This window comes from Humibacter ginsengiterrae (genome assembly GCF_054780115.1).
This window is the reverse complement of the sequence record NZ_BAAGWY010000013.1, coordinates 1-54950: the sequence shown is the minus strand read 5'-3', so window position 1 is coordinate 54950 and position 54950 is coordinate 1. Positions and strand designations below refer to the sequence as shown.

61 protein-coding genes and 1 pseudogene (1 of these 62 running past the window's edge) are annotated in these 54950 nt (G+C 65.1%); 38 read left to right on the top strand and 24 right to left on the bottom strand.

What is annotated here, in order from left to right; all coding sequences use genetic code 11:
- The 3 genes in view from ACYVII_RS14745 to ACYVII_RS14735 are tightly spaced (at most 1 nt apart) and all read left to right on the top strand, a layout consistent with a single transcriptional unit that may run on beyond the window.
- On the top strand, window positions 1-2301 hold the 3' portion of the coding sequence (locus tag ACYVII_RS14745) for a phosphatidylglycerol lysyltransferase domain-containing protein (protein WP_460536404.1). 225 nt of this gene lie to the left of the window's left edge; 2301 of the gene's 2526 nt are visible here — the last part of the coding sequence; its start codon lies beyond the left edge, outside the window; it ends in the stop codon at window positions 2299-2301.
- A gap of 1 nt (window position 2302) precedes the next feature.
- On the top strand, window positions 2303-3349 hold the full coding sequence (locus ACYVII_RS14740; RefSeq protein ID WP_460536402.1) for an acyltransferase family protein: 1047 nt from the start codon (window positions 2303-2305) through the stop codon (window positions 3347-3349).
- On the top strand, window positions 3346-4641 hold the full coding sequence (locus ACYVII_RS14735; RefSeq protein ID WP_460536400.1) for an alpha/beta hydrolase: 1296 nt from the start codon (window positions 3346-3348) through the stop codon (window positions 4639-4641). The genes ACYVII_RS14740 and ACYVII_RS14735 overlap by 4 nt, the downstream gene beginning before the upstream one ends.
- 27 nt (window positions 4642-4668) lie before the next feature.
- Here ACYVII_RS14735 and ACYVII_RS14730 read toward each other — a convergent pair whose 3' ends face one another.
- Together ACYVII_RS14730 and ACYVII_RS14725 are read right to left on the bottom strand one after the other, a co-directional pair.
- Window positions 4669-7017, bottom strand: coding sequence for a transglycosylase domain-containing protein (locus ACYVII_RS14730; RefSeq protein WP_460536397.1), 2349 nt, complete (start codon window positions 7015-7017; stop codon window positions 4669-4671).
- Window positions 7018-7128: 111 nt separating this feature from the next.
- Window positions 7129-7350 (bottom strand): hypothetical protein, encoded by a 222-nt coding sequence (locus tag ACYVII_RS14725; protein WP_460536510.1) that lies wholly within the window; start codon window positions 7348-7350, stop codon window positions 7129-7131.
- A 403-nt stretch (window positions 7351-7753) separates the two neighbouring features.
- On the opposite strand from ACYVII_RS14725, the gene ACYVII_RS14720 reads away from it, so the two are divergent.
- Together ACYVII_RS14720 and ACYVII_RS14715 are read left to right on the top strand one after the other, a co-directional pair.
- A complete protein-coding gene (locus tag ACYVII_RS14720; RefSeq protein ID WP_460536395.1) occupies window positions 7754-8431 on the top strand; it encodes a response regulator transcription factor in 678 nt (225 codons plus the stop codon).
- Complete coding sequence (locus tag ACYVII_RS14715; RefSeq protein ID WP_460536393.1) at window positions 8428-9633, top strand: sensor histidine kinase; 1206 nt, start codon at window positions 8428-8430, stop codon at window positions 9631-9633. The genes ACYVII_RS14720 and ACYVII_RS14715 overlap by 4 nt, the downstream gene beginning before the upstream one ends.
- A 176-nt stretch (window positions 9634-9809) precedes the next feature.
- Here ACYVII_RS14715 and ACYVII_RS14710 read toward each other — a convergent pair whose 3' ends face one another.
- Window positions 9810-10214 carry a hypothetical protein gene (locus ACYVII_RS14710; protein ID WP_460536392.1) on the bottom strand — a complete coding sequence of 135 codons (405 nt, stop codon included), beginning with the start codon at window positions 10212-10214 and terminating at the stop codon, window positions 9810-9812.
- A 103-nt stretch (window positions 10215-10317) separates the two neighbouring features.
- Complete coding sequence (locus ACYVII_RS14705; RefSeq protein WP_460536390.1) at window positions 10318-11010, bottom strand: DUF998 domain-containing protein; 693 nt, start codon at window positions 11008-11010, stop codon at window positions 10318-10320.
- Window positions 11011-11095: 85 nt separating this feature from the next.
- On the opposite strand from ACYVII_RS14705, the gene ACYVII_RS14700 reads away from it, so the two are divergent.
- The 6 genes from ACYVII_RS14700 (at window position 11096) to ACYVII_RS14675 (ending at window position 16902) form a co-directional block, all read left to right on the top strand.
- On the top strand, window positions 11096-11773 hold the full coding sequence (locus ACYVII_RS14700) for a TetR/AcrR family transcriptional regulator (protein WP_460536388.1): 678 nt from the start codon (window positions 11096-11098) through the stop codon (window positions 11771-11773).
- A gap of 607 nt (window positions 11774-12380) precedes the next feature.
- On the top strand, window positions 12381-13337 hold the full coding sequence (locus tag ACYVII_RS14695; RefSeq protein WP_460536386.1) for an FAD:protein FMN transferase: 957 nt from the start codon (window positions 12381-12383) through the stop codon (window positions 13335-13337).
- Entirely contained in the window at window positions 13327-13890 is a 564-nt protein-coding gene (locus ACYVII_RS14690; RefSeq protein ID WP_460536384.1) for a ferric reductase-like transmembrane domain-containing protein, read from the top strand. The genes ACYVII_RS14695 and ACYVII_RS14690 overlap by 11 nt, the downstream gene beginning before the upstream one ends.
- On the top strand, window positions 13887-15101 hold the full coding sequence (locus ACYVII_RS14685; protein WP_460536382.1) for an NADH-ubiquinone oxidoreductase-F iron-sulfur binding region domain-containing protein: 1215 nt from the start codon (window positions 13887-13889) through the stop codon (window positions 15099-15101). Before ACYVII_RS14690 ends, ACYVII_RS14685 begins: the two co-directional genes overlap by 4 nt.
- 8 nt (window positions 15102-15109) lie before the next feature.
- Entirely contained in the window at window positions 15110-15343 is a 234-nt protein-coding gene (locus ACYVII_RS14680) for a ferredoxin (RefSeq protein WP_460536380.1), read from the top strand.
- A 143-nt stretch (window positions 15344-15486) separates the two neighbouring features.
- Window positions 15487-16902: an MFS transporter gene (locus ACYVII_RS14675; protein ID WP_460536378.1), complete on the top strand. Its 1416-nt coding sequence runs from the start codon at window positions 15487-15489 to the stop codon at window positions 16900-16902.
- A gap of 95 nt (window positions 16903-16997) precedes the next feature.
- On the opposite strand, the gene ACYVII_RS14670 is transcribed toward ACYVII_RS14675, so the two are convergent.
- Together ACYVII_RS14670 and ACYVII_RS14665 are read right to left on the bottom strand one after the other, a co-directional pair.
- On the bottom strand, window positions 16998-18182 hold the full coding sequence (locus ACYVII_RS14670) for an MFS transporter (protein WP_460536376.1): 1185 nt from the start codon (window positions 18180-18182) through the stop codon (window positions 16998-17000).
- Window positions 18183-18217: 35 nt separating this feature from the next.
- On the bottom strand, window positions 18218-18727 hold the full coding sequence (locus ACYVII_RS14665) for a DUF2127 domain-containing protein (protein WP_460536374.1): 510 nt from the start codon (window positions 18725-18727) through the stop codon (window positions 18218-18220).
- An 18-nt stretch (window positions 18728-18745) separates the two neighbouring features.
- On the opposite strand from ACYVII_RS14665, the gene ACYVII_RS14660 reads away from it, so the two are divergent.
- The 3 genes from ACYVII_RS14660 to ACYVII_RS14650 all read left to right on the top strand — a co-directional run bounded on the left by ACYVII_RS14660 (window position 18746) and on the right by ACYVII_RS14650 (window position 21388).
- Entirely contained in the window at window positions 18746-19336 is a 591-nt protein-coding gene (locus ACYVII_RS14660) for a Chromate resistance protein ChrB (RefSeq protein WP_460536372.1), read from the top strand.
- A gap of 71 nt (window positions 19337-19407) precedes the next feature.
- A complete protein-coding gene (locus tag ACYVII_RS14655) occupies window positions 19408-20118 on the top strand; it encodes a phosphatase PAP2 family protein (protein WP_460536370.1) in 711 nt (236 codons plus the stop codon).
- Between the two features lie 16 nt (window positions 20119-20134).
- Window positions 20135-21388 (top strand): chloride channel protein, encoded by a 1254-nt coding sequence (locus ACYVII_RS14650; RefSeq protein WP_460536368.1) that lies wholly within the window; start codon window positions 20135-20137, stop codon window positions 21386-21388.
- A gap of 13 nt (window positions 21389-21401) precedes the next feature.
- On the opposite strand, the gene ACYVII_RS14645 is transcribed toward ACYVII_RS14650, so the two are convergent.
- The 5 genes from ACYVII_RS14645 to ACYVII_RS14625 all read right to left on the bottom strand — a co-directional run bounded on the left by ACYVII_RS14645 (window position 21402) and on the right by ACYVII_RS14625 (window position 25622).
- Window positions 21402-21773, bottom strand: coding sequence for a hypothetical protein (locus ACYVII_RS14645; RefSeq protein ID WP_460536366.1), 372 nt, complete (start codon window positions 21771-21773; stop codon window positions 21402-21404).
- 39 nt (window positions 21774-21812) lie between these two features.
- On the bottom strand, window positions 21813-22514 hold the full coding sequence (locus ACYVII_RS14640) for a DedA family protein (protein WP_460536364.1): 702 nt from the start codon (window positions 22512-22514) through the stop codon (window positions 21813-21815).
- Window positions 22514-23422: a prolipoprotein diacylglyceryl transferase gene (gene lgt / locus ACYVII_RS14635; RefSeq protein WP_460536362.1), complete on the bottom strand. Its 909-nt coding sequence runs from the start codon at window positions 23420-23422 to the stop codon at window positions 22514-22516. The genes ACYVII_RS14640 and lgt overlap by 1 nt, the downstream gene beginning before the upstream one ends.
- Before the next feature lie 156 nt (window positions 23423-23578).
- Entirely contained in the window at window positions 23579-24328 is a 750-nt protein-coding gene (locus tag ACYVII_RS14630) for a phosphatase PAP2 family protein (protein ID WP_460536360.1), read from the bottom strand.
- A gap of 70 nt (window positions 24329-24398) precedes the next feature.
- Entirely contained in the window at window positions 24399-25622 is a 1224-nt protein-coding gene (locus tag ACYVII_RS14625; protein ID WP_460536357.1) for a hypothetical protein, read from the bottom strand.
- A 258-nt stretch (window positions 25623-25880) separates the two neighbouring features.
- Between ACYVII_RS14625 and ACYVII_RS14620 the strand changes: the two genes are divergently transcribed.
- Window positions 25881-26078: a hypothetical protein gene (locus ACYVII_RS14620; RefSeq protein ID WP_460536354.1), complete on the top strand. Its 198-nt coding sequence runs from the start codon at window positions 25881-25883 to the stop codon at window positions 26076-26078.
- A 44-nt stretch (window positions 26079-26122) separates the two neighbouring features.
- Window positions 26123-27067 carry an alkaline phosphatase family protein gene (locus ACYVII_RS14615; protein WP_460536352.1) on the top strand — a complete coding sequence of 315 codons (945 nt, stop codon included), beginning with the start codon at window positions 26123-26125 and terminating at the stop codon, window positions 27065-27067.
- 76 nt (window positions 27068-27143) lie between these two features.
- Here the strand turns inward: ACYVII_RS14615 and ACYVII_RS14610 are convergent, their stop codons facing one another.
- Complete coding sequence (locus tag ACYVII_RS14610) at window positions 27144-27755, bottom strand: hypothetical protein (protein ID WP_460536350.1); 612 nt, start codon at window positions 27753-27755, stop codon at window positions 27144-27146.
- A 914-nt stretch (window positions 27756-28669) separates the two neighbouring features.
- Between ACYVII_RS14610 and ACYVII_RS14605 the strand changes: the two genes are divergently transcribed.
- The 5 genes from ACYVII_RS14605 (at window position 28670) to ACYVII_RS14585 (ending at window position 34441) form a co-directional block, all read left to right on the top strand.
- Window positions 28670-29167, top strand: coding sequence for a DUF305 domain-containing protein (locus ACYVII_RS14605; protein WP_460536348.1), 498 nt, complete (start codon window positions 28670-28672; stop codon window positions 29165-29167).
- A 190-nt stretch (window positions 29168-29357) separates the two neighbouring features.
- Complete coding sequence (locus ACYVII_RS14600; protein WP_460536346.1) at window positions 29358-29564, top strand: heavy-metal-associated domain-containing protein; 207 nt, start codon at window positions 29358-29360, stop codon at window positions 29562-29564.
- A 56-nt stretch (window positions 29565-29620) separates the two neighbouring features.
- Window positions 29621-31942 carry a heavy metal translocating P-type ATPase gene (locus ACYVII_RS14595; protein ID WP_460536345.1) on the top strand — a complete coding sequence of 774 codons (2322 nt, stop codon included), beginning with the start codon at window positions 29621-29623 and terminating at the stop codon, window positions 31940-31942.
- 67 nt (window positions 31943-32009) lie between these two features.
- Window positions 32010-34136 carry an HAD family hydrolase gene (locus ACYVII_RS14590; protein WP_460536343.1) on the top strand — a complete coding sequence of 709 codons (2127 nt, stop codon included), beginning with the start codon at window positions 32010-32012 and terminating at the stop codon, window positions 34134-34136.
- A complete protein-coding gene (locus tag ACYVII_RS14585; RefSeq protein ID WP_460536341.1) occupies window positions 34133-34441 on the top strand; it encodes a metal-sensitive transcriptional regulator in 309 nt (102 codons plus the stop codon). Before ACYVII_RS14590 ends, ACYVII_RS14585 begins: the two co-directional genes overlap by 4 nt.
- A gap of 21 nt (window positions 34442-34462) precedes the next feature.
- Here ACYVII_RS14585 and ACYVII_RS14580 read toward each other — a convergent pair whose 3' ends face one another.
- The gene (locus ACYVII_RS14580; protein ID WP_460536338.1) at window positions 34463-34708 is read right to left on the bottom strand and encodes an SHOCT domain-containing protein; all 246 of its coding nucleotides are present in this window, start codon (window positions 34706-34708) and stop codon (window positions 34463-34465) included.
- Between the two features lie 94 nt (window positions 34709-34802).
- Here ACYVII_RS14580 and pdxS point away from each other — a divergent pair, with 94 nt between their 5' ends.
- The 4 genes from pdxS to ACYVII_RS14560 all read left to right on the top strand — a co-directional run bounded on the left by pdxS (window position 34803) and on the right by ACYVII_RS14560 (window position 37222).
- A complete protein-coding gene (gene pdxS, locus ACYVII_RS14575) occupies window positions 34803-35705 on the top strand; it encodes a pyridoxal 5'-phosphate synthase subunit PdxS (protein WP_460536336.1) in 903 nt (300 codons plus the stop codon).
- Window positions 35702-36316, top strand: a complete 615-nt coding sequence (gene pdxT, locus ACYVII_RS14570) for a pyridoxal 5'-phosphate synthase glutaminase subunit PdxT (RefSeq protein ID WP_460536334.1) — start codon at window positions 35702-35704, stop codon at window positions 36314-36316. The genes pdxS and pdxT overlap by 4 nt, the downstream gene beginning before the upstream one ends.
- Window positions 36317-36382: 66 nt before the next feature.
- The gene (locus tag ACYVII_RS14565) at window positions 36383-36706 is read left to right on the top strand and encodes a cation diffusion facilitator family transporter (protein WP_460536332.1); all 324 of its coding nucleotides are present in this window, start codon (window positions 36383-36385) and stop codon (window positions 36704-36706) included.
- A 201-nt stretch (window positions 36707-36907) separates the two neighbouring features.
- On the top strand, window positions 36908-37222 hold the full coding sequence (locus ACYVII_RS14560) for a DF family (seleno)protein (protein WP_460536330.1): 315 nt from the start codon (window positions 36908-36910) through the stop codon (window positions 37220-37222).
- A gap of 38 nt (window positions 37223-37260) precedes the next feature.
- Here the strand turns inward: ACYVII_RS14560 and ACYVII_RS14555 are convergent, their stop codons facing one another.
- The 3 genes from ACYVII_RS14555 to arsB are packed head-to-tail and all read right to left on the bottom strand — an operon-like array spanning window position 37261 to window position 40164.
- Entirely contained in the window at window positions 37261-38601 is a 1341-nt protein-coding gene (locus ACYVII_RS14555) for an NAD(P)/FAD-dependent oxidoreductase (protein ID WP_460536328.1), read from the bottom strand.
- A 22-nt stretch (window positions 38602-38623) separates the two neighbouring features.
- A complete protein-coding gene (locus ACYVII_RS14550; protein WP_460536326.1) occupies window positions 38624-39040 on the bottom strand; it encodes an arsenate reductase ArsC in 417 nt (138 codons plus the stop codon).
- Window positions 39041-39051: 11 nt separating this feature from the next.
- Window positions 39052-40164, bottom strand: a complete 1113-nt coding sequence (gene arsB / locus ACYVII_RS14545) for an ACR3 family arsenite efflux transporter (protein ID WP_460536323.1) — start codon at window positions 40162-40164, stop codon at window positions 39052-39054.
- 59 nt (window positions 40165-40223) lie between these two features.
- On the opposite strand from arsB, the gene ACYVII_RS14540 reads away from it, so the two are divergent.
- The gene (locus ACYVII_RS14540; protein WP_460536320.1) at window positions 40224-40574 is read left to right on the top strand and encodes a metalloregulator ArsR/SmtB family transcription factor; all 351 of its coding nucleotides are present in this window, start codon (window positions 40224-40226) and stop codon (window positions 40572-40574) included.
- 530 nt (window positions 40575-41104) lie between these two features.
- Here ACYVII_RS14540 and ACYVII_RS14535 read toward each other — a convergent pair.
- From ACYVII_RS14535 to ACYVII_RS14525, 3 genes and pseudogenes are all read right to left on the bottom strand, one after another.
- Window positions 41105-41416 carry a transposase gene (locus tag ACYVII_RS14535; protein ID WP_460536319.1) on the bottom strand — a complete coding sequence of 104 codons (312 nt, stop codon included), beginning with the start codon at window positions 41414-41416 and terminating at the stop codon, window positions 41105-41107.
- Window positions 41417-41591: 175 nt separating this feature from the next.
- Window positions 41592-42245 (bottom strand): annotated as a pseudogene (locus ACYVII_RS14530) (IS3 family transposase); the annotation flags it as partial.
- A 26-nt stretch (window positions 42246-42271) separates the two neighbouring features.
- Entirely contained in the window at window positions 42272-42571 is a 300-nt protein-coding gene (locus ACYVII_RS14525) for a transposase (protein WP_460536316.1), read from the bottom strand.
- On the opposite strand from ACYVII_RS14525, the gene ACYVII_RS14520 reads away from it, so the two are divergent.
- Window positions 42465-42839, top strand: a complete 375-nt coding sequence (locus tag ACYVII_RS14520) for a TFIIB-type zinc ribbon-containing protein (RefSeq protein ID WP_460536314.1) — start codon at window positions 42465-42467, stop codon at window positions 42837-42839. The genes ACYVII_RS14525 and ACYVII_RS14520 overlap by 107 nt on opposite strands.
- A 3-nt stretch (window positions 42840-42842) precedes the next feature.
- Here ACYVII_RS14520 and ACYVII_RS14515 read toward each other — a convergent pair whose 3' ends face one another.
- On the bottom strand, window positions 42843-43154 hold the full coding sequence (locus ACYVII_RS14515) for an ArsR/SmtB family transcription factor (RefSeq protein WP_460536311.1): 312 nt from the start codon (window positions 43152-43154) through the stop codon (window positions 42843-42845).
- A 140-nt stretch (window positions 43155-43294) separates the two neighbouring features.
- Between ACYVII_RS14515 and ACYVII_RS14510 the strand changes: the two genes are divergently transcribed.
- From ACYVII_RS14510 to ACYVII_RS14500, 3 genes are all read left to right on the top strand, one after another.
- Window positions 43295-44230, top strand: coding sequence for a cation diffusion facilitator family transporter (locus tag ACYVII_RS14510; RefSeq protein ID WP_460536309.1), 936 nt, complete (start codon window positions 43295-43297; stop codon window positions 44228-44230).
- 27 nt (window positions 44231-44257) lie between these two features.
- Entirely contained in the window at window positions 44258-44902 is a 645-nt protein-coding gene (locus ACYVII_RS14505; RefSeq protein WP_460536307.1) for a cation diffusion facilitator family transporter, read from the top strand.
- Window positions 44903-45491: 589 nt separating this feature from the next.
- A complete protein-coding gene (locus ACYVII_RS14500; protein WP_440292557.1) occupies window positions 45492-45797 on the top strand; it encodes a hypothetical protein in 306 nt (101 codons plus the stop codon).
- 288 nt (window positions 45798-46085) lie between these two features.
- On the opposite strand, the gene ACYVII_RS14495 is transcribed toward ACYVII_RS14500, so the two are convergent.
- The gene (locus tag ACYVII_RS14495) at window positions 46086-47255 is read right to left on the bottom strand and encodes a tyrosine-type recombinase/integrase (RefSeq protein ID WP_460536305.1); all 1170 of its coding nucleotides are present in this window, start codon (window positions 47253-47255) and stop codon (window positions 46086-46088) included.
- Window positions 47256-47716: 461 nt separating this feature from the next.
- Between ACYVII_RS14495 and ACYVII_RS14490 the strand changes: the two genes are divergently transcribed.
- Entirely contained in the window at window positions 47717-49267 is a 1551-nt protein-coding gene (locus tag ACYVII_RS14490; protein WP_460536303.1) for a Rossmann-fold NAD(P)-binding domain-containing protein, read from the top strand.
- A 15-nt stretch (window positions 49268-49282) separates the two neighbouring features.
- A complete protein-coding gene (locus tag ACYVII_RS14485) occupies window positions 49283-49891 on the top strand; it encodes a PadR family transcriptional regulator (RefSeq protein ID WP_460536301.1) in 609 nt (202 codons plus the stop codon).
- Window positions 49892-49899: 8 nt separating this feature from the next.
- Here the strand turns inward: ACYVII_RS14485 and ACYVII_RS14480 are convergent, their stop codons facing one another.
- Complete coding sequence (locus ACYVII_RS14480; protein ID WP_460536299.1) at window positions 49900-50148, bottom strand: hypothetical protein; 249 nt, start codon at window positions 50146-50148, stop codon at window positions 49900-49902.
- A 56-nt stretch (window positions 50149-50204) separates the two neighbouring features.
- Here ACYVII_RS14480 and ACYVII_RS14475 point away from each other — a divergent pair, with 56 nt between their 5' ends.
- Window positions 50205-50624: an NUDIX hydrolase gene (locus tag ACYVII_RS14475; protein WP_460536297.1), complete on the top strand. Its 420-nt coding sequence runs from the start codon at window positions 50205-50207 to the stop codon at window positions 50622-50624.
- 7 nt (window positions 50625-50631) lie between these two features.
- On the opposite strand, the gene ACYVII_RS14470 is transcribed toward ACYVII_RS14475, so the two are convergent.
- Window positions 50632-51141, bottom strand: coding sequence for a DNA helicase (locus ACYVII_RS14470; RefSeq protein ID WP_460536294.1), 510 nt, complete (start codon window positions 51139-51141; stop codon window positions 50632-50634).
- A 118-nt stretch (window positions 51142-51259) separates the two neighbouring features.
- Between ACYVII_RS14470 and ACYVII_RS14465 the strand changes: the two genes are divergently transcribed.
- Both ACYVII_RS14465 and ACYVII_RS14460 read left to right on the top strand, forming a co-directional pair.
- The gene (locus ACYVII_RS14465; RefSeq protein WP_460536292.1) at window positions 51260-51799 is read left to right on the top strand and encodes a peptidylprolyl isomerase; all 540 of its coding nucleotides are present in this window, start codon (window positions 51260-51262) and stop codon (window positions 51797-51799) included.
- A gap of 197 nt (window positions 51800-51996) precedes the next feature.
- Window positions 51997-52740: a rhomboid family intramembrane serine protease gene (locus tag ACYVII_RS14460; RefSeq protein ID WP_460536289.1), complete on the top strand. Its 744-nt coding sequence runs from the start codon at window positions 51997-51999 to the stop codon at window positions 52738-52740.
- Between the two features lie 91 nt (window positions 52741-52831).
- Here the strand turns inward: ACYVII_RS14460 and ACYVII_RS14455 are convergent, their stop codons facing one another.
- Window positions 52832-53080 carry a cell division protein CrgA gene (locus tag ACYVII_RS14455; protein WP_440293848.1) on the bottom strand — a complete coding sequence of 83 codons (249 nt, stop codon included), beginning with the start codon at window positions 53078-53080 and terminating at the stop codon, window positions 52832-52834.
- A 106-nt stretch (window positions 53081-53186) separates the two neighbouring features.
- Between ACYVII_RS14455 and ACYVII_RS14450 the strand changes: the two genes are divergently transcribed.
- Genes ACYVII_RS14450 through ACYVII_RS14440 form a run of 3 tightly spaced genes read left to right on the top strand, consistent with a single transcriptional unit; the run spans window position 53187 to window position 54804 of the window.
- Window positions 53187-54008 carry a class E sortase gene (locus ACYVII_RS14450; protein WP_460536287.1) on the top strand — a complete coding sequence of 274 codons (822 nt, stop codon included), beginning with the start codon at window positions 53187-53189 and terminating at the stop codon, window positions 54006-54008.
- Complete coding sequence (locus ACYVII_RS14445) at window positions 54008-54169, top strand: hypothetical protein (RefSeq protein ID WP_460536285.1); 162 nt, start codon at window positions 54008-54010, stop codon at window positions 54167-54169. Before ACYVII_RS14450 ends, ACYVII_RS14445 begins: the two co-directional genes overlap by 1 nt.
- A complete protein-coding gene (locus ACYVII_RS14440) occupies window positions 54166-54804 on the top strand; it encodes an anthranilate synthase component II (RefSeq protein WP_460536283.1) in 639 nt (212 codons plus the stop codon). The genes ACYVII_RS14445 and ACYVII_RS14440 overlap by 4 nt, the downstream gene beginning before the upstream one ends.
- The last annotated feature ends 146 nt before the right edge of the window (window positions 54805-54950 follow it).

The window sequence follows — 54950 nt, the reverse complement described above, 5'->3', positions numbered from 1 at the left end:
GCATTCACCTGGATGTTTTTCACCACCGGGATCGCCGCGCTCCTCGTGGCCCTGGTTGCATCCGTAGTGCTACTAGGCATCGCGGAACGGGTGATGGGTGTCTGGCGCACCGTGATCGCGTTCTTCGGCACGGGAATCGTCGGCGTCCTGGCCGGGGTGGCGGTGCAGTTGGTCGGTTCCGGTACCGGCGAGTTCTGGTCCCGGAACACCCTCGAGTTAGTCACGTTGGACCCGCTGACACCCGTCGCGGGCGCGGTGATGACCGCGAGTGGGTTCATGAGTGTTTTGTGGCGGCGCCGGGTGCGGGTGCTCACGCTTCTTGTTCTGCTCGTGTTCCTGCTCTACTCAGGTCACCCAGGCGATCTCTACCGGCTCTTGGCCGCCCTGACGGGTCTGCTGCTCGGCCTGCTGCTGCGGCCGAACAAGCACGTCGCCAGGTGGGTGCGCGGGTCCGGGCACGAGATCCGAAACCTCCTCGCCGTGATCGTCGCGATCAGCGCGGTGGGACCGGTGATCGCGTTCGTCTCCGGGTCACGGTTCGGGCCCTTGGCACCGATCGTGGACCTGCTGCTGGAACAGTCCCCGAACGCGCAGGAGACCGTGCCGCAATGCCAGGCGTTCCATATCACCCGCGGATGCGTGCACCTGCTCACCCTGACCCGGATCAGTAACCCGGGTGCTGTTCTCGTCTCGATCGCACCGCTGATCTTGCTGCTCGCGTGCGCGTACGGGTTGCTGCGGGCACGGCGGTTCGCAGTCTGGGTCGCCGCGGCTGTGAACCTCATGCTCGGCTTGCTCAGCGCGTTCTACTTCGGAATCCTTCCGGTCATCGGCGTTCCTTACGCGCTTCACCGGCCGACTGGGACGAACTGGGAGATCCTGCTCGGGCTCCTGCTGTCCATTGCGCTACCGCTGGGCATCGCGGCTGCCCTGATCGTGTTCCAGAGCAACTTCCCTGTCGTGCCCTCCCGCAGGCGGGTACGCAACTACCTGCTTCTCGTGGCCGGTGCCGCAATCGGGTTGGGCATCCTCTATGTCGGTGGAGGTCTTCTGCTGAGGGACACTGCGTTCACCAGGGTGGTCGGGCTCGGCAACCTGCTGGGGGATGTGCTCGACCGGTTCGTTCCGGTGTCGTTCCTACGACGGGAGACGCTCGACTTCCTCCCCTCCACCTTCATGGGCGGGCTTCTCTACTACGGCGTCGGCCCCGTGTTCTGGGGCATCGTGATCATCGGCGCGTGGTGGCCGATGATCGACAGCCCCGCCCGTTCCCATACCGGGGAGATGTCGGCGGTGCGGGAACGGTTGATGGCCGGCGGGGGAGACGCCCTGTCGTTCATGGCCACCTGGCCGGGGAACTGGCACTGGTTCGACCCCTCGAGCCGGTTTGTCATCACCTACCGGGTATTCGGACGTGTCGCGCTCACGATTGGCGGACCATTCGGAGCCCGGGCCGGACACGAAGCAGCAATGGGCAGGTTCGCCAGGTTCTGTGACGACCACGGTTGGATACCGGTGTTCTACAGCGTCGACGCCGGGTACGAAGGGTACTTCCGGTCGGTGGGCTGGAACACCATGGTCGTCGCTGAGGAGACGATCATCCGACCGGAGAACTGGCAGACGACGGGGAAGAAGTGGCAGGACATCCGCACCTCCATCAACCGGGCGCAACGCGCGGGAATCCGCGCGGTCTGGACCCGTTACGCGGACTTGTCCATCGGTACCGCGAACCAGGTGGCCGAGATCTCAGAGCAATGGGTGTCCGACAAAGCGCTCCCCGAGATGGGATTCACTCTCGGCGGTCTGGACGAACTCCGTGATCCCGCGGTGCGTTTGATGCTCGCGATAGGTGGTGACGGGGTCGTGCATGCGGTGACCAGCTGGTTGCCCAGCTACCGGGACGAGAAGGTGATCGGCTGGACCCTGGACTTCATGCGCCGGCGCAGCGACAGCTCGAACGGCGTGATGGAGTTCGTCATCGCGGAGACGGCCGCGAAGATGCGGGACGAACGCAAAGAATTCCTCAGCCTCTCCGGCGCCCCGCTGGCCCACACCGCCAGCAACGACAACGCCGAAGGGATCGATCGTCTCCTGAACTATCTGAGCGAATCCCTGGAACCGGTCTACGGTTTCCGGTCGCTGCTGAAGTTCAAGAAGAAGTTCCAACCCGAGTTCCACCCCGCGCTGATGGCTTACCCCGACCCCACCGTGCTGCCCGCTATCGGGCTGGCGCTGACCCGCGCGTATCTGCCGCAATTATCGATGCGCAACGCCGGGTCATTGCTCCGGGCGGGCAGCTGAAGTGCGTGGTGGAGGCACCGAGACGCCGGCGCACGGCGGCAGCAGGCCGGCGTTTGCGGGCGGGTCACGGTCCGGCGCTGTAGACGCGGTCCGGGTGGTGGGCATTCTCGCCGTGGTCGCGGGCCACACCTTGTCGTTCCCGGTAGTGCGTCCGCTGCTGTACAGCTGGCATGTTCCGTTGTTCTTCTTCCTCTCCGGCTACTTCTTCGCCCGCAACCGGACCGTGACAGACGAACTGAAGCGCCGCTCCCGCACCCTTGGCCGTCCCTATCTCGCCTGGTTCGTACTGATCGGGATCGTGTTCGTCGCCCTCGACTCCACCCTCGAGAGCGCCACTTGCGTGCGCCTGTTCGGCCCGTTCGTCAACGGTCAGCACTCTGCCATGCCGTACACTACGTTCTGGTTCGTCGCCGTCCTGTTCTTCACGACCGTGCTCCTGCGCTGCCTGTGGCAGCTGCCACGTCCGGTCCTGTGGCTGATCGGGATCGGGGGAGCGGTCGCCGGGTACACCATCGGGGACACGCTCGCTCGAACACCGCTGTCGGTCGGCTCAGCGCTGCCTTGCCTGATCTTCCTCCTGCTAGGCGGCCTCGCCCACGACCTGCGGCCACGCATCGCAGCGCCGGGCTCGGTGGGTCTCGGCCTGCTGCTTCTCGCCGGGATCAGTATCGTCACCGGGTTCTCCGCGCCGGTGGATATCAAGCAGGGCGACTTCGGAACCCCGGTACTGAGCACCCTTGTCGCCGCCATGATCTCCTTCGGACTCATCCTCGTCGTCGAAACCGGATTCACGGTTCTCGGGGAACGCAGCGGGCGGATAGCGACACAGCTGTCCTACGCCGGGTTCATGGTGGTCCTCACCCACCCGCTCGTGCTCTGGCTGATCCTCACCTTTGGACCCTCCATCGGTCCGTGGCTGCTCTTCGCAACGTGCGCCATCATCCCGTGGGCTGCCGCCCTACTGGCGCTGCGAACACGTTTCGCAGCCTGGCTGACCGGGATCGCCCGCACGCCAGACGCCGCGATTCGGTCGGGGATTCACCCATGACGCACTGGCTGTTGACGCTCCGGATCGATAAGAGCAGCTTCCTGATGCCGTTGGATGTGCTTGTCGCGCTGCTCGGCCTCTACCTGCTGTTCAAGTCCGCGCGCCCCAGATGGCTGCTACGCACCATCGGGGCGGCGATCGTCGGCGCCGCGATCGGGTTCCTGATCACCTGGCTCGTCAGCGACGTCTGGGACGTGTTCGGGCTCCCGTTGACCACGATCACCAGGATGTGGGTCGCCATCGCGTTCGCTGGCGTGTTCCTCGCCGTAGCGAACCTCTGGGGGACCATGTGGTGGCGGAAAGTGATCGCCCTGCTCGCCATCCCTGCCGTGCTCCTGGCCGCCGGTGCAGGCATCAACGTCGACTACGGCGCGTACCGCGACCTGAACGACGCGCTCGGAATCGTCCCGTACCCGGTCATGCCTACCACCCACCTGACCGGGCACGTCGGAACGATGGACCCCAACCTCGGCAAGGACTGGCAGCCGCCGGCAAGGATGCCCACGCACGGTCTGGTGGGAACAGTGCGGATCCCAGCCACCGCCTCACACTTCGCCGCCCGGAAGACCATCCTGTACCTGCCACCAGCGGCGCTCGTCCCGAACCCGCCCGTGCTGCCCGTCGTGATGCTCTTCGCCGGCCAGCCAGGAGCACCCGCAGACGTGTTCACCTCCGGCCGTGTCGCCTCCACCTACGACGAATACGCGGCGGAACACCACGGGCTCGCGCCGATCGTGATCGCACCAGACCAACTCGGACACCCCGGACAGAACCCGATGTGCGTCGACTCACCACTCGGGAGCTCCGCCACCTACCTGACCGTGGACGTACCGAATTGGATCCGCATTCACCTGAACGTCAGCTCCAGCGGCCGGTACTGGGCTGTCGGCGGTTACTCCCAAGGCGGAACCTGCGCCATCCAGTTCGGTGCCGGTGACCCGCAACAATTCGGCTCCGTCATCGACATCCTCGGAGAACTCGCGCCCACAATCGGAGCGAACACCATCGCCAAAGCGTTCGGCGGCTCCGCCACCGCGTACAACGCCGCGAAACCGTTGACCCTGCTGGCCAAACACGCGCCCTACCAGGACAGCTACGCCATCTTCGGAACCGGGCAGAACGACGCGAAGTACACCCGGTACGCGAAGGTCATGGATGCTGCGGCTCGGAAAGCGGGAATGAGAACGGAACTGATCATCTCCGGCAACACCGGCCACGACTGGAACACGGTCCGCTACGTGTACGCCAGAGCCCTCCCGCGCGTCGCGGACCGGATGGGTCTCGCGGGCTGAATCAGGTGCACGCAGATCTGCACGCGCTCAACCGTGAGTCGGGCCCGGGGCGGGCAACCCTGTTGTCGGTGGATTCGAGCCGCCGCCGGAGCCCTTACCGCCTCCTCCGCCATGCCCAGACCCTTTACCGGTGCCACCGCCGCCTGGTGTCCCGTTGCTTCCGCCGCTCTGAGGCCCATTGCCGCCGGAGCCGTTGCCTGTGCTTGGTCCTGTCTTCCTTTGCGCACCGTAGATGAGCGTGCTGGGGGGCGATGCGAACGCTGCACCGCCGTATGCGGCGTCCAGCGCGGACAGGATCAGGCGGTCGGCGTAGAACTTCGAGTACGCCAGCTCGGTGCCGTTGTAGCTGTAGGCGCGGAGGTCGTGGGAGCCGGAGATCTGTCCGACCCAGATCGCGTTCGCCACCTTGGAGCTCGACGTCACCAGCCAGTTCTGACCGTAGTGATCGGTGGTGCCGGTCTTGGCGAGGATCGGCGTGCCGTCGTGCGGGTTCGCTGACGTCGCGGTTCCCGAGGTGATCACGTGTTCCAGGGTCCACGCGAGCGCGGCGGCCACCGTCGGCGGGATGGCCTGCGTGCAGGTCGATTTCGGAACCGCCAGGTTCGAGCCGTCGTTCGTCACGACCTTGTCGATCGCGATGTTACTGCAGAACCTGCCGTTGTTCGCGATACCGGCGTACGCGGTCGCCATGCTCAACGGCGCGATGTAGTTCGTGCCGATCACCATCGAGGGCACGATCTGGAACGGGTTCTGTGTGGGTGAAGCGGAGTGCACGCCCAAAGCTTTCGCCACGTCGGCGATGTTGCACAGGTCCAGTTGCGTCGCCATCTGCATGAACGCGGTGTTCACGGATGCCTCGGTCGCGGCCAGCACGCTCATGTTCCCGCCCTCGGAGGAGGAGTCGTTGCTGACCGGGTACGAACCGCCACTCAGCCGACCGCCCTGGCAGGAGGCGGTGAAGGAGCTGAAGGGGAACGGGTACCCGGAGTAGTGGGCATTGACGTTCTCGTATGCGGTGTGTCCAGCCTCGAACCAGGCGCCGAGGTCGAATGCCTTGAACGACGACCCGGTCTGGAACCCGTTCGATCCGCCGTAGGCGTTGTCGGTGTTGTAGTTGACTGCGGTCGTTCCCGCTGCCCCGCTCCCAGTGTCGTCGTATGCCTTGTTCTCGACCATCGTCACAATGCGGCCGGTGCCGACCTCGACCGAGACGTTCGTACCGCCGATGTCCACCACCGGATGCGTGGCTGGAACGTACTTGCTCAGTGCGCTCTGCGCCGTGTTCTGCAGGTCGAGGTTCAGCGTGGTGTACACCTTCATTCCGCCGCGCTGGAACCGGAGCTGCCGCTGGTCCGCGGTCTTTCCGAAGGTCGGGTCCTGCAGCATCACGTGCTCGACATAGTTGCAGAAGAAGCCGGCGTCGTACGCGGCAGCCGATTGACACCCGGATGATGTCGACGTGATCTTCGGTGTGATCGGAGTGGTGACAGCCTGCTTGTACTGCGCCTGGGTGATCGAGTGATGCACGAGCATCCGCTGCAGCACGTAGTTGCGGCGAGCGAGCGTCAGCTTGAACTTGTTCGTCGCGTTGTTCGCCGGGTTCGCGGATGCGTCCTGGTCGATCCGCAGGTTGGCCGGGTTGTTCAGCATGGCGACGAGGGTCGCGGACTGGGGGAGCGTGAGGTCTTTCGCGTCGACGCCGTAGTAGTACTGCGCGGCCGCCTGGATGCCGTACACCTGGCCGCCGAACCCGACGATGTTCAGGTAGGACTGCAGGATGTCCGACTTGCTGTACTTCTTCTCGAGGCCAACCGCGTACCGCATCTCCTGCAGCTTGCGCGCGATCGTGACACCCGCCGCGTCGTGGTAGCACTGCTCGAAGACCGTCTGCTGCTTCTTCTGCACCGCCGCCGATGCGTTCGGATCCACGACGTCCTGCTGGTCGCAACGCTGAATCAGCACGTTCTTCACGTACTGTTGCGTGATCGACGAACCGCCTTGCACCTGGTGACCGAGTGCTGTCGAGAGGGCACCGCGGATAGTGCCCAGCAAGTCGATGCCGCCCTCCGAGTAGAACCGTGGATCTTCGGTGTCGACCGCGGCATCCTTCGTCGATTGAGCGATGTCGTTCCACGACACGTCCTGCCGGTCCTGCGCGTAGAACGTGGCGAACGGCACCTCCTGGCCGCCCTTTGACGCATACAGAGTGGTCCGCTGATCCAGCGGCTGCAGAGCGAGGTAATCCGGTAGGCCGTCGAACGTGTTCGTCGCGTCACTCACCGCCAGCGACGTGACCGCCACCGCCGGTGTCACCCCTGCCGCCACCAGAATTCCAGCCACCGCGCTCATGGCGACGAAGCCGGCCAAAGCTGTCATGGCGCGAGTAGATCTGGATCCCATCCAATGCAAGCTACGAAAGAACACTGGCTGTCCCGTGCACGCCTTCTATATGTCGTTTCAGGCTCCAGCGGTCGACGACCGTGCCGGTCAGTCCTTGATCTGCACCCGGCCGGCCGCTACGGCACGGTGCAAGCGCGTCTTTGCCCGCTGAGGCGCGATGACGACCAACGCCGGATACGTGACGGCAGCGACGGTGACGTGCATCAGGGCGAGCACGAGAACGCCTTGCGGGACTTGCCCGAGGCGCCAGATCCACACATCGGGCTCAAACGAGACGACCGTGACGAGCACGGTGAACCACAAGAACAGCCGCGCCGCACGGAAACTGAGGAGAGTCGTGAGTGGTCATCCGACACACGCCACGATCACGCCCATTGCCGTAAGCCTGCTGTAGCCGCCGAAAGCGAAGTGCGCGTAGCCGGCAGTCGAGGGGAACAATGCCTCACCGGCGAGCACGGGAAGTGCGCAGGCCGCCACGGACCCCACGACGGCTACCGCAGTCGCGACGAGAAGCCGCCACCACGAAGGCTGTCTCGATCCGAAGGGAAGGCCGATGCCGAGCCGACGCGGGAGTGGCCGGGTGCGGCCGCCTCTCGTGTGACCTGCGACATGCGCTCTCCGTTTCCATGGCGATACTCGAACGAATTCGAGCCGACCGTATAAGCGGGAACTCAGCGCATTCTTGGAAGCCGTGCCTTCCTATACTGCGAGGATGATGCAGGGGGAACCAGTGCCGCGTGTGCTCGTCGTCGAGGACGACCGTCGACTTGCATCGATGCTGGCCGACCTCTTGGCCGCAGAAGGCTACGACGTGGTGCTCGCCCATGACGGACAGCGCGCCCTGCACGAGGGACTGACACGGGAATTCGATGTCATGGTTCTCGACCGGGGACTTCCGGTACTGGAGGGCCTGGACGTCCTTGGCCGCCTTCGCGCAAAGGGGATCGCGACGCCGACTCTGGTGCTGTCGGCACTCGGGAATCCGGCCGACCGGGTGGAGGGGCTGAACCGCGGCGCTGAGGACTATCTCACCAAGCCGTTCGACGTGGACGAACTGCTGGCCCGGCTACGGGTTCTCCGACGTCGGCTGGCATCGACGGCGCGAGTACTGCCGGTCCCCGGCGGCCGCTTCGACCAGGATCGCCGTGAGGTGACAACCGACGCGGGCGAGGTCGTCACGCTGTCGGAGCGTGAAGCCGACCTATTGGGCCTCCTCGCTCGTCGTCCGCAGCAGATCTTCACGCGGGACGATCTCCTCGCCACGGTATTCGCGGATGCCGACGACACCGGCGTCGTCGATACGTACGTGCACTACGTGCGCAAAAAGCTGGGCCGCGGATGCATCGTGACCGTGCGCGGCATCGGGTACGGGATCGGGCGAACCACATGAGCACCACCGAGGCGACGGAGTTGCGGCGAACGTCCCGCCGCCTGGCGCTCAGCTTCGCCGCGCTGATGGTGGCTCTCGTCGCGATCGTCGGTGGAGTCGTGTTCGCAGTCGTCGTCGCAGGCCAGAACGAGGCAATACGGCAGTCGCTCATCGACGCGGAGCACCTGGATTCGCCCCGTGATGCCGCACCCGGCATCTACATTGCGATCGTGGAAGGCGGAAGCACGACGGTCTCCCCTGACGCACCGGACGGATTCCCCGACCGTGCGGCACTGAACCGAGTAGGTCGCACCGGAACGCCCGTCGACACGACGGAGACGTTCGGCGGCCGCGACTTCGCGGTTCGCACCGATAGCGACAGCGGGCGCGTGGTCCAGGTAGCCGTCGACCGCCGCGAAAGCCGTGATGAGCTGCAACGCCTGGCCATCGCGTTCGGAGCGGCCGGGCTGATCGCGGTCGTCGCGGCAGCCTTCGCGGCAGCCTGGATGTCCCGCCGAGCTATGCGGCCGATGGCGCAGGCGCTAGCGCTGCAAAGACGGTTCGTGGCCGACGCTTCCCACGAACTCCGCACCCCCCTCACGTTGCTGAGCACTCGCATCCAGCTGCTGCGGCGTCGCCTGCCTGCCGGCGACAGCACGCTGGCTTCCGGAGTAGAAGAGGTGGTGCAGGATGCGAAGTCCCTCACGGAGATTCTCGAGGACCTTCTTATCGCGGCCGATCCGCGGGCATCGGCCGAAGCCACCGAAGTGGACCTGACCGCGATCGCCGAGAATGTCGTCGCTAGCGTAAGGGCGGACGCGTCCGGCCGCGGTCTTTCGGTTCTGCGCACGGGCGCCGACGGCCCGGTGATCGTCAGAGGTGCGAAGATTGCGCTCTCCCGACTCGTCGTCGCCCTCGTGGCCAACGCATTGGACCACGCCCGTTCTGCAGTAATCGTCCATGTGGCCTTGCACGGTGCGCACGCCGTGATCCGGGTAGGCGACGACGGCCCGGGCTTCCCGTCTGAGCTACACGACCGAGCGTTCGAGCGCTTCGCAGGCACGCGCAGCGGCGCGACGCAGGATGACATCGGAGGCTCCCGCCATTATGGGCTGGGACTCGCTCTGGTTGCCGAGGTGGCCGCCCGACACCGCGGCACCGTCTCCATCGATCGTTCCGCAGCGGGAGGGGCCGAAGTTGTGGTGCGACTGCCGCGGGCCTAGGACGGGGGTGAACCGAACTACACAAATCCGGCTGGCGTGATCTTGCCTCTTTCGGCAACGACCAGATTTCGCGGATCGGCCTGCTGGACGGGAACCATCCCGAGCGAGCAGCCGATGGCGCTGTGGACAACCGGGGCTTGTCAGTCCGGTTCGAGACGTCGCTCTGGGAAGCTCGCTCATGACTCAGATATTGGTCGTCTTCTGGGCCGCCAGAACGGTGGGCCTTGGATTCTTGCGGCGCCGATCAGGAAGAGAATTGCATAGGCGAGGTCGACTGGTATCAACCCGTACCGGGCTGTCGCGGCGGCGGTGATGGCGTCCAGGCATTGGATCAGCGCGGTGAGGGTCATCAACACCGCAAGGGCGTGCCACAGGCGCAGTGCCAGGGTTGCACCGAGCATCAGAGCGATCCCCGCGTTTCGGGTGACGAAGTACAGCGCATACTCTTGACCGACCGGCGATAGTTGATGAGCCGGTGTCACCAGCGCAATAGCGGCACCGGTGGCCGTGAGCGCCGCCCCCACGATCACCAACGCGATCAACCACCATGGCGCTGCCCGCCAGACGGTGGAACTTGCCAAGCGTGACCATCGTGTCGGACCCGCTTGTTCCGATGAGCTGTGCATGGAGGTGCTTCCTTCTTACTGCTTGCGTGCTTCTTATCTGATGGCCACGCACTGCGGTCTACCGGGATGCGTGTGGGATACGGCCGCCGTGAAGAAGGGTCCGCGCGGTCAGGGCGATGATGAACGTGGCGACAGCAATAGTGGCGAGCTTCTCAAAGATTCCGCCCCCTCCGGTGGGGGTCGTGAGTGCTCCGAAGGCCGCTAGAAGGCCCATCTCGACCAGCGCAGTAGCAACGGCAGCAGCAGGCCAGCCACGCCAGCCTGGCAGCCCCGGGAGCCGGGCAGCCAACGCGAACAGGCCGATGACAGTAGCGATCAGGCTCAGGTACGACACCACGTTGTGGACGGGCCCTTGATGCACGACCCCAGTGGCTACCAGTGCGAGCCCGCTGAGTATCCGCGTTGCCGGGTACAAAATTGCGGCCCGGCCGGGAGCCAAGGCAACGCGCCATCCCCATGCCGATACGACCATAACGACGCCGTACACGATGAAGTTGACAGCCTGTACCCACCCGCCGGACCCGATTGCCAGGGCGCTGATCGGGTCGACAAGGGTGCGGTAGCCAGGTCGTAGCAGTCCGTCCAGAAGGTACACGGTGGGAAACAGTGCCGCGCCGACCAATCCGGCGATCAGTGCGGCGCGGGCCGCTGGAGGCACCGGCACGCATGACGGGTAGCCGCCGCCGCTCGAGGCGTGCACGTCGTCGTCGGCCGCATGCGTGGGTGGGTTGGATGGATCAGACAGGTACATGATGACTCTCTTACCTAACGCGTGTAACCTTAGTTCTGAGCTAACGCCTGTTAGCCTTAGTTGTCAAGGGTTGAGGGAGAGTCAGATGGAAGTCGTCGAGACCGATCAGAACACGAAGGATTCACCAGGCACCGCTGCCGGAGCTGGGCCGCGGGCGCGTAACCCACGCGGTCAGGGACACCGTTTACGCGCCGATCTGGTGCAAGCGGCGAAGGAGTTGCTCTCCGACTCCGGCGACCCGCGCGAGCTTTCCTTGCGGGCGGTCGCCAAACGAGCCGGCGTCGCCGCCCCGTCCATCTACCGCCACTTTCCCAACGTTGACGGCATCAAAGTCGCGGTCGTGCAGGACTGCTTCGCCGACCTCGATCACGCTCGCGCTGCAGCCGCCGAGGGAATCGCCGACCCCGCGAAGGCGCTGCTAGCCCGAGCACACGCGTACTGCCACTTCGGGTTGGAGCATCCCGGGCACTACCGGCTCATGTTCGGCCCAGACGCCGACTTGCCGGCATCCCTCGTGTACGAGTCCGCCGACTCGCCAGGACGAGCCGCTTTTGAGTCTCTGGTCGCCGGCGTCCGGGCATGCCAGAGCGCCAACTTGGCGAATACCAGAACAGATCCCGTCGAGCTGGCAACGGCGACGTGGGCACTCGAACACGGCCTGGTCACGCTCCGGCTGAGCCGACCACACTTTCCCTGGCCACCGCTCGACAACATTCTCACCAGCAGCCTCACGCAAATGCTCGGGCTTCGTTCCGGACAATAGTGGATGTCGCCGCGCCTGAGCCCGGAAACACCGACGCCGTCCAGTACACACGACACACTGTGCCGGTCGCCGTCGCGTAGCAGAGACATAGCTGCTTCGCGGCTGGTGTCCAGCCCACCTAAGAAAGTTGGAAGATCCTCCGCCGAGAGTTGTATGCAGACGCCCCATCTCGGAAGGAGCCACGATGAACGCCAGAATCCGCGGAAAGCGCCTTGCCCGCACCGTGACCACACTGCTCGGTATCGGGAGCGCCGCGATCGCCGTGATCGCAGGTGCCGCTTTCTGGAACGGAACCGCACAAGCATCCACCGGCTCGTCGGCGGGATCGCACGCCTCGGGTGCCTCGTCGAATTCCACGTCGCGTTCTTCATCCACGCCTACCTCGACGCCGTCGACGTCGGTCGGAGGGCCCGCGAATACGTCGTCTGGCGCGAATACTCCTAGTACCAGCCCGTCGAGTTCTGCCCCGTCGAGTTCGTCCGGCGCGGCGAGTTCGTCCGGTACATCGCCTGTTACATCGGGACAATCCTCCGGTCCATCGCAGGCGACCTCATCGGGGTCTTGAGCGACAGCCGCTTCAGACCGAGCCCGGAGGGGGGGACACTCGATGACTCCGACACACGGCGTCGCAGAAGCTCTCGTTCGACGCGACTGGACGGTCTGGGGTCTTGCGGCTTCCGTCGTCGTAGATAATCCGACGATGCTCGACGCAGCGGAGCGGACGGTGCAAGACCTGCTCGAGGAGATAGATCACGCCTGCAGCAGATTCCGTGCCGACTCGGAACTCTCATTACTGCGTGGACGTCTTTCTCACGGCGCTGAAGTTTCGCCCATCCTCGCGAGCCTCGTGGCCAACGCACTGAACGCGGCCGAAGTCAGTGGGGGCGACGTGGATCCAACCCTAGGCAATGAATTGCACGCGCTCGGATACGACCGCGACTTCGCCGAGATCGCGGCCACAGGAGCCTCTGCCATCGCGGTGAGTATGCTGCGACGGCCAGAGCCAGGTTGGACCCGCGTCTCCCTCAGGCATCGGGTGCTCACGGTGCCCGACGACATCGCTCTCGATCTCGGCGCAAGCGCCAAAGCGGTCGCTGCCGACCTCGCTGCCCAGCGCATCGCGACTGGGCTTGGCACCGCAGCGCTCGTCAGCCTGGGTGGCGACATCGCCACTGCCGGTGAACCGCGACACGGGGGCTGGGAGGTGCTCGTCCAGGACACGCCTGAGGACCCTGCACAACGAGTGCGGCTCGAAGGCGGCTGGGCCATCGCAACCTCCAGCACGCAGAAGCGCCGATGGATGGTCGACGGGCGAAGCGTGCATCACATCCTCGATCCCCGATCCGGTCTTCCCGCTCCGGCCGTGTGGCGCACCACGACGGTGGTCGCGCGAACCTGTCTCGAGGCCAACGCGCTCAGCACCGCGGCGGTGGTGCGCGGCCGCAAGGCGATCGGATGGCTTGCTCGGCAAGGTGCGCCGGCGCGCCTTGTCGACGGCCACGGCCGCATCTACATCACCGACGGGTGGCCGCACGACGAGCGCGGAGATCGCCGTGTTCGATGACGCGATGTGGGCTTTCGGGAGGATCAGCGGCATTCTCGCGCTGGCGCTGTTCACGATCACGCTGGTCTTGGGCATCGTCACACGGTCCGGTCGGCCACTGATCGGGATGCCGCGGTTCTCGGTCACGCTCGTGCACCGCAATGTCGCCCTGCTGGCATCCGCGTTCCTGGTACTGCACGTGGGCACGCTCATGCTCGACAGTTACGCCCACCTCAACCCGGCCGACGTCGTAGTCCCCTTCCTCGGCTCGTTCAAACCGTTCTGGCAGGGGCTTGGGACGGTCGCGTTCGACCTGCTGATCGCGATCGTGATGACGGCGCTGCTGCGCCGCGCGGTAGGTGTGCGTGCTTTCCGGTTCGTGCATTGGTTCACCTACGCGATGTGGCCGATCGCTGTGGCACACGCCATCGGTAACGGCACAAACGGCACTGATGCCTGGTTCCTGCTCGGGAGTGTCCTCGCCTGCCTCATGGTGGTGGCCGCCGTGATCTGGCGGCTCACCGATCGCTTCACGGAAACCGCAAGAAACCGGCGGGAAAGCGGTGCGCTGTGAGCGCAACGTCAGCATCCCGCCTCTTCGCCGCAGGACCGCGCGCGAGCTATCGGGCGCATCTGGAGACCTACGGCCCGATCGACACGGGTGGGAGTCCGGCCGCACTCCTCGGGGAGATCGAACGCTCAGGTCTCACCGGACGCGGAGGCGCAGGGTTCGCCACCTGGCGGAAGATGCAGGCGACCGATGCCGCGCGCGCGAGCCGCATGATCCGGAACCGTCCCATCGTCATCGCCAACGGCGCCGAAGGCGAGCCGCTCAGCCTCAAGGACAAGACCCTCCTCGAGAATGCCCCGCACTTGGTGATCGACGGCCTCCTTGCATCGGCTGCAGCGCTGCACGCTTACCAGGCCTATATCTACGTGGCAGCCGGCATTCTGGAAAGGCTCGGAGGGGCGCTCAATGAGCGCCCCGACCACCGTCGCATCACCCTCGCCGAAGCGCCCGACACGTTCATCTCCGGCGAGGCCAGCGCGGTGGTCAACAGCATCGGAACCGGCAACGCGGTTCCGCAAGACCGCGTGAGGCGACTCAGCGAAGCAGGGCTGAAGGGTCGTCCCACTCTGGTGCACAACGTCGAGACGCTCGCGCACATCGCGCTCGTAGCTCGCTACGGTGGAGCGTGGTTCCGCAGCGTCGGTTCCCATCGCGACCCGGGCACCAGGCTCGTGACAATCACGGGGCGCGTGCCCACGGAGCGGGTCATGGAAGTGCCGGGGGATTCCGTGCTCTCCGGCATACTCCGAGCAGGAGGTGCCGATCTTATGGGGGTGCGGGCGGTGCTGGTCGGCGGATTCCACGGCACGTGGGTACCGCGCGACGCGCTGGATGCGCCGCTATCGATCGAAGGGCTTGCGCCTCTCGGGGCCTCTCCCGGCGCGGGGCTCCTCTCTGTCCTTGGCACGGGCGAATGCGGGCTCCGCACCACGGCGAGGATCGTCGACTATCTCGCCGAGCAATCCGCCCGCCAGTGCGGCCCATGCATGTTCGGACTCCCAGAACTGGCCAGAATGCTTGCCGAACTGGCCAACGGAACGCGAAGGCAGAAGCTTCCCGCCCGCCTGCGCGCCCTCGCGGGCGACATCACGGGACGTGGATCGTGCCATCACCCGGACGGAACGGCCCGCCTGGTCTCCAGTGCCCTCTCGGTCTTCCGCGACGATGTGCATGCCCACCTATCCGGCCGCTGTCTCAGTTCGAGGCGCCGTTAGGAGCCAGCGTGATCGATGCCGAGAATGACGCCCGACTGCACATCGACTGGACCCGCTGTGACGGTCGTGGGCTATGTGCGGAACTGCTTCCCGAGCTCCTCGACAGGGATGCCTGGGGATACCCGCTGCCGTTGCAATCCGGTGACCGTTCTGACGTGATTATTCCACCCGAGCTCATTTCGGCGGCGGAGAGCGCCGTGAGCGTATGTCCGCTGCTGGCGCTGACGCTGCGCGACCGCTGATAGTGGCCCCGCACGACGGATTCGCGCTCTCGGCCGGTAGCAGGTTGCCGGTGCCCGCAGTTGCTGGATCAGCGCTACATGCAAGCTGCAACGAAAACGTACGCTGAAGACGCGCTTCGCACGCGCGTCGGCGGGAGGTCGCAGTGTCCAAGAATATTGATGTAGGCAAAGCGTTGGACGAGGTACGAATCTCTCGGTTCCACGTCAGGGCGGTCTTTACCTCGGGTATGGGCTTCTTCACCGACTCGTACGACCTTTTCATCATCGGTACAGCCTCGGCGTTGATCCTGCCGGACTGGCATCTGACGCCGGTCGAGGTGGGGCTGATCAACTCGATGACCCTTCTGGGAGCGTTCTTCGGCGCCATCGTGTACGGCCGTTTGGCGGACTGGCTTGGCCGTAAGAAGATCTATGGTTTCGAGGCGGCGATAATGTTGGTCTTCGCCCTGGCTTCCGCTTTCTCGCCGAACATCGTGTGGTTGATCGTCTTCCGGTTCATCCTGGGACTCGGCATCGGCGGGGACTATCCCGTTTCTGCTGTGTTGATGAGCGAGTACTCCAATCGCAGGAACCGAGGACGCCTGGTCGGTTCAGTGTTTGCGCTACAGGCCCTCGGCACGATGGTCGGTTACGGTGTCGGTCTGGCGCTGCTGAGTACTGGAATGGACCACGACCTCGCGTGGCGACTCATGCTCGGTTTCGGTGCACTCCCCGCCGCGGCGGTGTTGTACGCCCGCAGGAAGATGCCCGAGTCGGCGCGGTTCCTGGCCAAGGTGAAAGGGCGAGAAGAGAAAGCTGCGAGGAAACAGAGGACGTATTCGCAGATCATGCCCCCGGAGCTCACCACGACGAAGGCAGCACGGATGTCGTTCCGGACGTTCATCACCCACCGCAGATACGTGCTCAGCCTATTGGGCACCGCAGGCACCTGGTTCGTTTTCGACTACGCGTACTATGGCAACGCCGTCTCCGCGCCTCTCATAGTGAAGGACGTTTTGGGTGCGGGCGCGACGATCGAGCAGTCTCTCGCGTTCAACCTGATCATGTTCACCGTCGCGGCGCTGCCCGGTTACATCCTCGCGGTAATCTTCATGGACCGAATCGGCCACCGCCGGTTGCAGCTCATCGGGTTTCCCCTGATGGGTCTGGCGTTCCTACTGATCGGGATCATTCCCGGCATCACGGATGCGATCATTCCATTCATCGTGCTCTTCGGAATCAGCTTCTTCTTCGCCGAATTCGGGCCGAATACGACAACGTTCGTATTGTCGGCGGAGGTCTTTCCGACCGCCGCCCGTACCACGGGGCACGGAATATCGGCCGGAGTCGCGAAACTCGGCGCGTTCATCGGCGTCTATCTGTTCCCGGTGATCTTCGCCGCGATCGGCATCTCCGGCGCCTTGCTCTTCTCCGCGGGAATGGCGCTGATCGGCACCCTGCTCACCCTGCTCATCCCTGAAACAGCGCAACGCAGTCTGGAGGAAATCTCCGACGAAGATCGAGTGGCAGCGGCGGCCGAAGATCGGTCGCCCAAGTTCGAGCCACCGAGCACCGGGTAGGCGCGGCCCACCAGTGGCGTCCGGGCGAACAGTTGCGCGGCATCGGTGGATTTCAGCAAGCGGTTGACCACCCGTCAGCCGAAGGGTGGACGACCTCACGCGACGTTGGGTTCCGCTGAGCCTGATCGTTTGAGCCCGAGAGCCGTGCTCGCGGCAGCTGCGGTGGCCACGAGTGCTAGAGCTGCCGCCCCACCGGTGACACCGGCCGAGGCTGCGATTGCGCCGACGAGGAGCGGGCCGCCCGCGTCGCCGAGTTCACGTCCGAGTTCGGCGCTGCCCATCGTTCGCCCGAGCCGGTTGCTCGGCGTGGTCGCCGCCAGGTGCGCGTAGGCGAGTGGCGTCGTGATGCCGACGCTCAGGCCGATGAGGACGGCGGATGCGTACAAGGCAGCCGGCGTCGTCCACATCATGAGCAGCATGCCGGTCGTTCCGATGACCAGCGCTGCTGTAATCCCGGCTCGTGCGCTGATCCCGGCGTTGTCGTGAATTCGCCCGACTAGCGGTTGGGCGGCAGCGGAGAGCACCGCGATCACTGCAAGAGGGGCTGCACTCGGCATCGGGTCGAGTCCTGCGCGGGTGAGCAGGAGGGGGAGGTAGCCGACCGCGGCGCCGAGGATCGCCGTCGTGGTCGCCAGGGCGAGTGCCGGAATGACGAAGCTGCGGTCGGCGGTCTGGCGGACGAGGTCCGCCAGCGTGTACTGAGTTCGCTGCATCGTGGGCAGTGGCGGAACACCCATCGCGACCCATCCGGCTGCGATCAGCGCCAGTACGACCAGGGTGGTGTAGACGGCACCGATACCCGCGAGTGTGAGGAGCAGCGCGCCAAGGACTGGTCCCGCGGCGTAGCCGATGCTTTTCCATGCCCCATAGCGGCCGAAGTAGCTTCCCAGACGGCCCTGCCCGGCCAGCCGCGCCAGAGCACTCGAGGAAGCGGGTGAGAACGCGGACGCGGCTGCACCTTGCCCGAGCCGCGCCAGCGCCATAGTGACCGTTGTCGGGCTGAGGCTCGGAAGAGCCGAGGCGAACGCGAAGGCGATCAGCCCTGCGATGATGACCGGCTTCACCCCGATCCTGTCGCTGAGCGCGCCGAAGACCGGTTTGAGCACGACTTCGGCCAGGTCGTAAAGAGCCAGCATCAATCCGAAGGTGAGCAGTGAATGGCCGAGCCTGCTTGCTTCGATTCCCAGAACTGCCGCCACACCGTGCGCTCCGAACGCAGTGGTGAATCCGGCGAGGTACAGCGGCGCTAGGGTTCCGCGTCGGGTTCGCGTCGATGCCATAGACGCATTGTAACGACCGTTACACATCCGCTGGTTCAGGGGTTCGTCTCTAGGTCAATTCGTTGTGTGCGCCGCCGCTTGTGGAGGCGGTATTCGCGTGCGGTGAGCATGACGATGAAGATGTCGAATGCGGTGAGCAGGAGGAGTCCCCAACTGAAGTGGAGGATGAGTTCGTAGCCCTGGTACCCGATGAAGAGCACTAGGAATCCGATCAGCCACGGGTATGCCCAGAGTCTGTCGCGAAGGACGGCGACGACGAGGAAGACCTTGACGATTCCGTGGAGCAGGAGGTAAATCGCGCCGAATAATGTCGCGGAGACATCAAGGGTATTGCTGTAGGTGATGAGCCAGTTCGCGATCAGGTCGTGCGGATCCTCGCTCAGCTCATGACGGGTAAGCGCCCGGACGGCCGCAGCGATCTGCGCTGGTGTGACGAGCAGAAGCGCGACGCCGCCGACAAGTTCGAGCACGCCGTCCAAGCCTTTCAGGATCAGACTGATGAAGAACGTCCGATCCAGCAGGGTGTGCTCACGGCCCGCCTTCATGTGACGAACGTTACGCTCATGGTCGTGACGGCAGATGTGAGTTGGGTTCTGGTCTTCGTGCAGTTGCCCTCGGAACCGTCCCGTCACCGGGTGGCGGTCTGGCGGGAGCTGCGCAAGGGCGGTGCTGTGCCCGTGTCTCAAGGAGCCTGGGCGATGCCGGCAGCGCCGGCCTTCACCAGTTCGCTCCAGCGGGCGGAAGAGCTCGCTCAGGCGGGCGGGGGAGTGTTCGCTGTGATCGATGCCAGTCCGCGCACGCAGGCCGGTGAGGCTCTGATCGCGGACGCGTTCAGGTCTGCTCGGCTGGACGAGTGGAACGAGTTCGAGGCCGACTGCGGCAAGTACGAGGAAGAGATCGCCCGCGAGATCGCCAAACAGAAGTTCACCTTCGGCGAGCTTGAAGAGGAAGAGCAAAGTCTCGATCGATTGCGGCGCTGGTACCGCGACCTGAAGAAGCGTGACATCCTTGCCCTGCCCGAAGCCGACGCGGCCGAGGAGCGGCTGCGGCATTGTGAAGACATCCTGGGGGAATACGCCGAGATGGTTTACGACGCGATGCGCGGTTCCGCCGCCGCCAACACTCTCCCCGCGGACCCGGAAGAGGCTCGATGAGCACGACCGTCCCGGGGAGAACCTCCGATCCGCGCATCCGGCTCGCACGACTCCCGCAACTGCGGCACTGGTTGCTGGCGAGCCTGGCCGGCACCCTCGTCCTCTTCCTGCTCGGCTTCGCCGCGAAGCTGATCCCCGGCGTCCTCCCCGCCGAACTCGCACTGGACGAGGAACTCACCGATCATCAGCAACCGATCCTGAACTGGGCGAGCATCGCACTGTCCACCGTGTTCTCACCGCCGGGCATCCTGGTGATTGTCGCGATCTCGTTCCTCTACCTGCTGCTCGTGCGCCGCTCGCCGGTCAACGCATTCGCCTTCACCGGCCTGGCAGCATTCGGATGGCTCTGCTCCGAGATCTTCAAAGTCGCCGTCGGGGAGCCCCGCCCGAATGCGTCACTGCTCGACCATCCCTTGCTGGCGGAAAGCGGGCATGACAGCTTCCCCAGCGGACACACCACCTTCATCGCCTGCTATGCGATCGCGTGCTTCCTCTTTGCCCGCCGCACGCGGTGGCAGTTTCCCGTCGCTGCCGTCGGCATCCTTGCCATCCTTGGCATGAGTGCCACCAGGCTCTACGTCAGTGCCCATTACCTGACCGACGTCATGGGCTCCGTCCTCCTTGCTCTCACCGCCGCCGTCTTCTTCACCGGCGTTTGGAACCGCATCGGAATGCGCACACTCGACAAGCTGCCACTCCTCAAACGCGTCGGACCGATCCCGCGCTATGACCAGCTACTCATCCCTCCGTCGCAAGAATCGCGTAAAAGGAGGCGCTATTGATCGATAGCATCGTCAGGTGAGGCGCTCATCGAATCCGGTAGCGCCTTCGTGGTTGCTTCGCCTGATTGTGGCGACTGTCCTGGTCGGTGTCGGATCGGGCCTGAGCGGTCTGGTTGTGGCAGCGGGACTTCATCTGATTCAACACTTCGCGTACGGCTACTCGGGCGGGACGTTCCTCGAAGGGTTGCTGAACGCGCCGCCGTGGACACGCGTAGTCGCCTTGACGTGCGCGGGCGTCATCGGGGGCTTCGGGTGGTGGGCGCTGAGACGCTGGGGCCGCGCGTTCGTCTCTGTCGAGGCGAGCGTCGCCGGGCGGCGGATGCCATCGATCGTGACGCTCGCCAACGCCGCGCTCCAAATCGTCATCGTCGGGCTCGGGGCATCGATCGGGCGTGAGGTTGCGCCGCGTGAGCTCGGCGCCTGGTTGGCCGGGTGGTTCAGCGAGCGTGTGGGCGTGAGTGCCCGGGAACGTCGCATTCTCGTTGCCTGCGGCGCGGGTGCAGGCCTTGCCGCCGTCTATAACGTCCCGTTGGGCGGGGCGGTTTTCGCTATCGAGATCCTGCTGTCCGAGATCAGCTTCGCGACGGTTCTGCCCGCGCTGGCGACAGCCGCGATAGGAACTCTGGTCGCACGACTTGTCGTCCCCTCGACGCCCCTCTACGTGGTTCCGAAGTTCGATCAGTCGCCCTCGTTGCTGATCTGGTCGGTGCTGGCCGGTCCGGTGCTCGGCCTAGCCGCGATCGGGTTCGTCAAACTGGCGCGACTCGCACAAGCGCACCGGCCGAGGTCCTGGGGGATCCTCGTCGTGATGCCCGCCGTGTTCGCCGCCGTCGGGTTGGTCGGTGTCGCCTTGCCCGCTGTGCTCGGAAATGGGCGGTCCCTTGGCCAGATCGCCTTCGAAGCAACGATTCCTCTCGGAGTGATCGCCGTCGCCATGGTGGTGAAGGTCTTCGCGACGGTCGGCACCATCGGAAGCGGCGCGGCGGGCGGCACCCTCACCCCATCGTTGGCAATCGGTGCTTCCCTCGGCGCGGTGATCGGTGGCGTGTGGGGATTGCTGTGGCCCGGAGTTCCGCCCGCCGCGTTTGCTGTGATCGGGGCTGCTGCGTTTCTGGCTTCCTCGATGCGAGCACCGTTGACCGCGCTGATCCTTGTGCTCGAGTTCACTAACGAGGGCCCGGCAATGCTCGTTCCGATGATGCTCGCGGTTGCCGGGTCTGTCGCGGTCGCCTACGTTGCGGGCCGCGGTGGATTCACCGGCGTGGGTTAGGGCAGGTACCTGTTCATTTGTGGATCAGGTACTCCAGAACGGCCAGGGCGTCGAGGCAGGCGCTGAGGGCCACGACCGCGAAGATGATGCCCACCATGACTTCCCAGGGGCCTGAACGTTCATCGTGAGCCCGCCGATGCCTGACCCATCCGATGAGCACGGACAAGGCGAGCAGCGTTCCGGAGACGCATGAGAACAGCGCAATGTCTTGGCCGATGCCGGTGCCCCCGAACAAAGGCAGTTGGGTAGCCACCCACACGGCGGCCACCATGAGAGCAACGGCGCCCGCAATCTGCGCCAGAGCGGCGCTTTCGTACCGCATAAGCGGCCGCGGATCACGTTCGGGGCCTGCGGTTCCCCTTGAGCGGCCGTGATGCATGCCCATACTCCAACCATACGTTCACGAGCTGGCGTGGCGGATGATCTATCTCCGACTGCCGGCCGTCTCAGGGCTCTCGTCAGCCGGTGTTCCTGCCTGCTTCCGTAGGCGAGCGCGCCGGACCAGAATGACTCGTAGCAGGAGCGGTCCCACCGAGAGCACGACGATGGCGATGAGCACCATGTCGATGTACCGGGAGACGAAATCTGCAACGCCTGGCACCTGGCCGAGCAGAAACCCGGCGATCGTTACGGCCGCGGCCCAGGCATACGCGCCAGCGATGTTGAGAATGGTAAAAGTCCAGCCGCGCATCTTGCCTACTCCGGCCGCGACCGGGGCGAAGGTGCGAACTACGGGGACGAATCGTGCAAGAAGGATGGATGCCGCGCCGAATCGGTCGAAGAATCGGTGCGTGCGTTCCACGCTTGTGCGGCTGAAGAACCCCGACTCGCGTCGGTCGAAGACGGCCGGGCCCGATCGCCATCCGATGAGGTACCCGACCTGGCCGCCTATCGCCGCTGCAGCACCGACAAGCACGATGACGAGCCAGAGTGGTTGCCGAATATGGCCGGTCAAGGTCATGACTCCCGCGAAGAACAAGAGAGTGTCGCCTGGCAGGAAGAAGCCGAGGAGCAATCCGGTCTCGGCGAACACCACTCCGCAGACAACGATGAGTGCCCAAGGTCCCGCGCCGTCGATCATGGACTGGGCGTCGAAGATGCCCGTTGCGGGAATCCCGTGCACCATCAGACCGCCTCGCGTCCGCTGTTCGACCGGTCCGCCGGAACCACCGTGGGCCGTTCTGCCGCAGCTCGTGGTCCTCTGCCCGGCAGGTACGGCGACACCTCGGGGCCTGGATGCCGTCGCGTCTGAACAACAAAGAGCACGATACCGAGAGCAACGGCGACGAAGGAGGCCCAGACGTTGGCGGGGATGCTGAGGAATCCGTCGCTCGTCGGATCGATTCTGATCGCTTCCAGCCAACTGCGACCCAGGCCATACCAGATCAGGTACACAGCGAACGCGCGTCCCAAACGAAGAGACAGGCGTCGTTCGAGAACGAGGATGATGACCACACCGGTCAGGTTCCAGATGATTTCGTAGAGAAATACAGGGTGGAACAGGGTTCCCGCTGGTAGGCCGGGCGGGAACTTCGGATTGCTGGATTCAATCTGCAGTCCCCACGGCAGCGTCGTCGGAAGGCCGAAGAGCTCGTGATTGAAATAGTTCCCCAGGCGACCTAACGATTGCGCCACCAGCATCCCGGGCGCCAGCGCATCTGCGAAGGACCAGAACCGAAGGCCCGCGCGGCGGCAAGCGATATACGCGCCGAGCGCACCCCCCAGGAGCGACCCGTATAGCGCGTTTCCGCCGTCCCAGATGGCAAAGACGTTCCACAAGTTCGCGCCGGGGTAGAAGTAGTCGCCGATGTGTGTGAACACGTGATAGAGCCGTGCGCAGACGATGCCGAGCGGTACTGCCCAGATCAGCACGTCGACGACCACGCCGCGGTCGGCACCCCGGTGGGCCAGGCGCTGTGAGGTGATGATCACTGCCGCGATGATGCCAGCAAGGATGCAGAGCGCGTACGTGTGGATCGTCAATGGCCCGATATGGAATTGGGCCAACGCAGGATCTGGGCTGGGAATGCTCATCGACCGCACGAGTACCTCATCTCAATGGTTGGAACCGCCACGCGCTTTCGGTGCCTAGAGCAGCCCGATTGATGTCACGCATCAAGGACATGCTGCTGTTCTCGTTCTCAGGGGGCGCCAAGATGCCGCTAACTGACACCTCGCCTGAGTGCCTCATCAGCTCCCGGATCGCGCAGCGACACGGTGCGGTATACGGGCCGGATCTCTGAGGAAGGGCACGAGCGGCATCAACCAGTCCACCCAGATGAGGCGTGCCGCGGGAGCGACCGCAAGCGACCAGACGACCGATGCCGCGACGTCAGTCGGATAGTGCACCGCATCGATGGCCAGCGGCACGGCGACGCCGACAATCAGGACTGTTCCGAGGATGACCCCGGCCGGAAACCAGCGAGTGCTGCGGAGCACGAAGAGCAGCGCCAGAACGAATGCCGTGACAAAGACCGTGTGACCGCTTGGATACGACGGATCGAGCTGTACCGGAGCGAACGGGTGCGCCAGCAGGTGCACATCCGGTCGCGGTCGATGCACGAGTAGCTTCACAATGTCAGACGGAATCCAGGTCACCGCAACAACTCCAGCGAATGCCACCGCAACCCGCAATTGCCTGCTGAGTACCCAGATGACACCCGTGACGACCACGGTCAAAGCGATTGCGGGCACGGGAGCGAACACCTCGTACACGCGATTCGTGAGACGACCGAAGGATCCCGTGTGCATGACGTTGAGAGTCTGGGATAGCGCCAGATCGACCGGGTTCGACCGCAGCAGGAATCCGACGCCGGTGAGTACGACGATCACCACCCCCGCCGTGACGAGAACGGCCACCGGGTGCCCGGAACGGCGCAGTATCCGATTCACCGGTTTTCGGATGCTCGTACCGTTCGCCGTCTGAGTATCTGTGGACATGGGAGAACACTCCCGGCAACGGCCCAAGATTCGCCCAAGATCACCCTCGGGCTCGGCGAGGGGACGACGATTAGGCAGTCAGGACGCGATTGGCCTGGCGTTGCCGTTCCGCTGAATGGGCGCCGACGAGCACCGCGATCGTGACGCCGATCAGCCCGGCCGTGCGTACCCAGGCGTGAAGTGCCGGCAGCCCAGTCAGTAGGTAAGTCGGTGCGTACACTGAAGCCGCCGCTGTCAGGGTGGCCCACGGCAGACGACCGCGGAACAAGGCCAGGTCGCACAGGACGGTGCCGAGTATGAGTTCGATGTCGTAATAGCCCTTCACACTGGGGTCCAGCCCGAGCCGGACCGCGAAGATCACCGCGATCGCGGCGGCGGCCGAACGCCAGCGGACCGCTACAACAGCTAGACCAGTGGCGACGAGTAGCTGGGCAGGTCGGCACCACCAGGGGGTAACCGTGGTGTGAACAGGAAGCAGTGACAGCGTTGAGGCCGGTTCTATGGGAATGGCGAATCGCGCCGCGTTGATCATGTGCGCACTGGTCACGAGGAAAGGAATCCAGCAGGCCGCGATCGTGGCGCCCCACAGCACGAACAGAGGCGCCCACAGACGGCGCTCGGCCAGCAGCAGCAGCGCCGCCGCGGGAACAGCCCAGGGTTTTGCATCGACACTGCCCGCGAGCAGGAGAGCAGCGAACGCCGGGTGTCCGCGGCGGAGTGCGAACAGAGCTGAGGCGAGGAACGCCAACGCAAGCGCGTCATCCAAGTGCCCGTAACGTATCGCCAGTTCGGCCCACGCCACCAAGGCGACGGCAGCACCGATCCACCACACGACCGAAGCTCGCCGGTCGCGCAGCGCAAGTGTCTTGAACATCAAGGTCAACGTGGCGACGCCGAGGCCGGTCATCAGCAGTGACGCGACGACGGCCCCGACCGGGGTGGGCAGCAGCGACAGGGGGGTTGCGACCAGGAACGTGAACGGACCGAACTGCAGTTGAGGATGCGTCGAGTAGACGTGAAGCACCGAACCGTTGAGCACCAGTTCACCGGCCGTCCGGAAGAAGTGCCACGAGATCGGCATCGCATCCACGTGAAACGCTGCGACAACGGCACTCATCACGGTCAACGCCAGTACCGGATGCCGGTTCAGCAGGCGAACGACGCTTGCAAGGCCGCGCTGTCCCGAGGACGGCGGGTGACTGTCCGGGGCCGAACGTCTCCGTTCGGCCCCTTCCGCTGCCGAGTCGGCTGCGGACGCGACGCGAGTGGCAGTCCGACTCGACGTATCGCTCAAACCGGATCTCCCTCAGCCTTCGCGTTCAGTTCGGCACCGCTACGGTCGCCCCTCGTTCCCTCCATCAAGCACGGGGCACTCGAAGAATCGACGGAGAACCGAGAGATGGGAGGCCAGCCGAACATCTCCCTCCATGGTGGGATCCTCAGATAAGAGCGAGTGAAGACCGGCTGGCAGGCGACCGAGACTGTGGCCGCCCACCTGAGAGAGCGTCAGCAATCGGTTGTCACGACTGAGCGGCCCCCGCAGATTGGGACCATGGGACGCAACAGACGCAGCACCGGCGCCCTCCTCGTCATCGGCACGGTGGGCTTCTACGCGGCTGCGCTCCTGGCGTTCAGCCTTGTCGCGGCCACAGGCAGCCTTGGCCTTCTCTGGGCCGTGATGCCCCTCGCCCTGACCGCGCTCGCTTTCACCGTCGCCCTTGAACTGCACGCGAGACGGCGGGTGCAATGAGAACAGCCCGCCGAGACACCCGCACAACCACGGCAAGGGCCGCGGTGAAGCGCTGGCCAGCCATCCTGGCATCCGGAGTCCTGGTCGCGCTCGTCCTGACCGGATGCACCGCCGGAAACCCCGATCACGTATATCCCAGCGCGGGTACGCCTTCCAGTTCTGCGTCTCGACCAGCACCGGCAGCCCGGGCCCCGACCGGACCGTTGCAGCACGTCGTCATCATCGTCGACGAGAACAAACCGGCGCAGTCGGTGATCGGGAACGCACACGCTCCGTACCTGAACAGCCTCGCGAACACTTATGCGCTGGCGTCGCGATACTCGGCGGTGACACATCCGAGCCTGCCGAACTACCTCGCACTGACCAGCGGCACCACCGGCGGCATCACAACGGATTGCAACCCGCCCGGAGGTTCCTGCATCGACACCGGACCGAACATCACGCAGGAAATCGACCGGTCAGGACGAACCTGGAAGATGTACGCCGAAAGCATGCCCGCACCCTGCACCACTGCCAACTCCGGTTCATACGCGGTCAAACACAACCCGTTCCTCTACTTCCCGGACGTGACAAGCAACGCGGCATACTGCGCCGCTCACGACGTTCCGTACACTCAACTTGCCGCCGACCTCGCGTCGACCACGAGCCTGCCGAACTACGTGTTCATCAGCCCGACCCTGTGCAACGACATGCACGGCTGCTCGATCGCGACCGGCGACGCCTGGCTGCAGTCGAACGTTCCACGCATCCTCGCCCCCCCAGCATTCACCACGCAGCGTTCGCTGCTCGTCATCACCTTCGATGAAGGAGACCAGACGAACAACGTCGTCACCTGCGTCTTCGCAGGGTCCGCAGCTCGACGACACACCGTCTCCGCGGCAGAAATCACGCACTACTCGCTGCTGCGCACCATCGAAACCGAGTGGGGGCTCGCCGCTCTGACCAGCAATGACGGCGGCGCGGCACCTATGACTGCGCTGCTCGGGTGAGGCGCCAGCGTCGGCGCACCGTCTCGCGCAGGTATGCACCGACTCGCGACAGCGGTGCTTTGCGCTGTGACCGTGTCTAGTACCCCGACGGCCAGGTGAAAGGGGGCGGCGGCGTCGCCTTGGTGCCGTTGCGAGTGACGACGATGTCGATGTCTGCGCGGTCCGCCAATGTGATCGCCGCGGGGTCACCGGAGACCTTCTTGCCGTTGACGAAAGCCGTGATGGTGTCGCCCGATGCTGTATCGAGGGACCCGATCCGCTTCGAGCTGAGGGCGACGTTCCACTCTGTGAAGACCTGACCGAGGGTGAACTGCGCTTTCACCGGTGATTCGACGTGCAGGATGCCTGATGCATCGTGCGTGTGAAGGGGTGAGAGCGTTTGTGCGTTCTCGTCCACGCCGATAAGCGCGGGAACCGGCACTGGCTGCCCGTCGACTGTGACGGTCAGGTGGGAATGGATGTGCTCCACGGACCCTTCGCTGCTCAGCATGCCGAGCCCGGCGGCTTTCGCGCGCGCTGTCGGATCCGCGGGTGCGGGCCACGGAGGGGCGTCGGTGGCGCCGCTGGCAGTGCGCGCCGGTGTCGCGGGTACCGCGGGGGACGCCTTGAGGCTGGGCTTCGCCGTGACCAGGACCACCGAGACCCCGCCGACGACGATGACCACGGCAGCGGCGATAGCCGACCACATGATGATGCGGTTCCTGCGCTCTCGAGCGCGCTACTCGCGGAGAAGCTCTGCCGCTTTTCGCCGGGCTTCCCGGCTGCGAGCGCTGGATCCAGAGGGCATTGATGGCGTCCTTCGTTGATTGTCGGTCCATTGTCGACGGGGGCACTACGGCGTTGCCTGTGAGAGTCTGGTGAGAGTTCGTTCGGACCGATGCTGATACCTCTCCCGGGTATCATTTCCCGGGTGGGTGCACGCGCGAATGGGTGGGGGCGAACAGCCACCGCGGTCGTTTTGCGTGCCCTCTTATCGCTAGGGCTCATCCTCGGAATCGCTGCGATGCATACCGTGATCGACACTCCCATGATGGCTGCCCCCGCGACATCCGGCCATGTCATGGCACATGTTGCCCCGGATGCCGGTGCAGCGCTGGCGGATTCAACGTCACCGGAATTGCCGGGAGTCGCTCTGTCGATGGTGGATGCCGTGGGCGGCGTTGTCAGATCGGCGATGGGTTCGCCGTCGCATGAGGCAATGCACGCGTGCTTGTTCCTGGTTGGGGGTGCGTTGCTGTTGATGCTCGCGCTCCCGCTGATGCGAAGTAATGCCTTCGGCTGGCGCCCTCTCTCGGTCTTCGGCGTCGGGCGTCCCATGGTTGGGATGCGGGGAGCCGAGCGCATAGTCGCGCTTCAAGTGCTGCGGAGGTGATGCGCGGGAGGACTCTGTCCTGTGGCCGAGTCCGTGTTTGCTTCCTTGAACCGCATCAACCTACTTGGAGTACCACTATGAAAATCGCACCGCGTTTCGCTTTGGCCGGAGTCGTCTTGGCCGCTGGCGGACTATTGGCCGGTTGCACGAGTTCCAGCATGGGTGACACGCCAGGAATGTCGCATTCGTCGTCCTCGGCTCCGGCTGCGTCGCATAATGCGCAGGACGTCATGTTTGCGCAGATGATGATCGTGCACCACCGGGGCGCGATCGAGATGGCAGACCTCGCCCCGTCACGGGCGGCATCGCAGGAGGTCAAAGATCTGGCCGTGAAGATCAAGGCGGCGCAACAGCCCGAGATCACCAGAATGCAGGGCTGGCTGAAGGGCTGGGCTGAGCCGGAGACAATGCCGGGCATGGGGTCGAGTCCGAACGACTCGAGTCACGACATGTCGGGAACGGGAACGTCCTCGCCCGGATCCGACATGAGTTCCATGCCAGGGATGACTCCAAGCGACATGGAGGACCTCAAGGCCGCCACCGGGACTGCCTTCGACAAGAAGTTCTTGAGCCTGATGATCGAACACCATCAGGGCGCCGTAGACATGGCGAAACAGGAACAGTCCGGCGGCAAGGACGCGGCGGCGAAGAAGCTTGCGAACAGCATCGTCACGTCGCAGACCGCGGAGATCTCCGAGATGAGGACCATGCTCGCCGCGATCGACTGATCCGGCGCAGTTTCGACGTCCGCACCGGCTCCGGTGAGGCGCCAAGCGCTTAATCGCATCCGCCTCACCGGGGTCGGCCAGCCACCGCACTCGCACCCACGAAGACACATCGTTGCGGGAATACGGGTGGGGGGTATCATGTTGTCGAGTAACGAGGATACCCCTCGCGCGTATGTCCAGGAGGATGAAGATGACGACGACCGAATACCAGGTGACCGGGATGACCTGCGGGCACTGCGAGATGTCGGTGCGTGAAGAGGTGGAGCAGATCCCCGGCGTGGAGGGCATCCAAGTTTCTGCTGCGAGCGGCAAGCTCGTCGTCACCGGCACCGGTGTTGAGGACGGCCAGGTTCTGGCAGCGGTGGAAGAGGCGGGCTACCGGGCAGTTCCCGCCTGAGGTAGCGGCGCATCCCGCTGGGCAGTGCAACGTGTGAACGAATCACGGAGGAGTAGATGACAACGTCGGCGACGGGTGCCGCGGCTGCCAGTATCGAGCTGGAGGTCGGCGGGATGACGTGCGCGTCCTGCGCGATGCGGATCGAGAAGAAGCTGAACAAGCTCGACGGCGTTCAGGCGACGGTGAACTACGCCACTGAGAAGGCGCGCGTCATCGCTCCGGTGGGCCTGAACCCGCAGGCGTTGATCGCCGAGGTCGAGAAGGCCGGGTACACGGCTGTACTGCCGGTGAAGACCGATGAGCCGAAACGATCCTCGGATCGTTCAGGTGTGGATGCTCCGGATGCTGAACTCGTGTCGTTGCGGCAGCGGCTGATCGGCAGCGTGGTGCTGTCGGTGCCGGTGATCGTGCTGGCGATGGCTCCGGCGCTGCAGTTCACGTATTGGCAATGGCTGTCACTCGCTCTCGCCGCCCCGGTGATTGTCTGGGCGGGCTGGCCGTTCCACAAGGCGGCGTTGACGAATCTGCGTCACGGTGCGGCGACGATGGACACGCTGGTGTCGGTCGGCACCATCGCCGCGCTGGTGTGGTCTCTGTACGCACTGTTCTTCGGTACGGCGGGCATGCCGGGCATGCGGCACGGGTTCGAGTTCACGATCGCGCCGAGCGACGGTGCCGGGAACATCTATCTCGAGGTCGCCTCTGGTGTGACGATGTTCGTGCTTGCCGGGCGCTATTTCGAGAAGCGGTCCAAGCGGCGGGCCGGCGCCGCACTGCGGGCGCTGCTCGAGCTCGGCGCGAAAGACGTCGCCGTGCTCAGAGACGGGGTGGAGACCCGGGTCCCGACGGAGCAGCTTTCGGTCGGTGACGAGTTCGTGGTGCGGCCGGGGGAGAAGATCGTGACAGACGGTGTCATCGTCAGCGGGACGAGCGCCGTGGATGCGTCGATGCTGACAGGTGAATCGGTGCCGGTCGAAGTGGCGCCCGGTGACGCGGTGGTCGGTGCCACGGTGAACGCCAGCGGCCGGCTGGTGATCAGGACTACGCGAGTGGGAGCGGATACGCAGCTGGCGCAGATGGCCAAGCTCGTGGAAGACGCACAGTCGGGTAAGGCCGAGGTGCAACGCCTCGCCGACCGGGTGTCCGGGGTCTTCGTTCCGATCGTGATCGGTATCGCCCTGGTGACGCTCGCCGTATGGTTCCTGCTCGGGTTCCCCGCGGAGGCGGCGTTCACCGCAGCGGTCGCGGTACTGATCATCGCCTGCCCCTGCGCGCTGGGGCTGGCCACGCCGACCGCATTGTTGGTGGGCACCGGCCGCGGGGCTCAGCTGGGCATCCTGATCAAGGGTCCCGAGGTGCTGGAGTCCACACGCAAGGTCGACACGATCGTGCTCGATAAGACCGGCACCGTGACGACCGGCAATATGACGCTCCTGTCCGTGCATACCGCAGACGGGGTCGACGAGGCTGAGGTGCTTCGCCTGGCCGGTGCTGTCGAGGACGCCTCCGAGCACCCGATCGCGCAGGCCATCGCGAAGGCTGCGACGCAACGCGTGGGCACCCTGCCTGTGGCCGAGTCGTTCGTGAGTGTCGAGGGCAAGGGTGTGCAGGGCGTGGTCGAGGGACAGCTTGTGCTCGTCGGTCGCGACTCGCTGCTGGGCGAGTGGTCGGTCACGACGGATGCCACGCTCACGGCGGCGAAGACTGCTGCGGAGTCTGCTGGCCAGAGCGCCGTGCTCGTCGCATGGGACGGTGCTGCCCGGGCGGTTCTCGTGGTGGCCGATGCGGTCAAAGACACCAGCGCCGAGGCTGTCGCACAGTTCACCCGTCTGGGACTGACTCCTGTACTGCTGACAGGTGATAACGACATCGTGGCGCGCAGGGTTGCGGCGGAGGTGGGCATCGATGAGGTCATCGCCGAGGTGCTCCCGAAGGACAAGGTCGACGTCGTCCGCCGCTTGCAAGGGCAAGGCAACGTCGTCGCGATGGTGGGCGACGGCGTGAACGACGCTGCGGCGCTCGCGCAGGCCGACCTGGGGCTGGCCATGGGCACGGGGACTGATGTCGCGATCGAGGCTGCCGATCTCACCCTGGTGCGCGGCGACCTGCGTTCCGCGGCGGATGCCATCCGGCTCTCCCGCCGCACGTTGGGAACGATCAAGGTCAACTTGTTCTGGGCCTTCGCGTATAACGTGGCGGCAATCCCGCTTGCTGCACTCGGCCTGCTGAACCCGATGATCGCCGGCGCCGCCATGGCGTTCTCGAGCGTCTTCGTCGTCAGCAACAGTCTCCGGCTGCGGAGATTCCGCTCCACGGCCGGCGCAAACGACCGTGTGTATCCGCAGGCGCGGGCGTCGGCGTCACTGCAGAACGCCTGAGCCCCGGATCCACCGCAGCGCCTATATCCGCAAGTAATCAGCCACTCCAAACACGGTACGGAGCAGAATGATGACCGACCGGCATGAAAACGGTCCCGCGAACCTCGTGGACGAGCGGTCCGATGAGCACGCACCGCACGCGATGAGTGCTCACGACATGTCTGGCGGCACGGGGCATGATATGTCCGGCCATGCCGGGCATGACATGAGTGGTCACGTCGCCCGGTTCCGACGCCTGTTCTGGGTCATGCTGGTGATCGCCGTTCCGGTGGTCGCGTTCTCGCGCATGTTCGCGATGATCCTCGGCTACACCCTGCCGGATGCGGCATGGGCCAGTTGGATCTCGCCGGTGCTGGGCACCGTGATGTATGCGTGGGGTGGTGCGCCGTTCCTCACCGGCGCGGTCGGGGAGTTGCGCGCTCGCAAGCCGGGCATGATGCTGCTGATCGCGCTGGCGATCACGGTTGCGTTCCTGGCGTCGTGGGGTGCGAGCTTGGGCATTATCGACCATCAGCTCGACTTCTGGTGGGAACTTGCGCTGCTGATCGTGATCATGCTGCTGGGGCACTGGATCGAGATGCGTTCCCTCGCCCAGACGACCTCAGCACTCGACTCCCTTACCGCGCTGCTGCCGGACGAGGCGGAACGCGTCGAGGGCGACCGAACGGTCACGGTGGTCCCGTCCGAGCTGCGGGTCGGCGATCTGTTGGTCGTGCGGCCAGGCGGTCGGGTACCGGCCGATGGCACGATCGTCGACGGGGCGGCGAGCATGGACGAGTCGATGATCACCGGCGAGTCGCGCACGGTGCGCCGGGAAGCGGGCGACCCGGTCGTCGCGGGAACCGTCGCTACCGACTCGGGAGTCCGCATCGAGATCACGGCAGTCGGCGAGGACACGGCCCTTGCTGGCATTCAACGCCTGGTGACCGAGGCGCAGAACTCGTCGTCGCGTGCGCAGCGGATTGCCGACATCGCGGCTGGATGGTTGTTCTGGTTCGCGCTCGGCGCCGGCATCGTCACCGCTCTCGTCTGGACCCTTATCGGCCTGCCTGATGACGCGGTCGTGCGTACGATTACCGTGCTGGTGATCGCCTGCCCGCACGCTCTGGGCCTGGCGATTCCGCTTGTGGTCTCGATCGCGACGGAGCGAGCAGCGCGCGGCGGTGTTCTGATCAAGGACCGGCTCGCCCTGGAAAGCATGCGCACCGTCGACACCATTCTGTTCGACAAGACCGGCACCCTCACCAAGGGGGAGCCGACGGTGTCAGCGGTTCAGGCATCCGCTGGTATCGATGAGGGCCGGATGCTCGCCCTCGCGGCTGCTGCAGAGGCCGACTCCGAACATCCGCTGGCCCGGGCGATCGTCAAGGCCGCGAACGACCGGGGACTGACCGTGCCCCGTGCCACCGGGTTCGAGTCTTCTCCGGCCGTCGGCGTGACTGCGATGGTCGACGGCGTGCGCGTGCAGGTCGGCGGTCCGAACCTGCTCGAGCGGGAGAGCGCCGAGGAACTGGATGCAGCCGCCGGGTGGCGCACGGAGGGTGCGATTGTGCTGCACGTGCTGGCCGATGGGCGCGCGATCGGGGTACTGAAGCTCGCCGATGAAGTGCGTGAGGAGTCCCGGCACGCGATTCAGGCGCTGCATGCGCAGCACGTTCACGTGGTCATGATCACCGGCGATGCGGAAGCGGTCGCCGCATCCGTCGCCGCCGACCTCGGCATCGGCCGCTACTTCGCCGGCGTGCGGCCGGAAGACAAGTCCGCGAAGGTGAAGGAGCTGCAGGCCGAGGGACGCAGGGTCGCGATGGTGGGTGACGGTGTGAACGATGCGCCGGCGCTCGCTCAGGCCGATGTCGGCATCGCGATCGGAGCGGGAACGGACGTCGCGATCGCCTCGGCCGGCGTCATCCTGGCCAGCGACGATCCGCGGTCGGTGCTCTCGGTGATCGAGCTGTCTCGCCGCAGCTATAGCAAGATGAAGCAGAATCTGTGGTGGGCTGCCGGCTACAACCTGATCTCTGTCCCACTGGCGGCCGGGGTGCTCGCCCCGATCGGATTCGTGCTGCCGATGTCGGTCGGTGCGATTCTGATGTCGCTATCGACCATCGTGGTCGCGCTGAACGCGCAACTACTGAGGCGGCTGGACCTGCGACCGGAGGTGAGCACCCGAGCTGCTCTGTCCATCAAGGAATGACGATGACTGAAGAAGAACACGCATCACACGGTTACATCACGGACAAACGGAAGTATTTGAACCGGCTCAAACGCATCGAGGGTCAGGCACGCGGTGTCTATCGGATGGTCGATGAGGAGAAGTACTGCATCGACATCCTCACCCAGATCTCCGCCCTCACTTCCGCGCTGCAGTCCGTCGCGCTCGGACTGATGGACGACCACCTCAAGCACTGTGTGTCCGATGCCGTCAAAAGCGGCGGCGACGAGGCGAACGCGAAGCTGAAGGAAGCATCCGACGCGATCGCGCGGCTCGTCCGGTCATAGGACCGATCGAGTCACTATGGGTCACTGCAGCATTTCGCGGCGCTTCTGGTATTCGTCGTGGTCGATCTCGCCTCGCGCATACCGTTCATCGAGGATGCGACGAGCCGAGTCAGTGCGCTGGCCCGTCCACTGCTCTCGTGGTGAGTTACCTCGTGCGAGCCGGATGATCAACAGAATCAGAGCGACGATGGCAGCGACGCCGACCACGATCCATACGAGCATCCACGGCCACATCATCGCCATTCCGGCGTACCCGTATCCCATCATCCCGGTGTCCTTCCACTGAGGTACCTGCCGGTATCTCTGGTTCTGGCATAGCACGACGGTCTGACGGTCGCAGTACTCCAGTAAAATCGGGGTCGTGAGCGACGTCGAAGAGACACACCAGGTAGGTTCCAACCGCGTCAAGCGCGGACTGGCGGAGATGCTCAAGGGTGGCGTCATCATGGACGTCGTCACACCGGAGCAGGCACGCATCGCTGAGGATGCGGGCGCCGTTGCGGTGATGGCCCTCGAGCGGGTGCCGGCGGACATCCGCGCCCAGGGTGGCGTCGCGCGCATGAGCGACCCTGACCTGATTGACGGGATCATCTCGGCGGTCTCCATCCCGGTCATGGCGAAGGCGCGCATCGGGCACTTCGTGGAGGCGCAGGTGTTGCAGGCGCTCGGTGTGGACTACATCGACGAGTCCGAGGTGCTGTCTCCGGCGGACTACGTGAACCACATCGACAAGTGGCCGTTCACTGTGCCGTTCGTCTGCGGGGCCACCAACCTGGGCGAGGCGCTGCGGCGCATCACCGAAGGTGCGGCGATGATCCGGTCGAAGGGTGAGGCCGGCACGGGGGATGTCTCGGAGGCGACCAAGCACATTCGGAAGATCACCGGCGAGATCAACGCTCTGAAGTCCATGACGAAGGACGAGCTCTACGTGGCGGCGAAGGAGCTCCAGGCGCCCTACGAGCTGGTGGCGGAGATCGCTGAGACCGGGAAGCTGCCCGTCGTGCTGTTCACCGCAGGCGGTGTCGCGACACCGGCCGATGCGGCCATGATGATGCAACTGGGCGCGGACGGCGTCTTCGTCGGCTCCGGCATCTTCAAGTCCGGCGACCCGGCGAAGCGTGCGGCCGCGATCGTCAAAGCGACCACGTTCTACGACGACCCGTCGGCGATCGCTGACGCCTCCCGCGGACTGGGTGAGGCGATGGTCGGGATCAACGTCGGCGACCTTCCTGCACCGCACCGGCTCGCCGAGCGCGGCTGGTGACACTTCGCGGAGAGTCATCGTTCCGCTCAGGATCGAAGATCAGGGCCGGTGTGCTCGCCTTGCAGGGCGACTTCAGGGAGCACGCTCGAGTGCTGGCATCCCTCGGCGCTGATGTTGCCCTGGTACGCAGGCCCGAAGACCTCAACAGCATCGACGGTCTGGTGATCCCTGGCGGCGAATCGAGCGTGATGGACAAGCTCGCCCGCACGTTCGGCCTCTTCGAACCGCTTCGGCGACGGATCACAGACGGGATGCCCGTGTACGGTACCTGCGCCGGCCTCATCATGCTCGCCGATCGGGTACTCGACGCGAGCCCAGGTCAACAGACCCTCGGGGGTCTGAACATCACGGCGCGGCGAAACGCGTTCGGATCGCAACTGGAGTCATTCGAGGCTGACCTGACCGTGTCGACGCTTGGCGACCAACCGATGCATGCCGTCTTCATCCGAGCCCCCATCGTGGAGAAGGCCGGTAACGACGTCACAGTTCTCGCCGCACTCGACGACGGCCGCGTCGTCGCGGTGGAACAGGGGAACCTTCTCGGCACCGCCTTCCACCCCGAGATGGCCGGAGACACCCGCTTCCACCAGCGGTTCCTCGAACGACTCTGACCTGGCATCCCCGCGCCTTATTCCCGCTCCTCATATCCTGACGACACACCTTGAGCCGTAACCAGTTTGCTGATCGCCATCTCGATCCTGATCCTGCTGTGGGGAACCGTGAAGCAGATCGGTCGACGACTGATAGACGGAATCGACCCGCACCTTCTCGACAAGGCCGAGCACGCTCTGGAACACACCACCGGAGTCACTTCAGTTCAGACGCTCCAGCTGCGCTGGATCGGGCACCGCCTCACCGGGGCGGCCACCATCGAAACCGACGCGCTGACACTGCACGAGGCCGGACACGTCGCCGAAAACGCCGGGCAACGTGTTCGGGGTGCTCTGCGCAACCTCGACAGCTTCACCGTGACACCGGTCCCGGCCCACGACCGCGACTGACGAACAGTGCATCAATGCGGCATGTCCCTCGTTGACGTCGATGTCGACACAGAGTGGTCGTATGCACACCGGCGGATGCTGAGCGCGTCGGCTCGGTCCGCAGTTGCGGGACGGTCGGGCTATCGACTGGGCACGTTCAGCTCCTTCAGCGGGACCGTTGGCATACGAGATCGGAAGTGCCGCCGGGCGCACAATGGGTAGGTGATCATCGAAGTGCTGCACATCGACGAGTGCCCGAACTGGGAACAGGCCGAAGCTCGAGTTCGCGAGGCGTTGGCGCGACGCGGCGACACCAGCACCGCCGTCACCGGCCGACTCGTGCAAACCCGAGAAGAAGCAGCTCAGGTGCCGTTCGCCGGCTCGCCGACGATCACGCTCGACGGTGACGACCTCTTCCCGAACGAAGGACAGACGACCGACCTCGCCTGCCGCGTGTATGTGACGCGCAATGGATTGGCGGGCCTCCCGACCGTCGAGCAGATCGTGGAAGCACTGGAAACACGCATGTTGCGATGACCGCAGCCTTCCCGGCCGTCGTCGCCTGGCGTTGAGTTTCAGGAGCAGCCGCCGGCGGCGGGCGATCCGCAGCAGGCGAATGTCTCCGCGGTGTCGGTGGAGCAGACGCCTATTTCCGGCAGCACGAGTTGGACGTCTCGCGCGGATTGGTGGTCGCCTGCGAGTTCGGCGGCGATGGAGCGTACCTGTTCGTATCCGGTCAGGAGGAGGAATGTCGGAGCACGGCCGTAGGACTTCATGCCGGCGAGGAAGAAGTTCGGCTCGGGATGCGTGAGTTCGGTAACGCCGTGCGGTGGGACGGTGCCGCAGCTATGCAGGTTCGGATCGATCAGCGGTGCCAGCAGCCGGGGCGCCTCCACGACGTCATCCAAACCGAGTCGGATCTCCCGCAGCATGTCGATGTCGGGCCGGAAGCCGGTGGCGTTGACGACGACATCGGCCTTGATCGTGGCCGGCTCTCCCGCGCGCCGGCCGAGAACGGACACGCGGCCGCTATCGAGTGGGCGCAGGTCATCGATCTCGAACCGGTCGATGAGGGCGACTGCTCCGTAACGCACGAGGTCGTGTGTGACGCTGCCGAGTTTTCCGCGCGCCTCGAGGGCGTCATCGTTCGACCCGTACACGCGGACCGGGTCATTGCCGCGGATCGCCCAGGTGATCGTGGTGCCGGGCACCTGGCGGGCCAGCTCGGCCAGCTTCAGAAGGGTGTTCGCAGCCGAGTGACCGGCACCGACCACGAGGGTGTGCTTGCCGGCGAAGCGGTCCCGCTCGGTTCCGAGCACGTCGGGCAGTGCATGGCTGATCACCGCTGCGGTTTCAGCACCGGAGGTCAGCGGGAGACCGGATGCGTTCAGGGTGTTCGGAGTGGAGTAGGTGCCGGAGGCGTCGATCACCGCCCTCGCCAACCGCTCGGTTGTTCCGCCCGGGGCCGCGAGGCGCAGCAGGAACGGGGTGTCCGCGCGGCCGGTGGAGCGGGTGCGGTCCATGCCTTGCCGTGACACGGCCTTGACCCGCGTGTTGTAGAAGATCCGGGATGCCAGCTCGGGGGTGGCGGCCAATGGAGTGACGTACTGCTCGACCAGTTCGGTTCCGGTGGGGAGTTCCGTTGCCGGCGGTTGCTGCGAGCCGGTCTTCTCCAGAAGCCGCACACTGGCAGCATCGGTCACGTACCGCCAGGGTGAGAACAGGCGGGTGTGTCCCCAGGCGAGGATCGCGGTTCCGGCACTCGGACCCGCCTCATAGACGACGACCTCGACGCCTCGTTCGAGAAGGTGCGCGGCCGCTGCGAGGCCGACGGGGCCCGCGCCGATCACGGCGACCGGAAGCCCGGCCAGTCGCGGAGCATCCGTTCGGGGTGGGACGGTCAGGGTGAGAGACATGCGAACTCCTTCGGATCAGGCTTCAGACGTTGATGGTGTCCGGATGCAGTTCGGCCAGCAGAGCCTGCACGCGCGCTTTGATCGCGTCCCGGATCGGGCGTACCTGCTCGATCGGGAGCCCGGCCGGGTCGGTCAGTTCCCAGTCTTCGTACCGTTTGCCGGGGAAGATCGGGCACGCGTCGCCGCATCCCATCGTGATGACGACATCCGAGTCCTTGACCTGCTTGGTCGTCAGCAGCTGCGGGACGGTGCCGGTGATGTCGATGCCGTCTTCGGACATCGCTTGCACGGCGATGGGGTTGATCGTCTCGCCCGGCTCCGAGCCGCCGGAGAACACGTCGACGGCACCACCCGAAAGAGCCTTCATGTAGCCGGCGGCCATCTGCGACCGGCCGGCGTTATGCACACAGACGAACAGCACGGTCGGCTGGTTAATCATCGTGTTCTCCTTCAGGAGCGGGCCGGCTCGGTCGCCGGATCGGGTGTGATGGTCGCAGGGAAGATTCGGGGGCGCAGCCACAGGGCGACATAGACGAGGGTGACCAGGGCGGGCACCTCGATCAACGGTCCGACGATTCCGGCGAGAGCCTGACCGCTGTCAGCGCCGAAGGTGCCTATCGCGACGGCGATCGCCAACTCGAAGTTGTTCCCTGCCGCCGTGAACGCCAGCGTCGCGGTGCGCGCATAACCGAGCCCGACCAGCTTGCCGATCGCGAAGCCGAGCGCGAAGGTGAGTGCGAAGTAGGCGAGCAGCGGCAGCGTGATGCGCGCGACATCCAACGGGTGCGCGATCACCTGGCCTCCCTGAAGCGCGAACAACATCACGATCGTGAACAGCAGCCCATAGAGCGCGAACGGCTCCACTTTCGGCAGGAACTGGTTCTCGTACCACGCCCTGCCGGCGGTCGCCTCCCCGATCCGGCGGGACAAGAACCCGGCCAACAGCGGGACGCCCAAGAAGACGAGAACGCTCGCGATGATCGCCCAGAAGGAGAAGCTCGCACTGGTGGTCGGCAGCCCCAGCCACGTCGGCAGAACCTGGAGATAGAACCAGCCGAGCGCCCCGAACGCCGCAACCTGGAACAGCGAGTTCACCGCGACGAGAAAGGCACCCGCCTCCCGATCGCCGCAGGCCAAGTCATTCCAGATCAGCACCATCGCGATACACCGAGCCAACCCGACAATGATCAGCCCCGTCCGGTACTCCGGAAGATCGGGCAGGAATAGCCACGCCAACCCGAACATCAACGCTGGCCCTACCAGCCAGTTCATCACCAACGACGACACGAGCAACCGCCGGTCACGGGCCGCCGCCGGCGCATCCGAATACCGCACCTTGGCCAGCACCGGATACATCATCACCAACAGGCCGATCGCAATCGGGCCACTGATCGAAGCGATCTGCATCGACTGCAAGAACCGTCCGACCCCGGGTGCCAAGACCGCCAACACGAGACCGGCCGCCATCGCCGCAAGAGTCCATGCCGGCAAAAAGCGATCCGTCACACTCAGGCGCACAGCAGTGGCGGGCCCACCCGTATCTCTCCGAACATTGACGTTCATCGATGTTGAGTATGACGGAAAGCATCGATCAATGTCAATATTTGTGGGACAATCAGACCATGCCGCTCGCAGAACTACTCCCCGTGACAGATGTCACCGCGTGCTGCGCGCCCCTGGTACGCGAACCACTGGATGCCCAGAACGCGGAGAAGCTCGCCCGAGCGTTGAAGGCGATAGCCGACCCAGCACGCCTCCGCCTCATCTCGATGGTCGCGGCACACGCGGACGGCGAAGCGTGCGTCTGCGACCTGACGGAACCCCTCGGACTCAGCCAACCCACCGTCTCACATCACCTCAAAGTGCTCGTCGACGCGGGCATCTTCCACAGGGAAAAGCGCGCAACCTGGGCCTACTACTCCATCGTGCCCGGCGCACTGGATTTGCTCGCATCCTTGCTCGTCACCGTCTGACGTTCGTTACTGCGGTCGGAGTGGCCGCTGCCTCGGCATAGGTATCAAATCACGATACTCAATACAATGTCGGGCTGTGCGAGCAGGGGCCGAAAGAAGCGGTAGCTGGCGGTCGTGGCGTCCCATTCCCGTCCGATGACCTCCTATGGGAGGAAGGGGCGGTTCAGCATCGCCTTCCCTTGCCCGTAAGCGCAGCGTGGTTCTCGCTGGGGTTGGATCAGTGGAATCCCAGGCAGTCTTCCTACGCTCGGCCGTCAACGAAGGGAGCCCGAATGATGAAATGCCCGATAGATGGCGCAACCCTGGGCCTCGCGGATCGCACCGGGATCGAGATTGACTGTCAATCCCCTGGAACCGTGGAGACCTGATTTTGTCGGGTCCTCCCGGTTGTTGACGGTGAGTGTCGCCCGGAGCCGGTGTCCAGGCCGGGGCCGAAGGCCCCGCCCGGAGGGCTTGGCCTGGACACTCGGCGAGGACGACGCCACAATCTCCGGACGGGAAGATCCGCGTGCAGCTCGATGGGCCCCCGGTCACGCAGCAGAACGGGCAGCGAGATCGTGCTCGGCCTGGATCGGGGAGCGCATCCCGAGCGCGGAGTGACGCCGTTCAGTGTTGTAGTCCTCGATCCACGCGGCGACGGCTCTGCGCGCCTGGAGCCGGGCGTCGAAGTGTTCCAGAGACCGCAGCTCGAACTCCAGGGTGGAGTGCCAGGACTCGATCACCGCGTTATCCAGCCCTGATCCGGGTCTGCCCATCGACTGGGTGATCCCCTGAATGCGTGCGCACGCGGCACGGAACGCTCTGGCGGTGTATTCGCTGCCCTGATCGGTGTGCAGGATCACCCCGGTGATCGCTTCCCGACCGCCCGGACAGCGACCGCCATCTGCAACGCCGCCTCGGCCAGGGGCTCGTCGTGATGCTCACCCATCGCGAACCCGATGATGCGTCTGGCGGCCATGTCCAACACACTGTCCAGATACAGTTTCCCCTCACCGGTGACGATCTCACCGCGTTATCCAGCCCTGATCCGGGTCTGCCCATCGACTGGGTGATCCCCTGAATGCGTGCGCACGCGGCACGGAACGCTCTGGCGGTGTATTCGCTGCCCTGATCGGTGTGCAGGATCACCCCGGTGATCGCTTCCCGACCGCCGCGGACAGCGACCGCCATCTGCAACGCCGCCTCGGCCAGGGGCTCGTCGTGATGCTCACCCATCGCGAACCCGATGATGCGTCTGGCGGCCATGTCCAACACACTGTCCAGATACAGTTTCCCCTCACCGGTGACGATCTCGGTCCCATCGCCGTACCACTTGTGATTCACCCGGTCCGTGCCGAAATCCCGGTTGATCAGATCAGGTGCCCGCCACCTGGCGCGTCCCTGACGGGTGGTGTGCTTCCGCCGCCGTTTCCGTCGGGCAGCTAACCCCAGCCCGGTCATCAGGTGCGCGACCGTGTTCTCGCTCACCCGCCAACCCTCATCCTTCAGGTCCGCGGTGATCCGCGGTGACCCGTACCTGCCGTGATGCTTCGCGAACAAGCGACGGATCGCCACACACAACTGGGCGCGGCGAGCGTGCTGCAGCGAGGAGTCCCCGAACCGCCACTTGTAATACCAGGCCGGGGACACCCCCAACGCCCGGCACGCCACCTGCACCGGAATGTGATGCAGCGCCCTCTCGGCAGTGATCCGGTCGGCTAGGACTGCCGACCCATCGCCTCTTCCACCCAGAGGGCGACCGATCGTTTGAGGACATCACGCTGCATCCGCAGCTCCGTGTTCTCTTTCCGCAACCGGGCCAGTTCAGACCGCTCCGACTCGGTCAGCGGAGCACTCCCGTCATCACGGGCATGCCGCGCCTTGGCAACCCAGTTCCCCAACGTCCCGTCGTTGACCCCCAGATCCCGAGCGACCTGCGCGATCGGCTTCCCGGTCTCCTCAACGATCCGCACCGCACCCTGCCTGAAGTCCTCATCGAACTTCCGATACCTACCCACCGCTCCACCTCACTTAAGCGATGTCTCCACGCTACGAGGGGAAACCCATGACTACTGCCCCGATTGCTGTGGGGTGTGGCTGGATCGTGGTGAGCTCGACAAGATCCTGGAACGATCTCTCGCGCAGGAGACGGACGCTTACCGTCCGGGAAGCGGCTATGACGGGCACGGGTCGGGGCATGGTTCCCGCGGTGGGGAGCACGGTTCGCAGCAGTACGGCAGTGGCCGACGCCGTGGTAGCTGGCTGGGAGAGCTCTTCGGGGGTTAGCTGCTACTGGTGTGTGTGGCCGAGGTGAATGATGGCCTGATCGATGAATGAGGCCACGTGGTCGTCATAGAGCGAGTACGTCACCGATCGGCCGTCGCGGTTTCCTTCGACGAGTTTCGCGTGCCGGAGTACGCGGAGGTGGTTGGACAACGTGGCCTGGCTGATGCCGAGGTCTCGGGCAAGGGCTGTCACCCCGATGGGTTCTCGCCGGAGATGCGCCAGGATCATCAGACGCGTCGGAGAGGCGAGTCCCTGTAGGACTTCGGCGAGGTCGGCAGCAGCGGCCGCGTCCAGGAGGAGCTTCTGCGCCGTCATGGATCAATTGAACCAGACCGCGCGAGAACGATTCTCATCACGCCCACAATTCCCCTAAACATTCACATATGTGAAAGTGATGATGTATTGTGGTGAATGAGAGCGGCGTAATCCCGGCGCGCACGAACGGGCAGGCCGAGATGACTGGACACGACCACGCCTCCTCGATTGAAGGGTTCGGCGTGACGGCGAAGCGGCACCGCGTCCGGTTGGCGATCGCGTTGAGCATCACGTCGACGATTCTGCTGGCCGAAGTCGTCGGCACGATCCTCACCGGGTCCCTGGCACTTCTCGTGGACGCCGGCCACATGCTCACCGATGTCGGAGGCCTGGTGATGGCCCTCGTCGCATCACATCTGAGCACACGCCCGGCATCGGTCAAACGCACCTGGGGATACCGACGGGCGGAGGTGCTGGCCGCGTCCGCGCAGACTGTCGTCCTCCTCGCGGTCGGTGTTTTCGTGATCGTTGAGGGCGTGCAACGGTTGGTGGCACCGCCGGAGATCCCCTCCACTGAGCTGCTGATCTTCGGTGTCATCGGCCTGGTGGGAAACATCGCATCGCTGGCGGTCTTGACCTCCAGTCGCGCCGAGAACTTCAACCTTCGAGCAGCGTTCCTCGAGGTGCTGAACGATACCCTCGGCTCGGTAGCCGTGATCGTCGCCGCCATCCTGATCGCCACCACAGGCTGGCGCGGCGCGGACGCCATCGCCGCGATGCTGATCGGTGTCCTGATCATCCCGCGTGCCTTCAAGCTGTTGCGGGAAACCACCAGCGTGCTGCTGGAGTCCACTCCACCGGGCCTCGACCTGGACAGCGTGCGCCGGCATATGCTCGAGATGCCCGAAGTAAAGGATGTGCACGATCTGCACGCGTCGCTGATCGCCACCGGCCTCCCCGTGCTGACCGCACACGTCATCGTCACCGCGGACGCGTTCCAGAACGGCCAGCTCCCGGGCCTGCTCGACCGGCTACAAGACTGCGTCGCCGAGCACTTCGACGTCAGCATCGAACACTCCACGTTCCAATTCGAACCCCCTAGCCACGCCCGGCACGAACACTCCACCCACCACTGAAACCGCCGAGGAAGGGCCGCATCACCAATGACCGCGAATACCGCTGCTGGCCGCGCGGAGTTGTTGCATCGCCGCATCCGGTTGATCGTCGGCGTGACGATCGGGTACAACCTCCTCGAGGCGATCGTCGCGATCGCAGCCGGCGCCGTCGCGTCCTCAGCCGCCCTGGTCGCGTTCGGGCTGGATTCGACCATCGAAGTGCTCTCCGCGGCAGCGGTGGCGTGGCAGTTCACCCGACGGGATCCCGAGCGGTGGGAGAAGCCGGTGCTGCGGGTGATCGCGATCGCGTTCTTCGCACTCGCCTGCTACGTCACTGTCACGTCCGTGCTGGCATTGTTTGCCCGCATCGAACCGCAGCACAGCACGATCGGGATCATCCTCACCGCACTCAGCGTCGTGCTGATGCCGGTGCTGTCCTATGCCGAACGTCGCGCCGGACGTGAAGTCGGCTCAGCGACCGCTGTTGCCGACTCCAGGCAGACTCTGATCTGCACCTACCTGTCCGCCGCGGTCCTGATCGGTCTCCTCGCCAACGTGATCCTCGGCTGGTGGTGGCTGGACGCCGTCGCCGGACTCGTGATCGCCGGATTCGCCATCCGCGAAGGCATTGAGGCATGGAAGGGAGACGCCTGCGCCACCTCCGTCGGCATGATCCTCGAAGACGATCGCTGAAATCATTGCAGAGCGGCCGGTGAATATGCGGTCGCGCCATTCTTTGGCACATTGCGGAAACTGCGCATCCAGATGAGCGTGCTTCGAACCCGGCAACTACGCCGGGCACGCTAATAGTGCCGGTCGGTTTGGTGGGATCGTTAGCGCTGCCGCCCAGCCCTGAGCAGCGCGCGCTCTCCTGCGCTCGCCCTGCAATGTCCTGCGCTTCGGGTAGCGACCGGCACGGACCGAACGTGTTGCCCGAGCGCCGCAAGGCCAGGATTTCGGCCAGTCCGGAGCGGACATTGTTGGTGCCGTGAGCCCGGATCAACGAATCATCTCCTTCATGAAGGCATCCGCCGACGCACCTCAGTGGAGCCGCCACGGAGGGCGGCGCAGTGCTTGTCGGGTCCTGCTTGCCTTTCCGCTGCGCGATCGTAGTTCGCTCCGGGGCGTTCCGTGCAGGGCTTTCGCGGCATATCCTCCCGTCCCCTTCGGTGCCGGTCCGGTATTCCACGGTCCCGGCACTGCACACCCCTCCACTCCCTTCGCTCTCTCCGCCGGAAGGCAATCAAAAACGATCGGCAATCGATCAAGGGGAGAGGGAGTAATGAGAGCGGAATTGGTGGACTTGGTCACGAAGGAGGGCACCCGCACGGTGGTGCTGCTCTCCACCGACCTACAGGTCCTCACAAGCGAAGAGAAGGCCAGAGGCGTGGAGCTTGCGCTCTGGCTGGTCGACGAGGGGTGGACCCTCACGACGACGACGAACTCGCCGCTGGCCGAGGTCGTTCGGCGTGGAGCGAAGGCGTTGTGTGGCACCTCCGTCAACCTGCCCGACGACGCGGCTGCGGGAGTCACGGCGACGAGGCGTCGGCTCCCGCCAACGTCTCGTTTCCTTGGGGCGCTGTCATGAGCGCGAGGACCGCAGAGCCGAACGAGCGGCCGTTCACGACAGTGGCGATGGATCACAACACGGCTGCGGAGGCCCTCGGGCTAAGCCCCACTCGGCTGCGTCAGCATGTGCGCCTGGGTGACGTGACGCCGCACTTCTCTGGAACGAAGCCGCTGTATTTGGTGTCGGAGCTGGAGCGGTTCGTTGAAACGTTACCGACGAGGCCGGAGCACCTGCCGCATCCGTGAATGCTCGGGCCGAGCTGCCGGCGGGCTCAACGCAATGCCCGGGTCTGCCGGTAGCTTGCCCCTAGCTCCGAAGCCATTCCGCGAGGGCGTCGACGGCGCGGCGGCCTTCGGTGGTAAGAGCGTGCCGGTAGGGATCGGATGCTTGCTCGGAGTTGTGGCCGCTGACTCCGGCGTACGCGGCGTGCGGGATGCCAGCATGCTCAGACAAGGTCGTGTAGGAGTGCCGCAGCCAGTGCGTGCTCGCGTCGGGCCGGTCAATTCCTGCCCGCAACAGTGCCGCCCGTAGTGCTGCGTTGTCCTCGGAGTTCGTCATCGGCACACCGTCGGGTCGATGCCACACCAGACCGTGAGGGTTCGTGCCGTCAGTGGCAAGATGTGCCCGGAGCTGGTCGACTACTTCAGGCCGTAGCGGGACTTCGCGGGCGATGTGGTTTTTCGGCCGTACCAAGACGTGCCGGCCCTGCAACCGTATGAACTCCAAATCGGCGGCAAGGTCGAACTCCCGTAGCGGGCAGGTGCCCGCGCTCTTGCGACCACACGGGTACGCGAGACGGCCCTTCTCGTCCCTTCTTCCCGTTGGGGTACCGCATCCATGTCGGAACACTGCATCGGTGCGTTCCCAGCTCACCCACGCGCAAGCCTTTTCGAAGTCCAGCTCTTCGATCCGTAATCCGAGCGCTTCTCCAGAGCGCATCCCGGTGAGCAGGCTCAATGTCCACCGCGGATCCTCTAGCTCGAGCAGGGCCCGGGCTTCTTCGCGAGTCAGGGATCCTCTCGCTTTGCCCGCCTTGGTCCGCTTCGGCGGCACCAGCGACGCGACGTTCTCGCTGATCATCCGCTCCCTGCGGCACCACTCCAAGACGGACACCGCCACTCGGTGCGCTGCCGCGACATTCGCGTCGCCGCCACCGCGGGCACGGATCGTCGCATGCATCCGCCGGATATCCCCCGGCGTAAGGTCCGCGGTGACCTTTCGTCCGAGAGCAGGGTTCACGTTCATCCGCAATTGCGAGCGATAGTTGCTGAACGTCTTCGGCCGGCTGGATTGGGCGACTTCCTCCAGCCATGCCGCGGCGGCGTCCTCGAACCGAGTTGCCCGGTCCAGTACCCGGCCCAGGCTGTCTCGCTCCCGCTTCATCCGTGCGAGCTTTGCTTGCACTTCCGACTTCGTCTTCCCCTGCACCGCACGCTGCTTGCGCCGGCCATCCTCGGTAAATCCGACGTCGATCACGCCCCGCCACACGGGGCGCCCCTGATGCGTCGTCTCGTACAACGCCCCGTCACCATGCGAACGCGATTTGGGCACGAGTAGAGAGTCTCACATCTATACACATTGGTATACACATCACTGTGTCGCGGTGTGTCGGGTGGATACTAAGAACCCATGACTTCATGGGGAAGTACGAAGCTATTGAGAACCCAGAAATCCTACTTTCGCCAATTTGCAAGCAGGAAGTCAGGAGTTCGATTCTCCTAGGCTCCACAGTTCTGACCGTCGCTCGCCTGCGTTGGCGGCAAGGCGACGTCTGCGTGTTCCGCATCTTTGGGCGTGCGTGCTGCCAGGTGCCCGTTCATTCTCTGCCGCTGTCCGTATCGTGGTCTGGCCCCACCGGGTGCTCGTGCGACGTTCATGCCTGAAGTCGCTGCATCCGCTCTAGTCATATACACACTAGTGATGTTATAACTAGAAGCATGAACGAGCAGACCAACAATGAACAGGGCGAGCCCGCCATCCACGTGCCGGTACTGATCGTGGGTGGCGGATATGCGGGCACAGCCATGGCGCTCTTCCTGGCGCAAAACGGCGTGCAGGCCCTGATGGTGGACCGCCACGACGGCGTAAGCGTGCAGGGGCGTGCCCGTGGCGTCAACCAGCGGACCATGGAGCTGTATCGCACGGTCGGCATCCACGAAGAGGTGGAGGCGCTCTCGGCGCCGTTCGCCGGCGAAGCGGGTGTCGCTCGGTGTGCATCTCTGGCCGGCCCGTGGGAGTGGCTGTACGACCCGGAGCCCGACCCGCGCTTGGCCACGATCAGCCCTTCCTCTTTCGTGATGGCGGATCAGAACACCGTGGAGCCCGTGCTCAGCCGTCGGGCGCGCGAGCTGGGCGCGATCATCGAACGCGGAACCATCGCCGAGCAGATCGAGGTGCGCGCGGATGGCGCGACGGCGACGTTGCGGAGCCTGGGGAGCGGCGCTATGCGGCGCGTGTCTTGCGACTACCTCATCGCGGCAGACGGATATGCAAGTGGCCTTCGCGAGGCGTTGGGCATTCGACGAGACGGCCCGGCCGAGGTGCGGCACTGGGTCAGCATCGTGTTCGACGCTGAGCTAGCCGACCTTGTCGAGAAGCGGGCATTGTTCTGGATCGTGCTCAACGAGCAACTCGGCTTCGCGTCGCTGACGACCACGGCTCGACCGGGCAGGTGGAGCATCGGCGTGACCTACGACCCGGCGACCACACCGCTGACGTCCTTCGACGCAGAGAAGTGCACCACGATCATCCGTGACGCGCTCGGCGACTCTGAGCGAGAGGTCGACGTGATCGACGTGACGCCATGGCAGCAGGCCGTTGGCGTGGCGGAGCGGTACCGGCAGGGATGCGCGTTCCTCGTCGGCGACGCGGCGCACGTCTGGCCGCCTGCTGGTGCGATGGGCGCGAACTCGGGCATCCAGGATGCGCACAACCTCGCCTGGAAGCTTGCCGCCGTGCTGGATGGGCGAGCGGATCCGAGCCTTCTGAACACCTACGAGGACGAGCGCCGACCTGTCGCCCTGGCGCTGGCCGATCTCACCGTCAGGCGGCAGACGGCCCGATTCAGCGGCGGAATCGATCACGACGTCGACGACATCGTGTGCACGTTCGGCCAGCGATACCGGTCGTCCGCGATCGTGGGAGACGTCTCGGCGGCGCCCTTCGCAGGCGTCGTAGCGGATGTCGCCGCGGCAGGTGCCCGCATGCCGCACCGGTGGATCGACAAGGAACGGCGCACGAGCATCCTTGACGTGACGGGCGATAGATTCGTACTCGCCGTGGCCTCTGATGCGGAAGAGTGGGAACAAAAGATGCACTCGCGCGGCATCGCGGTGCAACCGGTGGGCAGAGACGTTCTGCCGCACGACACCGTGGCGGCCCTGATCCGGCCGGACGGGTACGTCGCCTGGCTGGCGGACGAGGAACACGCGGACGCCGACTCCGTGAGAAAGGCCGTGGATCGCGTGTTGGGAGTTCCGGTTCGATGAGTCGAGGAGAACAGCATGGCACGTGCCGATGACCCGAGACCGCGTACCTCGGCTCTGCGGCCCTCTGCGCTGGGCCTGATCGTTCTGGCGATGCTGCTCGAAGAGCCGATGCACGTCTATCGCATGCAGAAGCTGATCAAGGATCGCGGCAAAGACAAGGTCGTGAACGTTCGGCAACGCACCAGTCTGCACCAGATCATCGCTCGGCTGGTGGACCACGGCCTGGTCGAACAGACCGACAGTCCCGCTACAGCCGAGAACTATCCCGAACGACGGGTCTACGCCATCACCGCCGACGGTCGTCACGCCGCTGTCGAGTGGTTGTCCGCTCTGATCACCGGGCTCGCCGACGAGTTCCCGCGCTTCCCCGCAGCGCTGTCGGTCCTGGCGATGGTCACCCCCGAGTCGGCGGCGCGCCTGATCGCCGAGCGTTCGTCAGATGTCGATGCGGAACGAGAATCCCAGCGCGCCCAGCTCACCCGAGCGACGGTCGACCGCATCTATCTCCTCGAAGACGAGTACCGACTCCGGATGCTCGATGCGGAAGCCGCGTGGCTGGCCGACGTGTGCGCCGACATCCGCAACGGCACGCTTGACTGGACGGCGCCGGCGGCTGCCGAGTAGTTCACGCCTCAGGGCAGGGCCAGGATCCAGTCGAACGCGGCCAGGCCGGCGCCGCCGAACAGGGCCGACCACAGCGCCATCACCCCTCCGACGCCGACTCCGACCAGAGCACCGAACCCCACACAGACACCGATGATCCCGGCGATCGCACCACCGGGCCTCACCTCGGCGGTGCTCACATCATGGGGCGTGTCGAACCCGAGCCCGACGAGGGCGTCTTCGGACGGGAGCACGGTGTTGTCGGGTGCTGGGGTCACGTAGCGATCATCGCAGGTGAGACGGCACAAAGGGACTGCCGACGTAGGGTGTCTGCATGGACATCCGGGTCGCCGCCTACGCGGTCATCGCCGACGGCTCCAGGGTGCTGCTCGCGCACTGGAATGAGCACGGGCGCAGCGGCTGGACGCTTCCGGGCGGGGGCCTCGAGTCCGGCGAAGATCCGGCGGATGCCGCCGTTCGGGAGGTGCGTGAGGAGACCGGATACGACGCGGAACTGGACGAGCTGATCGGCGTGCACTCGCACGTCATCCCGGAGGAGCAGCGAAACTCGGGTCTCGGCGCGCTCCAGGCGCTGCGGATCGTCTACCGCGCCCACGTGGTTGCGGGTTCGCTCACCAACGAGGCGGATGGCTCAACCGATGAGGCGCGCTGGTTCCGGCTCGAGGAGATCCCGGCTCTGCGAAGGGTATCGCTCGTCGAGATCGGCCTTCGCTTCGCCGGGCTGATCGAGTGAGCGGAGGCTACTCCGCCACCGGCGGCTCGGTGGAGTCGTCTTCGGCGACCCACAGTTCGTCGTCTGCGCGGAAGGTCTGCCAGACGGCGTAGACGACCCCGATCACGGCGGCGGCGCCGAGAGCGAGCGCGAGATAGGTGCCGAACCCGGGACCGGACTTCGCAGGCTTGGTGAGCTCGCGCTTCGCGCCCTGCAAACGCTTCACAGCGGCCTGAACTCTGGTGTCGTGCGCGACGTCGGCAACACTGAGGGCGGTGCCGAGAACGGTGCCGACCGCCGGGACAACGGTATTGCCGATCACGTCGCCTGCGGCGCGCGTGACCGGGCGCACGTACTGGTCGTACCCCTCGCGAACGCGGGGGGCGACCTCCTCGCGGGTGTAGCTCGCAGCTTGCTGGCCGGCCTTCTGGGCCACCGAGTTCGCGCGACCCAGCACCTGCTGCTGTGCGTCCCACAGATCGAGGGCTTCAGCGCGAAGCCGGTTGAGTTCCTTCTGGCGCTTGCGTGACAGACTCACGGTTCCTCCACCCGGTCGTACTTGCGTTCCTCCATCTTGCCACCGAAACGCTCCGCGGCCAGGGGGTGGACAGAACCTGCCAGCGGACGCCAGGAACCGCTATGCAAGAATTGGGCGCATGTCGAAGCACACCGCGGTGGCCACCCTGCACACCAACTACGGCGACATCGCCGTCAACCTGTACGGCAATCACGCACCGAAGACGGTTCGCAACTTCGTCGGCCTCGCCACGGGCGAGCAGGAGTGGACCGATCCCGGCACGGGTGAATCGCGCTCCGACAACCTCTATGACGGCGTGATCTTCCACCGCATCATCCCGGGCTTCATGATCCAGGGCGGCGACCCGTTGGGCACAGGCACCGGCGGCCCCGGCTACCGGTTCGACGACGAGATCAGCCCTGACCTCGACTTCACGCAGCCGTACATGCTGGCCATGGCGAATGCAGGCATCCAGGGCGGCCGCGGCACCAACGGTTCCCAGTTCTTCATCACCGTCGGGCCGACCACGTGGCTCCAGGGCAAGCACACCATCTTCGGTGAGGTCGCCGACGACGAGTCGCGGCGCATCGTCGACAAGCTCGCCGGTGTTCCCACGGATTCCCGCGATCGCCCGCTCGACGACGTCGTCATCGAGTCGATCTCCGTCGAGCAGGCGTAGCTCGCCGCGCCGGCCCGCGCACACCGACCTTCACCGAGCACAGCGTGTCGCAACCGACCACACCAGGGGAGCCGTCTGCGCTCGTCTGCTACCGGCATCCGGACCGGCCGACCTACGTGCGCTGCCAGCGCTGCGGGCGCGCCATCTGCGGCCAATGCCAGACGCCGGCGCCGGTCGGATTCATCTGCCCTGAGTGCATGAGGCAGCAGCGCGCGATGGCACCCCGCACCAAGTCCGCGTTCCTCACCCGGTTCACCGGGCCGAGGCAGCCGACTGTCACCTACGTCATCATCGGGATCTGCATCCTGGTGTTCATCGCGCAGTGGGTGACCGGGCTGGGCAACGGGCCGATGACGTCATCGCTCTGGTACGCCGGGATCTACGGATACCCGAGCGGTGCGGTCGTGCAGACCTCCCAGGGGGCGGTACTCGCATCCTTCGAGCCGTGGCGCATGATCACCACCGCGTTCGTGCACGCGAACATCCTGCACATCGCGCTCAACATGTACACGCTGTGGATCTTCGGCATGGTGCTCGAGCCGATGCTGGGCAGGGCGCGGTATGCGGCGCTTTTCGTACTGAGCGCGATCGCAGGCTCTGTGGGGGTCTACGTGCTCGACTCACCGGTGCAGCCGGTGGTCGGCGCATCCGGCGCGATCTTCGGCATGATGGCGGCGCTGCTGATCATCCAGCGTCACCTGGGCGGACCCATCACCCAGTTGCTCGTGCTCGTGGGCATCAACCTCGTGATCAGCTTTCTGCCCGGATTCAGCATCGCCTGGCAGGCACACGTCGGTGGCCTGGTAGGTGGAGCGCTGGTCGGTCTCATCTACACGCAGACGCGCGCGCGATCACGGCGCCCGCTTCAAGTGGTGCTGCTGATCGTACTGGGTGTGCTGCTGGTGCTCGCCGGCAGCTGGCACGTCTTCGCCGGCGCCTGACCCTGGACCTCTGCACCAGAGTTATCCACAGGCTTACCCACAGGGGGATAATTACACCCGTGTAATTGGACGGCCGACTAGAAAGGTCGTGCTAACGCCAGCGGGTGGTCATGAGGAACCCGACGAACGCAATCGCGAAGCCGATCAGGATGTTCCAGGCGCCGAGCTGCGGGATCGGGTACTGGCTGCCGCTGACGTAGAACACCACGATCCACAGCAGTCCGATGATCATGAAGCCGAGCATGACCGGCAGGAACCATACCGGGTTCGGTGCGTCGTCGTTCGACCGGGCTTCGTTGGCCGGCCGGGAGGAACGCTTGGTGCGGGTCTTGGAAGCCATAGTGCGGCTTATCTTACCGGGGAGAGGATCGGGATTCCGGTGAGCGGCAAATGAAGGTGACCACTACTCGGCGCGTGCAGAGCGCACGCCATTAGACTCCGGACTCGTGACCGATCGCGACGACTCCGCTGGGCGCAGGAATCCTGCGACCCGGCCGAAGCGACGCCACAAGGTGTCCGTCGTAGGGGTGACCGGCGAGCTGCTCGTCACTGCGGGCGTGCTCGTGCTGCTCTTCATCGGATGGCAGACCTGGTGGCAGTCCAGCGTGCTCGCCGCGCAGCAGAACAGCGCCGCCGCGCAGCAGAGCAAGAAGTTCCTCGACGAGGCGAAAGGCGCTCCGACCCCCACCCCGACACCGGTCGCGACCCCTAACGATTCGGCAGACGGTACGAAGACCGCCGGCTATGGACCGCCGCCGGTGATGAAGGCGCCGGGCGCGGCGCAGCCGTTCGCCGTGATCTACGTGCCCCGGTTCGGTGCGGACTGGAAGAGGACGATCCGCGAGACGGTCGACGTCGAGTCTGTCCTGAACAGCTACAACGCCGGTGTTGGGCACTACCCGGGTACGGCGATGCCCGGTGAGGTGGGCAACTTCGCCATCGCCGCGCACGACACCGGCTATGGCAACACGTTCATCGATGTGTCGAAGCTGCAGGTCGGCGATGCCATCTACATCCAGACCAAGGACGGCTACTACACGTACCGGTTCCGCAACATGGAGTACATCTCGCCGAACGCGGTGCAGGTGCTGTACTCGGTGCCGCAGGTGCAGGGTGCTCGAGCCTCCGACAGATACATCACGATGACGACGTGCAACCCGCCGTACCACGCCCAGGAACGCATCGCCGCGTTCGGGGTGTTCGAGTCGTGGCAGCCGCTTTCCGCCGGTCCTCCGGCGGCGATCGCATCCGAAGTGGGGGGCAGCTGATGTACGGCGCGCTGTGGCGGGTGTTGCCGGGTCCGGTCTGGCTGCGCGTACTGATTCTGGTCGTGCTGGTGGCAGTCGTGCTCTATTGCCTGGTCACCTGGGTGTTCCCGTGGGTCGATAGTCTTTTGCAGGGCAATGAGGAAGGGACGGTTGCGACATGACCCGAGTGCTCGTGATCGACAACTACGACAGCTTCGTCTACACGCTGAACGGATACCTGCGCGAACTGGGTGCGCAGACCGATGTGGTGCGCAACGACGCTATCGAGGCGGATGACGTGCCTCAGGTTCTGAAGGACTACGACGCCGTGCTGCTGTCGCCCGGGCCCGGAACACCGGCCGACGCGGGCGTGTCGATCGATATGGTCAAGGCGGCGCTTGCATCCGGAATCCCGCTGCTGGGCGTCTGCCTCGGTCATCAGGCGATCGCGGAGGCGTTCGGAGCCACCGTGACGAACGCGGAGGAACTGATGCACGGCAAGACGTCGATCGTGGAACACGACGGATCGTCGTTCTATGAGGACGTGCGGCAGGGCTTCACCGCCACGCGGTATCACTCGCTCGCCGTCGTCGACGACACCGTGCCCGACGAGCTCATCGTGACCGCGCGCACGCCCGGCGGCGTGATCATGGGACTCCGCCACCGTGAGGCCCCGATTTTCGGTGTGCAGTTCCACCCGGAGTCGGTGCTCACGGAGGACGGCTACCGGATGCTCGGCAACTGGCTGGCCGTCGCGGGCCTGGAGTCCGCGAAGGAGCGCGCTCGCACGCTCGACCCGCTGCTAGCCGCCGGCTGACGTCCGCACGCCAGTGACACTAGTAGCGTGTCGCGTCTAATGTAGTGGGTATGGCTGGTTGGCTGTTCTCGATTGATACTTGATCGGGAGGAGGCCGTGGCATGCCCAGGCCGAAGGAATTCGTTGTCACGTTGAGTGTTGGCGAT

Coding starts and splice junctions, on each gene's coding strand:
- ACYVII_RS14735 (WP_460536400.1), top strand. CDS start 3,346: ATGACGCACTGGCTGTTGACGCTCCGGATCGATAAGAGCAGCTTCCTG.
- ACYVII_RS14730 (WP_460536397.1), bottom strand. CDS start 7,017: ATGACAGCTTTGGCCGGCTTCGTCGCCATGAGCGCGGTGGCTGGAATT.
- ACYVII_RS14720 (WP_460536395.1), top strand. CDS start 7,754: ATGATGCAGGGGGAACCAGTGCCGCGTGTGCTCGTCGTCGAGGACGAC.
- ACYVII_RS14715 (WP_460536393.1), top strand. CDS start 8,428: ATGAGCACCACCGAGGCGACGGAGTTGCGGCGAACGTCCCGCCGCCTG.
- ACYVII_RS14705 (WP_460536390.1), bottom strand. CDS start 11,010: ATGTACCTGTCTGATCCATCCAACCCACCCACGCATGCGGCCGACGAC.
- ACYVII_RS14700 (WP_460536388.1), top strand. CDS start 11,096: ATGGAAGTCGTCGAGACCGATCAGAACACGAAGGATTCACCAGGCACC.
- ACYVII_RS14695 (WP_460536386.1), top strand. CDS start 12,381: ATGACTCCGACACACGGCGTCGCAGAAGCTCTCGTTCGACGCGACTGG.
- ACYVII_RS14670 (WP_460536376.1), bottom strand. CDS start 18,182: ATGGCATCGACGCGAACCCGACGCGGAACCCTAGCGCCGCTGTACCTC.
- ACYVII_RS14665 (WP_460536374.1), bottom strand. CDS start 18,727: ATGAAGGCGGGCCGTGAGCACACCCTGCTGGATCGGACGTTCTTCATC.
- ACYVII_RS14660 (WP_460536372.1), top strand. CDS start 18,746: ATGGTCGTGACGGCAGATGTGAGTTGGGTTCTGGTCTTCGTGCAGTTG.
- ACYVII_RS14645 (WP_460536366.1), bottom strand. CDS start 21,773: ATGGGCATGCATCACGGCCGCTCAAGGGGAACCGCAGGCCCCGAACGT.
- ACYVII_RS14640 (WP_460536364.1), bottom strand. CDS start 22,514: ATGGTGCACGGGATTCCCGCAACGGGCATCTTCGACGCCCAGTCCATG.
- lgt (WP_460536362.1), bottom strand. CDS start 23,422: ATGAGCATTCCCAGCCCAGATCCTGCGTTGGCCCAATTCCATATCGGG.
- ACYVII_RS14630 (WP_460536360.1), bottom strand. CDS start 24,328: ATGTCCACAGATACTCAGACGGCGAACGGTACGAGCATCCGAAAACCG.
- ACYVII_RS14620 (WP_460536354.1), top strand. CDS start 25,881: ATGGGACGCAACAGACGCAGCACCGGCGCCCTCCTCGTCATCGGCACG.
- ACYVII_RS14610 (WP_460536350.1), bottom strand. CDS start 27,755: ATGTGGTCGGCTATCGCCGCTGCCGTGGTCATCGTCGTCGGCGGGGTC.
- ACYVII_RS14605 (WP_460536348.1), top strand. CDS start 28,670: ATGTTTGCGCAGATGATGATCGTGCACCACCGGGGCGCGATCGAGATG.
- ACYVII_RS14600 (WP_460536346.1), top strand. CDS start 29,358: ATGACGACGACCGAATACCAGGTGACCGGGATGACCTGCGGGCACTGC.
- ACYVII_RS14595 (WP_460536345.1), top strand. CDS start 29,621: ATGACAACGTCGGCGACGGGTGCCGCGGCTGCCAGTATCGAGCTGGAG.
- ACYVII_RS14590 (WP_460536343.1), top strand. CDS start 32,010: ATGATGACCGACCGGCATGAAAACGGTCCCGCGAACCTCGTGGACGAG.
- ACYVII_RS14585 (WP_460536341.1), top strand. CDS start 34,133: ATGACGATGACTGAAGAAGAACACGCATCACACGGTTACATCACGGAC.
- ACYVII_RS14580 (WP_460536338.1), bottom strand. CDS start 34,708: ATGATGGGATACGGGTACGCCGGAATGGCGATGATGTGGCCGTGGATG.
- ACYVII_RS14555 (WP_460536328.1), bottom strand. CDS start 38,601: ATGTCTCTCACCCTGACCGTCCCACCCCGAACGGATGCTCCGCGACTG.
- ACYVII_RS14550 (WP_460536326.1), bottom strand. CDS start 39,040: ATGATTAACCAGCCGACCGTGCTGTTCGTCTGTGTGCATAACGCCGGC.
- arsB (WP_460536323.1), bottom strand. CDS start 40,164: ATGAACGTCAATGTTCGGAGAGATACGGGTGGGCCCGCCACTGCTGTG.
- ACYVII_RS14540 (WP_460536320.1), top strand. CDS start 40,224: ATGCCGCTCGCAGAACTACTCCCCGTGACAGATGTCACCGCGTGCTGC.
- ACYVII_RS14515 (WP_460536311.1), bottom strand. CDS start 43,154: ATGACGGCGCAGAAGCTCCTCCTGGACGCGGCCGCTGCTGCCGACCTC.
- ACYVII_RS14510 (WP_460536309.1), top strand. CDS start 43,295: ATGACTGGACACGACCACGCCTCCTCGATTGAAGGGTTCGGCGTGACG.
- ACYVII_RS14505 (WP_460536307.1), top strand. CDS start 44,258: ATGACCGCGAATACCGCTGCTGGCCGCGCGGAGTTGTTGCATCGCCGC.
- ACYVII_RS14500 (WP_440292557.1), top strand. CDS start 45,492: ATGAGAGCGGAATTGGTGGACTTGGTCACGAAGGAGGGCACCCGCACG.
- ACYVII_RS14490 (WP_460536303.1), top strand. CDS start 47,717: ATGAACGAGCAGACCAACAATGAACAGGGCGAGCCCGCCATCCACGTG.
- ACYVII_RS14485 (WP_460536301.1), top strand. CDS start 49,283: ATGGCACGTGCCGATGACCCGAGACCGCGTACCTCGGCTCTGCGGCCC.
- ACYVII_RS14475 (WP_460536297.1), top strand. CDS start 50,205: ATGGACATCCGGGTCGCCGCCTACGCGGTCATCGCCGACGGCTCCAGG.
- ACYVII_RS14465 (WP_460536292.1), top strand. CDS start 51,260: ATGTCGAAGCACACCGCGGTGGCCACCCTGCACACCAACTACGGCGAC.
- ACYVII_RS14460 (WP_460536289.1), top strand. CDS start 51,997: ATGAGGCAGCAGCGCGCGATGGCACCCCGCACCAAGTCCGCGTTCCTC.
- ACYVII_RS14455 (WP_440293848.1), bottom strand. CDS start 53,080: ATGGCTTCCAAGACCCGCACCAAGCGTTCCTCCCGGCCGGCCAACGAA.
- ACYVII_RS14445 (WP_460536285.1), top strand. CDS start 54,008: ATGTACGGCGCGCTGTGGCGGGTGTTGCCGGGTCCGGTCTGGCTGCGC.
- ACYVII_RS14440 (WP_460536283.1), top strand. CDS start 54,166: ATGACCCGAGTGCTCGTGATCGACAACTACGACAGCTTCGTCTACACG.